Raw genomic sequence first — 54,965 nt, 5'->3', positions numbered from 1 at the left:
GGTAATCATTTCACCTTTTTTCGTTTTCTATACAATAAACCACACATTTGTCAAGATACCTTAAGTTGATGACATTGCAAACATGAAGGGCGTTTTTTTTGAAGGAGCGACTTGTAATTAAAAATGAAAACAAACAAGGAAACCGGATGTACCCAGCAGAATTGCGGGGGATCACTTATGAAGGGTGATCCTTTTTTCTTGATAATTCAAATTAAAAGTTATAAGATGTGAATACGAAGAAGCGGTAGTAACCCTACGGGGACTATTGCGGAAAACCTGCCATTCTGTAGTGGTAGGTTTTTTTAATATTTGAAAGCACCCGCTGTGAGTGTTAATCTTCAACGTATAATAATTCCGGTAAATCTGTGTCCTCTATTTCCGCTTTCTCATATTGGAGTCCATGATCACCACTTATCGGCATAGTGTGCAGTAAAGTCCCAGTCCATACAGCTTCCGGAATACCTTGTGGGAAAGCAGAACAAATAGGTTTCATATTTCCCATTGCTTTGAAATGTTTACAATCCATGCAAATTGCACATGTTACACAAGAGGCATGATAATCACTATGCCTAACACCTTTTTTATCTATCCAGATCATTCCGTACCCTCCTCGAACCAATAAAGCAATCGTATTTCTTTCCATAATCAAAAGATTAAAAAATCATATCTGTGGCTGTTTATTTGTTTTCCTTCTCGTTAATTATTTCTGAAGGAGCATTGTGTTTTTCGTAATCTTCTATTAACGTGATTCTTCTTTTGTCAATTCACGTATATCTTCTGTATATAGATTCATTTTCTGCCTTCACTTTTATTCACCAACCCTCTCTTATCAAAGAAATCATATAGCACTTTATCTTTTTCGTAAAGCAATTCAGGATTGGTAATACAGTATTCATATGATACACTTACATATTCTTTTAGATCACTTTTACTGATAACGCCAGTTTTCTTAAACTCTTCAAGAGTGACGTATCTTATCACTTATAATTTTGACATGCGATAAAGTGTTCTGCTATCCACAGCAAACGTGTTCTTTACAAAATAAAAATACGCTGGAATAAATAAAAGCTATCCTGCAGTTGTAAAGCGATGGCTTATTTTCTATTCCGTTATTTTTATCGGTGAATAGGAATGAAATTTAATGCGTGTGTCCTCCATTTAAGGAACATAAAGGATCTTTTATAGCAATCAAAGATGAAGCGATCAAAGATGAATTGGAAAAAATGAAAAATATTCCTATCGGCTCATGGAAAAAAACAATATGATTATGCCTGGTTTACAGGTCATGGTAATTCTTTTCATACTCCCACAGTAGATGAAATAGAATTACACAAGATAGCTGTTTTGATAGAGAAAAAAAAGACCGTTTTATCTTACATAAAGTATTGTATATCGTAAAGAGGACTTTGTTGAATTTAATTATATAGTAAGAGGAGATGATGAAGAAAACCGTATATGATTTATTGTTCTGATAAAAAGACTGTAGAAGAGTATTATTATTGTTCACCTTTTATACCAGATACAACTACGCAGCCATATGTGATAAAAGAAATAGTTAAGGATCGGTACTTTATAAGATTTGGAATTTCATTATGATGATATATGAAAAAAATATTTTTTAAAATTAACTGTTTGCCAGTGGCTCAAAAGGATTTATTTCTTTTTGGGCTTTTTTATATGTAGGACGTAGCAAATATAAGAACTTACAAATTTGTGCGTTTTTTCGTGTCAAATTATTGCTTTGATATACACACTATGTTTCATATACTGTGCTATTTACAACATAATTTAACACAGTAGTGTTATTTGGCTGCTTTTGTGTTGTCAATTCCATAAATTACCAGTTGATTCGTAGTAAAAAGGTTCGATAAAATAGAAAAAATAGGAATTTAAACGTGTGACACACTAGGCTTAAAATGAGCAGTTTGACATCGTAAGCGTTTTCAATATCATGGATAGTGTAAGGCAGCTGATCTCAGTTTGCCGCAGAATGCAGGAGAAAGGAGACGAAAGTCAGGTGATAAATTTGAGAAAAACAGCAGTTATCAATATTACCAGCTTTGGCAGAGAATTTCCACAGCATCTGCAGGAATTGGAAGAGAACGTCGGGCCGGTTGATAAAATGCTGTTGCCGGCAGATATGGATGGCAGGACACTCGCTCAGAAGCTGAAGGGATATACCTATATATTATTAGGCAATTATCCAAGCTTTGATGAAACATTCTTTTCCAGCAATCGTGATGTGAAGCTGATTGCCCGTCATGGCATCGGTTTCAATAACGTTGATCTGGAAAGCTCGAAAAAGCATGGTGTGTATGTAACCCATATCCAGAACTATGTGGAACTGGATGCTGTCGCAGAACAGGCAGCTGCACTGCTTATGGCTGTATCGAAAAACGTTGTCACAGCCAATCGCAAGGTGCATCAGGGCGACTGGAACAGGGATCGTCAGGAAATCATGGGATTTCAGCTGCGTGGAAAGACATGCGGTGTCATCGGCTGCGGTCATATCGGCACACGCTTTGCACAGATTATGAAATATGGCTTCCAAAACCGCATACTGGCATATGACCCGTATGCAGACAAAGAAAAGGTCATGGCCGAGGGGATTCAGCTCTGTGATCTGGATACCTTGCTGAAGGAATCGGACTTCATCAGTCTGCATGCCAATCTGGATGAGGAAAGTAAGCATCTTATCAATGCACAGACACTGGCAAAGATGAAGCACAACGCCATACTGATCAACACAGGGCGGGGTGGACTCGTTGATGAAACAGCTTTGCTGGAAGCACTCAGGAACGGACATCTGTTTGGCTATGGTGCGGATGTTGCTGCGCATGAGCCGATGCAGGCCGATGATCCTCTGCTGACGTGTGAACGTGTAACCATCACGCCGCACTCTGCTATTTATAACTATACATGCATGAAGAACATGAACCGCAAGGTTATGGAAGATATCTACTGCATGGAACGGGGGGAACGGCCGGTGGAGATTATCAATGGATTATAGAAAGGAAATGTGTATGAGTAGACAGGAAACGATTCAAAAAATTGAAGAAGAGAAAATTGTAGTTATCACAAGAGGGATTTACGGGGATGACTTGATGAAGCTGGCAGATGCACTGTTTCAGGGAGGCATCCGCTGTTTTGAAATCACATACGACCCATCCGATCTTGATACGTGTACAAAGGTGAAAGAGAACATACAGGCACTGCATGCACAGTTTGGGGATGAATTGTATCTGGGCATTGGAACCGTACTGACAAAGGAACAGGTTCACAATGCCAAAGAAGCCGGAGCCAGATTTATCGTTTCTCCCAACTTTGATGAGGAAATCGTCAAGGAAACGCTGGCTCTGGACATGGTTTCCATGCCGGGCTGCATGTCACCAACAGAAATCGTCGCAGCGGATAAGGCCGGTGCCGATTTCATAAAACTGTTTCCGGCAGGAACACTGGGTATCAAATATTGCAAGGATATCTATGCACCGCTGCATCATGTGAAATACATTGCGACAGTCGGCGTTACGGAAGAAACCTTTGTGCAATACCTGAAGCTTGGATTCACCGGTGCCGGTATCAGCTCCCAGCTGGTAGATAAAAAATGCCGCGAGGAAGGCAATTATGCGGAGCTGACCCGCAGAGCAAAGCGGTTTGTGGAGCTTGCGAAGCAATCGTAAAAAAGACGCAAAAGAAAGAAGGATAACATGATGGAAAACCTAAAACTGACAAGAATTGACTTTCGACTCATCCATGGGCAGGTAATGACCCGCTGGGTGGCAAAATATGAAATTGAAAGCATCGTCGTAATTGACGATCGCTCCGCAAAGAGTCCGATTCTGAAAAAAATTCTCCTCGGTGCTGCCCCAAGCGGCGTAAAAGTTCTGGTATGGAATGTCGCAGAGGCTGCCGAAAAATGGAAGGCGCAAGAATTTCCAAAAAACAATCTGCTGATTCTGTTTAAAAATACTTCACAGGCGAAAGCGGCCTGGGAAGCAGGTGTGAATTTCCCTTCCTTACAGGTAGGTGGAATTGAAGGCTCCGGTGATAAGAAGAATATTTACAAAAATGTAGTTATGTCGAAAACGGAGGCGGAGGAGTTAAATGTCTTGTATCAGGGAGGCGTGGATATTTTCATGCAGCCGATTCCCGAAGACAATCCGTATCCGTTCAAGGATGCTCTGGCGAAATTTTAGCTGTGTATCCGATAAAATTCGATCACATGGAGGTGATGAACATATCGTATCTGTATGACAAGAGTAAAGAGATGTAGTAGAGGAATTGACAATGAAAAGGAGGAAATTTCATGGTACAAGCATTGTTAATGGGGCTGCTTGCACTGCTCAACGGTATTCAGGGACCATATCACTGGTACTTCTTCCGTGAGCCGGTAATGGCAGGATTTTGGGTAGGTCTGATTTACGGTGATCCCGTGCAGGGAACCATCATCGGTGCAACAATCAACGTTTCTTACATGGGCTGGATTTCTGCAGGAGGAGCAAATGCTTCTGACTTATACTGGGCAGGTCTGCTTGGTACATTTGTAGCGATTCAGGGCGGTATGTCCATCGACACGTCTGTAGCGTTTGCGGTTCCTATTGGTTTATTAGGCAACTATGTGCATGTCGCATATATGACGATTGCATCCCTGTGGCCCGTTAAAATGGATGCGCTCGCTGCCAAGGGAAACTGGCGCGGCATCCGCAGAATTCAGTTCCTGGGTGGACCGGCTATCGTTCTGGTATTGCGTGCGCTTCCGGTATTCCTGATTGCATTATATGGAAGTGAATATATTCAGACACTGATCAACAGTATTCCGACATGGGCAATGAACGGTCTGGCTGCAGTCGGCAAGATGCTTCCGGCATTAGGTATGTCCATGCTGATGAAGTTCATGTACAAAAAAGCGCTGCTGCCTTTCTTCGTGCTGGGCTTCGGTATCGCGGCTTACTCCGGTATGACCGATCTGCTGCTGTATGCACTGGTTGGTGTATGTCTGGCAGTTATCCTGATTAAGATTGGATTCAACAACGATACAGAACAGGAAGGGGCTGAATAATCATGGCAGAAAAACATTCACTAACAAAACGCGATGTCCAGAAAACAGCCTTCTTCTGGCACATGACAAGTCATATGACCTATAACTATCAGCGATTACAGGCAGGCTGTCTGGCATGGATCATGGGTCCTATTTTTGAAAAGCTGTATCCGAATGATCATGACAAGATGGTGGAGGGTCTGGAACGCCACATGCTGTATTTCAACACAGAGCCACGTTGGGGAGCTGTATTGCCCGGTATGGTAGTCGCTCTAGAAGAAGGTCTTGCGAATGATGATTCCGGAGAAATGGACGCAAGCATCATCGCGGAAATCAAAACCGCTTTAATGGGACCTTTGGCAGGTATCGGTGATACGGTATGGGCAGGTCTGATCAAACCGATTATTCTGAGTGTAACCCTGGGATGGGCGATGCAGGGATATGTATGGGGTGCCTGGGCCTATGGTATCGGTGTTACCCTGCTGGACTTTGCCATTACCTACTTCATGTTCATGCGCGGCTATCAGCTGGGTATGGATTCCATTGACCGTTTCCTGGAAAGCGGCTTCGTTAAGAAAATCACCACCTTCCTTGGTATCGTCGGGCTCTTCTGTCTGGGTGCCATGATTGTAAAATATGTCAGCATCGGTGCTGTTTTGGAAATCGAAATGAAAACCGGTGTCCTGAATCTTGGTGAAATTATGAATAAGATCTTCCCTTGCTTCCTGCCGCTTGTGACAACCCTGTTTGCATACTGGCTGCAGGTAAAGGGAAAGAAAATTACAACAGTTCTGATCGTGCTGTTTATCATCGGCTTCATCGGTGGTGCTGTCGGACTGCTTGGATAAAAATTCTATGAAAGGAATTTAACACTTTCATATATAGCAATCATCGGCAGGAAACTTGCCATATGCTCTTCGTGTTTTCCTGCACGGGAAGAAAAAGCTTCCTGCCGGTCTGTTTTATTATGCGTCAGTAAAGCGCAAACGACGAGAAAGGGTAATACAGTATGATCAAGATTTTAATTGTGACACATGGTCCTCTGGCACAGGCACTGAAGGAAAGCTCTGCCATGTTCTTTGGAAGTATGTCAAATGATGTGGAAACCATTGGTCTGTATCCGACGGATAATCCGGAGGATTTGAAGGAAGCCATTTGTGAAAAGGTGGAAGCGATTGATACAGGCGACGGTGTACTTGTACTGGTGGATATTTTCGCAGGTTCCCCGTTTAATATGACGGCACTTGCAATCGACGAGCTGAAGGAAGCACACAAGCTGCAGTGCTATACCGGTGTTAATATGCCGTTTTTAATGGAGGCACTGTCCAGCTGTAATTCCATGGAGCTGGATCAGTTAACGACGCATCTGGCGGATATCGGCAGGGATACGATTGTAAATCTGCGTAAAGCGCTGGAAATTTAAAACTATTGAGGTGATAGAATGGTAACAGGATGGATGCTGTTTACAGGAACAGATACAAAAGGAAGAAGACTGCTGTATATTAAAAAGAAGAATGCATATTATCTTCTCCCGCAACATAGGGAGTTTGCGATTACTCTGTGGAAACACGCTGAAATCAACGCCATTTCCATCAGTATTATTTTAGGGTATTTTCTGTTTCATAAGATCGCGGGCACCATTGCACTGGCCCTTGTGCTGTATGCAGTGGAGCTGCTCATAATGAATAAAAAATTACTTCCGTCACTGCATCGTGCAGGAGGAAAGCATATCACATGGCGTAAAGAACACCGGGATAAGGAAAGCGGCGGCATACTCCCTGCACTGCTGTTTCTATTCATCGGTATCGGATTATTTCTCTGTCTTGTTTTTCAACAGACAGCGAATACGATAGAAACGATAACAGCCGCTGCCGGAGGCTGCGTTGCTTTACTTATGGGTGTACGAGCGCTGTATCAGGCAAAGACGACAGGAAAGTGAGGTCAAAAAAATGTTGGCAGAAACAATATGCAGAATTAAAAATACAGGCTTAATGGGAATTGTGCGGGTGGAAACCATTGCACGCGGAATTGAAATCGCACAGGGATGCATCGATGGCGGTGTGGATGTCCTGGAAATCAGCTATACGAATAATAATGCAGGAGAAGTCATTCGCGCTTTAAAAGAAAAATTTGGTGATCAGCTCCTGGTAGGAGCCGGCACGGTGCTGGATCCGACGACTGCCCGTCTGGCTATTATGGATGGTGCGGAATTCATCATCGCTCCGACCTTCAACAAAGAGGTACAGGAGATGGCGAATCTGTACCAGATTCCCTATGCACCGGGCTGTACAAGCTATACGGAAATGATCGAGGCATTGAAAGCGGGAGCATCCTTTATCAAGGCATTCCCGATATCCAATTACTATGGACCGGATCTTGCCAAGGTGTTCAAGGTTCCATGTCCGCAGATTCCGATTCTTGCGAGCGGCGGAGCAAACTTCGACAATCTGCATACGTGGTTTGAAAACGGTGTGGACAGTGTTGGTCTGGGCGGACTTCTGACAAAGGGAAGCAGTGCCGATATCGCAGAGAATGCAAGAAAACTGCGTGCTATTGTGGAAGAAAGCAGAAAGGCTGCCTGATATGAGCAAGGGAGTAATTCTGGTTACACCGCGGGGCTATGCAGCCTATGGTGCGCAGGCCGCAAAGCGTCTGGAGGCACTGGGCTATGAAATGAATATCAATACAACAGGAAAACCGCTGTCCAGAGAAGCCTTTGTGGAATATGCGAAAAAGAGCACCGGTATCATCGTCGGTGTGGATGAGCTGGACGGCGAACTGTTAAAGGAATGCAAAAGCTTAAAGGCGGTTGTAAAATTCGGCGTCGGTACGGATAATATTGATGTAAAAACAGCGGAAGCATGTGGAATCAAGGTAGGCCGCTGTGTCGGCTCCAATTCCAATGCGGTGGCAGAGCTGACCATCGGCATGATGTTTGCCGCTGCCAAATATCTGGTATCCAGCAATGTGCAGGTACGCGGGGGTGCATGGAACAAACCGACCGGTCGTGAGCTTACGAAAAAGACCATCGGCATTATCGGCTTTGGAAATATCGGGCGTCATGTCGCACGCATGGCACATGGAATCGGCATGGAAGTGCTTGCCTATGATGTATTCGATATCCCTAAGGCGGTACTGGACACCTACCAGGCAAAGCAGTGCAGCATTGAGGAAATTTTAAAGGGTGCTGATTTTATATCCATTCATACTCCGCTTACAGAGGAAACAAGGAATATGATATCCGATGAACAGTTTGATATGATGAAGGAAACGGCTGTCATTGTCAATGCGGCACGCGGCGGTATTATCAATGAAAAGGCGCTGTATACTGCATTAAAGAAGAAGAAGATCTATGCGGCTGCCAGTGATGTATTCACAAGTGAGCCGCCAGGTCAGGATGACTGGGTTCAGGAGCTGATTCATATGGATAACTTTATACTGACACCGCATATCGGTTCACGTACGGTGGAGGCAGAGTCCAATACAGTGGAAATGGCAACGGATAATCTGATCAGACTGCTGGAGGAAGCATGCGGTTGATCAAGCTTCCTTAGCAGGGATGTTAATATAACGTGTAGATCACACAGTGAAGGAGGAATGCATTTGAAAGCAATGATTCTGGGAGCCGGGCGTATTGGAAGAGGCTTTGTCAGCGAGCTGCTGCATGCCAATCAGGTTGAAATCACCTATTTTGACGCAAGCCCGGTCATGGTAGATAAATTAAATGAAAAAAAAGAATATACCATTCATGTTCTGGGGGCGGAAGAGCTCAATACTCATATGGAAGGTGTCCGGGCACATCTCTTTTATGATATTGACGCCTTATGCACCTGCTGGAAGGAAGCGGATTTTCTGTTTACAGCATGCGGTGGAAAAAATATGGGAAATGTCGGAGAAACACTTGCCAAAGCGTTCAAAAGGCTGGTGGAGGAAAATGCGGTGCATGTTTCCAATATTGTAACCTGTGAAAACTGGATTGATCCGGCAAAGGATGTAAAGGAAGCGATTGTTTCTAATCTGAACGAAGAGGAACGCAAGCTGTTTGAAGAGAATGTCGGTGTCAGCGAATCTGTCATCATGTGTACCGGAACCGGGGCACCGGATCCGGATAAGGTCACGAATGAAATGGATACCTGGGTACAGAATATGCGGTATCTGCCGATAGACAGGGATCGTATCAAAGGGGAAATTCCGCAATGGGAGTATGTGGAGTTTGTAACTGACTTCGGTGATCTGCTAAAACAGAAAATCTATACGAACAATACGAGTGTTGCGACGGTTTCCTATCTTGGGAAGCTGAAGGGGCTGACCTATGTGGCAGATTCCGCCAATGATCCGGAAATCGAACCTATTCTGGATCAGGTTTATGAAGAAATCAATTATGCGCTGATTCATGGAATGGGAATCAATGAGGAAAGTCAGCTCAAATTCTCAAAAACAGCAAAAGCGAAATATACAGACCGCGCTATTGTCGATCTGGTTACACGCATTGCCAGAGATCCCATCCGTAAGCTGGGGCCGCAGGATCGCTTCATCGGGCCGATGCGTATCGCACTGTCTGCCGGTATCAAGCCAAAGGCGATTGCACTCGGTGCTGCCGCTGCATTGTATTTTGACAATCCTGAGGACCACGATGCACTGCGTCTGAAAGAAATACGTGAAACAAAGGGAATTGATTACATTCTGGAAACGATTTCTGAAATTGATCCGCAGGGAGAAATCGCAGTGCTGATCAAAGAGGCAATTGCTGAGCTGAAGGCGAAGGGCTGGATCAAAGAGGGAGCATCCGCATGAAAAAGGCAGTTGTTATCGGAGCCGGACAAACCGGCCGCGGCTATGTAACCCGCTTTCTGTTTCAAAGAGATTATGCGATCACCTTTATCGATAAAAATGAAGAACTGATCCGTATGCTGGATGAGGATCATGCATTCTGTATCCATTTTTATAAGAAGGACCGTACACCGATTTATGTGAACGGATTTCAGGCATTTCACACCTATTCCAAAGAAGCGGACCGGGCAATACAGGAAGCCGATTTCATTGTGACCTCCACCGGTGAACAAAATCTGGGGGATGTTGCTCAGCAGGTCAAGGCAGGTATGCGCAACAAGCAGAAAAAGACTGTCTTTCTAACAGCGGAAAACGGTATCAATCCGGCAAAGGTACTTCGAACACATTTACAGGAAGCCGGTGTGGAAGGGGACTACACGGTGACACAGACAGCCGTCTTCTGTTCCACAGTCAGTGTTCATGACACACGGCTGGATATTCTGTCTATGAATGAAGCGTACTTCCCGTTTGATGCGGATGAGCTGGAAGAACTGGACTTTGAAGGAGCTGTGCCAATTCACAACTTTGAAAAATTCTTTAAACGCAAAATTTATACCTATAACTGTCTGGCAGGACTGATTTCCTATTGCGGTTATATCAAGGGATATGAGGTTTACGGAGATGCAGCCTGTGACCCGGATATCGATGCTGTGATGATGCGTCTGATGGAAGAACTGAATCCGGCATTACAGGATTATTTCCAGATTACAAAAGAGGATCAGGAGGCATTCACCAACCGTGCTCTTGCGAAGTTCCGGGATAAGAGTATTCTGGATTACAATATCAAAAACGGACGTGCACCTGCAAGAAAGCTGGGACCTACCGAACGCATTATGTCACCGATGCAGATTTTACTGGATCATGATAAGGATCCGCGCATTATGGAATTCGTTGCGGCAGCGGCACTTGTTTACTGGGATGAGCTGCAGGGAAAGACAGAGCCGAAAATGGATAAGGATCTGATTACCACCTTCTGTGAAATCAATTCCCTGGAAGGAAATGAATCGGTTGTTGAACATGTAAAGCAGTATTTATATGAAATCAAAAAGAACCGGGATAACATCTGCATCATGCAGATTCTGTTTGGATAATATGCGTACGGTTTCAAAGGATAAAAAAATTCTGGTAAGTGCATCACTGTCCTGTGCAGACCTGTTGCATGTATCGGACGCCATTGCGCAGATCAATGCTTCCGATATTGATTTTGTGCATTATGATGTTGTAGACGGTATGTTTAATAACTGCTTTGTGTTTGGTGATTTGATATTGGAAAAAATACGTCCCATCTGTGATAAGCCAATAGAGGTGCATCTTGCGGTACAGAACGTGCGTCCCTATATTGAACCGTTTGCCCGGGCTGGGGCAGATTACATTGCTGTGCATTATGAAATTGACGATGATCTGGAGGATATCTTTGCACATATTCGTTCTGCCGGCTGCCGTCCAATACTGGCAATGCGGTGTGATACAGAGGTGCCTTCTGATTTTGTGAAGCTGGCATCACAGGTTGACTGGATTTTAAAGCTGATGGTACAGCCCGGATATGCCGGACAGCATATGCAAAGGGAAGCCGTTGAACATATCCGTGTCATGAAGGAACAGATTACCGCAAACTGTTTATCCTGTCGTATTCAGGCAGACGGCAATATCCACACGGGTACCATACCGCAGGTTTGTGCAGCCGGGGCCGGCATACTGACGGGAGGAACCAGCGGATTATTCAGGCGGGATGCAGATCTGCAGGAGAATCTGCGGAGAATGAAGGAGGCGGCATCATGATATTATGTCCCAGTATGATGTGTGCGAGCTATGCGAATCTGGAAGAGGAAGTCCGTGCCTTAGAGGAAGCGGGGACAGACATTTTCCATTGTGATATCATGGATGGAAGCTTTGTGCCGAATATTTCCATGGGACTGACGGATGTAAAAGCAGTCCGTGCTCTGACGAAAAAAATGGTGGATGTCCACCTGATGATCGATCATCCTGCCGATAAAATTGACTGGTTTTTAGATGCCGGTGCAGATTTGATCTATATTCATCCGGAATCTGAGTCACAGGCGATGAAGACACTGATGTATATTCGTTCCAGAGGAAAGCTGTCCGGTCTTGCCGTCAATCCGGACACCAGCCTGAGTGCAGTGAAAGAATTGCTTCCGCATTGTGATTATCTGTTGATTATGAGTGTGTTTCCGGGCTTTGCAGGACAGACATTTATCAACAGTGTGGATACGAAAATCCGTGAGCTGATTGCATGTAAGAAGACGTACGGTTATCGTATCATTCTGGATGGAGCATGTTCTCCTGCTGTAATTCAGGAATATCATACACTGGGTGTCGACGGCTTTGTCCTCGGGACAAGTGCATTGTTTCACGGAGAAGGCAGCTATGTGGAAAACATGAATCTGCTGCGTTCTCTATAATATAAGGAATACCATAACGGGATGTATGCAAATGATATGTGATTTCATGAGGGAACTGTACACTTATTTGTATGGCTACAGAAAAGAAACAGATCAATGTGTGCATCCTTTTGTTGTGAGAATGTTGGAGGTAATATGAAAAATGCTGTTCGTATACATGAACGGGACAATGTTGCTGTCGTAATCGAACCGATCAGTAAAGGTGAGCTGTGTATCTATACCGATATGCAGGGGATGGAACAGGAATTTGCTGTAAGGGAATGTATTCCTGTTTATCATAAGCTTGCACTTTGCAAAATACAGAAGGGAGAACCGGTTGTAAAGTACGGGGAATGGATCGGGATAGCGGCGTGTGATATTGAACAGGGAATGCATGTTCATGTACATAATGTATGGAATACCAAAAGATAAAAGGGAGTCAGCTATGATGATATATAAAACAAAGAAGGAGGTGCTGATATGAGGTTTCGGGGATATCGCAGAAATGACGGTCGGATCGGTATTCGGAATCATGTGCTTATTCTTCCTGCCAGTATATGTGCAAGTGACGTGGCACATCAGGTCATGATGCAGGTACAGGGAACCGTGAGCTTTCACAACCAGCTGGGCTGTTCACAAACACCGATAGATCAGGAATGTACGCTGCGGACAATGGCAGGGATGGCTGCCAATCCCAACGTATATGGAACCATCATCATATCGCTTGGCTGTGAAAACTGTCAGATGAAGCTTGTCACAAAGGAAATACAGAGCCGCTGCGATAAGCCGTTAAAAGCCTTCATCATGCAGGAATGCGGCGGTACCCTGCACACCGTGGAACAGGCGGTTCGCTGTGCAAGAGAAATGGTTGCGCAGGCAAGCTGTATGCAGCGCGAGGAGGCAGACGTTTCAGAGCTTATGGTTGCGATGGAATGCGGCGGCTCGGATCCTACAAGCGGGCTGGCCGCAAATCCGCTGGTGGGAGAAGTGGCGGACAGCATCATCGCATCAGGAGGAACGGCGGTTTTGTCGGAAACAACAGAATTTATCGGTGCGGAAAAGCTGTTGGCAAAGCGCGCTGTCAATGCACAGGTATCTGCACAAATACTGGAGATTGTACGTCATTATGAGGATGCTATGAAATGTGTTAACGATGATGTGCGAAAGCGAAATCCATCTCCCGGCAATAAGGCGGGAGGAATCACGACCCTGGAGGAAAAATCACTGGGCTGCATATACAAGTCAGGACATGCACCGATACAGGCAGTCTACGATTATGCACAGGACATTCATCATAAGGGGCTGGTCATTATGGATACACCGGGTAATGATCCCATCAGTATGAGCGGTATGGCTGCGGGAGGGTGTCAGCTCGTTTTGTTTACCACAGGCAGGGGTACGCCTACCGGAAATCCCATTGTGCCGGTAATCAAGCTGTCCGCAAACCGGGATACTGCAGTCGTGATGAGGGACAATCTTGACTTTGATGCAAGCGGATACCTGTATGGCAGTACAACCATGCGGCAGCTGCGCGATGCATTGCTGGAGGAAATATGTGCAGTCGCAGGCGGTAAGCTGACACGCAGTGAAATACTGGGCTACTGTGAAACCGCGATTGCCCGCGTTGGCAGATATGTAAAAAACGAGGGAGAAATGAAGGGCTGTGTGGAGTCGTACTATTACTGATGCAGCTGCTCACAAAGGGGAGAAACTATATGCTTTCACTCAGGTTCTGTACCGGTTCTCCGGATTCATGAAAATTTTTTCAAAACCATATTGACTTCAAAAGTGAATGTCTTTATAATGTATTAAAATATCAATTTTTAATCGGGAAAGTTTATAAAAAATTGAATATGGAAAAGGAGATGTGAAAATGGCATATTATTTTAATGAACCTTCACGTACATTCAGTGAGTATCTTATTGTTCCGGGATATTCCTCAGCAGAATGTACCCCAGCAAACGTTTCTTTAAAAACACCACTGGTAAAATTTCGAAAAGGCAAGGAAGAACCGGAGCTTTCCTTGAATATACCGATGGTTTCCGCAATCATGCAGTCTGTTTCAGGCGAAAAGATGGCATGTGCACTGGCTAGAGAGGGAGGCATTTCCTTCATCTACGGTTCTCAGACAATTGAGAATGAGGCTGCCATGGTTCGCCGTGTAAAGGCGACAAAGGCAGGCTTTGTATACAGTGATTCCAATATTCGTCCGGATGCCACACTGCAGGATGTACTGGATCTGAAGGAAGAAACAGGACATGCAACCATGGCGGTTACGGAAGACGGCACGCCGGAGGGAAAACTGCTTGGTATTATTACAAGCAGAGATTACCGTACATCCCGTATGGATCCATCCACTAGGGTGGCGGACTTCATGACGCCGTTTGAAAAGCTGATTTACGGCAACGAGGGATGCACGCTGAGTGAGGCAAACGATATGATTTGGGAGCACAAGCTGAACCAGCTGCCGATCATTGATGAAAACCAGCATTTAAAAGCGTTCGTATTCCGCAAGGATTATGATTCACACAAGGAGCATCCGAATGAGCTGCTGGACGACCAGAAGCGCTATATCGTTGGTGCCGGTATCAATACCCGTGATTATGAAGAACGTATTCCTGCTTTGATCGAAGCCGGTGCGGATATTTTATGCATTGATTCCAGCGAAGGATTCAGCGAATGGCAGGCACGCACATTGAAATGGGTTCGTGAGAAATACGGTGACAGTGTAAAGGTCGGTGCCGGTAATGTCGTGGATGCGGAGGGCTTCCGTTTCCTGGCCGAGGCAGGCGCAGACTTTGTGAAAATCGGAATCGGTGGCGGTTCCATCTGTATCACCCGTGAACAGAAGGGAATCGGGCGCGGACAGGCAACGGCTACGATTGATGTTGCGAAAGCGCGTGACGAATATTATAAGGAAACGGGAATCTATGTTCCAATCTGCAGCGATGGCGGTATCGTTCATGACTACCACATCACGCTGGCGCTTGCTATGGGCGCAGACTTCGTCATGCTGGGAAGATATTTCTCCAGATTTGAAGAATCTCCAACCAAAAAGGTTACAATCAACGGTACATATATGAAGGAATACTGGGGAGAAGGAAGCGCACGTGCCAGAAACTGGCAGCGATATGACATGGGAGGCAGTAAAAAGCTGTCCTTCGTGGAAGGCGTAGATTCCTATGTTCCATATGCAGGAGCCTTAAAGGACAATGTTGATCTGACGCTGAGCAAGGTAAAGCATACCATGTGCAACTGCGGAACGCTGACCATTGAGGAACTGCAGAAAAATGCCAAAATCACACTCGTGTCTTCTACAAGTATCGTAGAAGGCGGGGCACATGATGTTGTTGTGAAGGACAACACACTGGATGCCAAGGTAAAATAAATTTTCCAATATATATTATAATATATATTATAAGGAAAGCGGAATGGATAGACTCTGTTCCGCTTTTCCTGTTCATCAGTAGCTGTATTATCGAAAACGGGTTAATTTGTGAATAAGACAGATAATAGAAATTAACGTAGCAGCTTTGCAAAACCAAGTTAAATAGCGCCTTGTAGAGAGTGCAGGGCATATGATGGAGCTATTCTTATGCTGTACCATATGTGACGTAACAAATGGATAAACGCAATATAAACGTGTTGTGATTGAATAACGCAATAACATGAATTTACCTTTTATATAATAAATAACAGGCAGAGGTCTTCCATCTCTGCGATGATAGTAAGAAAACCGTAATTCCCGGATATATCAGAATAACGGTTTTCTTGTTCATGACTGTTTAGCAGACATCCTGTTTTATGATTTTCGCCGGAACACCGACAGCCGTCGCATGCGCTGGGATATCCGTGATGACAACAGCACCTGCACCAATGACTGCATCCTCGCCAATAGTGACACAGGGAGCTAGTGTGCTTCCGATACCAAGGAACGCTCTACTTTCCACTCTGCAGTGGCCTGCCATGGCGCAATTTGGTGATATATTGACAAAATCCTTTATGACACAGTCATGCTCGACGATAGCTCCTGTATTGATAATGCATCCTGTCGAGATGCATGCAAAGGTATGAATGACTGCATTTGCCAATATGGTACTGCCGTGCTTCACTTGAGCAGTCGGACTGATGATTGCCGAGGGATGAATGATGGTTGCCAGGGGAATACCATATTCCTTTAATATCTGCAAACGGATCTGACGAAGTCGATTGTCCCCTGTAGCCACAATCACCTCATCATAGGCATGGAACATCTCCGCGTGTATGACGTTTTCTTCCATCAGTACACGATGCTGAGCAAACCGACGTATGGGCTGCGTGGCGATGCCCATTACATCAATTTGTCCATACATCTGCATTGCCTGTGCACAATCCAGTGTGACCACCGCCTGATCACTCGCTCCCCAGATCAGTAATCGTTTCATAGCATTACCGCAAGCAGATGGCATCTGTAAAATTCAGTGGAATGCCTTCCAGAATCTCTTCAGCCATATGAATGCGGTGCGCTTCCAGCAGCGTAATCGGAGAGTGTGCATCAAAGCCATACACCACCCTGCAGCCGTAAGAGGAAACAATGTCCCAGAATTCACGGAACGGATACGGATAGCGTTCCGCCTGCAGTCCCGGCTTGCTGGAAAACCGATAGGTTTTTTTTCCATAGTGAAATCCGTTCAGATTGATTTCCAGCGGAATGTCATGCAGGATGCTTGCTCTGGCAATGCGATGTGCTGCTTCCACGCATACCTCGGAAAACAGTCTTCTTCCCAGCATGAAATAATCCGGATGTGCCACATAGGTGATTATATCAAGCTCCAGTGCGTCCTCAATCTGTTTTACATAAGTCAATACATCCTCATTGCTGCAATAGCAGTCATACTCATAGCCGATTTCCCGGCAATGCTGTCCCAGAATCATGTAATCACATTCCTGCTTCATCTGCATCAGGAAATCCACATGATCATTCATATACTCCACCTCATAGCCGACCTTAATATTGATTTTATCCTGAAATCCCCTCTGCAGATTACGTAGTGTATCCAGATATTCGTTTTTCTGTTCATAGAGCATACGGCAAGCGGGCAGGTGCATTTCCGGGTAAGGGATATGTTCACTAAAGCCCAGTGTGGTAAGCCCTGCATTGATTGCACTGTGGATATACTGGATATCCAATCCTTCCGCATGTCCGCAGCGTGCAGTGTGTGTATGAAGATTAAATTTCTGTTTGTTCATAAGAGAACCTCCTTTTCTATTATGTATCGTAAAAGCATGCGCTTACCGATTACATAGGCACCACTTCCTTTCGCGGAATACAAAAAAGCACATTCCAACAGGAACGTGCTTACACGCGGTGCCATCCTGATTCGCACGACAAAAAAAGGTGCGCATCTTGATTGGGAGATAACGTCTCCAAACGAAATCATCTACTAAAGCTTCAATGATCCTACTCAACAAGCGTAATCCATGACTTCCAATGCCCTCATCTTTCACCATCATGAGTTCGCTAACCATCTTTCATCACTTAATCTTGTATCGCTGTAGTTACCTTCATTATAAAAACGGAATTGGAAAATGTCAATATGCTTTAAAGAGTTTCAGCAGGAAATATGATTCAAAGAGTTTCAGCAGGAACAAGCTGAAGCCGGTTACTTTTTCAGCGCTATGGCAAGGGGATACTGGCATAAAGGAAAATCAGGTGAAGATGTAGGGCAGCTACGCTATCTTCTATATCGGGAAGACACTCCCGGAGTTTGGCCGCTGAAGAATTATGATAACTGCTCGTAAGGGCAGGCACGGCATTTGGGTACACAGCGCACTGGTATGCTATGCACTGTATGTATGTTCGACAAGGGCATAAAGAAAATGAAAAGCAGCTGATCTGCATATACCAAGGAAGTTGTCGCAATATGTGGGGTAAACGGGGTTAGGGATTCGCAGTCCTTGTGCTGTATACAGTATGGGAAATAAAAAGGATATTCCTAATAAGAAATATCCGGGTGTCTGGCAATGCTGTCCTCACTTGCAAGCTGCTGTTGCTGCTTCCTTGTCAGCCGCTGCAGAAAATTCGCATAGCTCTTCTCCATAAGCTCCTCCATCAGTTCTTTAGAAGCCAGCTCATAGCGTACACTGATCCAATGTACCTTATTCATATAATAGCCTTCCGTTATAAACGCATATTCATCCCGATACCAGGCTCCCTCCTGTGGCGGAAGCTTCAGCGTCAGAATCTTTTCCTGCTGTTTATTGTACCCCAGCATGGCGAACATTTTACCAAAAAGCAGAAAACGAAATGCATCCCATTCCAGCTTGAAATCCATCTCGACGCCCAGCTTTGCCTGCAATGTGGCTTTGATACGTTCCGCATCCATTAGCCCGCAATACCTTCCTTCTTCCAGCAGCGGCAGGTTTCCAGACGTTTTCCACCATCCCCCTGCTTTTCATCATAGGCAAATGCCTTTGCAAGCTCGCATGGAAACATCCCGCACTCCCCGCAGTGCTGCAGCTGTTTTTCTTCCACACAGCTCTTAACCGGGCAGCTCTCTCCCCAAAACGGCTTTTGTATATACAGGCAGCCTGCACAGCCCATCTGCTCCTTGTATGTACAGCTTCCGCATTTGATTCCGCAACGTGACTCTATCATAAATCCGCACTTCCTTTCCTTATGAAATATATACCTGATTATATAGGAAGCTTTGCCGTCTGTATCGTAAAAAACCGCCATTCATGCAGCGGTTATTTTTACATCGTCTATAGGCAGCAGCTGTGCCGGTTTCTTCCGCTGTTCTTTGCCTGATAAAGTGCCGTATCCGCCATCGTGATCGCAGTTTCCAAATCAAAGCCTTCATCATTGTCAAACAGGGAATATCCGATGGACAATGTAGCAAGAGAAGCTGCAGGGGATGTGGCATGCTCGATATGAGCCAGCCTTAAATCCTCATAGACCCTTTTCAGGTAGCTTTCAATTTCTTCTTTTTCTGTATTGACGCACAGACAGATGAATTCATCGCCGCCGTAGCGTGCCGCAAAGAAACGGGAGTCACCGTTTTCATCCAGACACAAGGCAACCCTGCGCAACAGCTCATCCCCCTTGTAATGTCCATACAGATCATTGTACTCCTTGAAATAGTCAACATCAACCAGGATGATACCGATGGCTTTAACATCCGGATTGTTCTGCATGACATCGCACAGGGTATTGAAATAGCTGCGATTGAACAGGCCGGTAAGTCCATCGATTTTCACGCGCGCCTCCAGCACATTTTTCTCACGGACTATGCGCTCCTGTTCCTCCAGCATATGCTCCATCAAAATCTTTTCCTTCATACTTTCCGCCTTGGTCTTGTTGGTGACATTCACCACCATTTTCTGCAGCAGATAATACTGCTTATAGGAATTGATGAGCGTATCCTCCATATGAAACACCTCTGCGAAGTTGATCCAGCTCAGGTGCAGCTGCAGCTGCTGTTCGATGTCATCCTCCAGACAGATTTCCCCCATATACTGCAGGAACTGTTCACAGCGCTTTTTATCCTTTATGTTCAGCAGGATGTCAAAGATATCATTATAGAAAGCAAAATACATACTGCGGTTGAGATGATGATGCAGCTTGGCGGAAGCAAAGTAATCCGCAATTTTCTGTATCTCATCGCTTCGATGAAAGGCGTCCGCTAGAAACAGCTCACACAGCAGAGCCACATGCAGACGAAGACCCTTTGCCTGCCCCTCATGCAGCAGCGGTCCATAGGCAGCATATATATTCACGGCCTCATTCAGCTGGCCGTTGCGGATATACAGCTCCACAAGGTTGAGAATAACAATCAGCTGTGCATGATCTTCGGGCGGTGTCTGCTGCTTTAGAAACACCTCATAGGCATTGCGGATATAGCGCAGGGCTTCAACCGTATCGTTCTTCTGCATAAACAGAACACAGAGATTGTTGAGAATCACCATCTGTTCATGCAGATTATTCTGTTCCAGAGCAATATGATAGGCTTTCATATAATACTGAACGGCGCTGATTTCATCAAAATGCGAGTTGTAATACAATCCGGCAATCGTGTAGCACATAAGCAGCAGATCGTCATAATGGTTTTCTTCCGAACAGGAAATCGCCTCGTGCAGATGCTGAAGACAAATGTCCTGCTGTCTGGTCAGAATGTAATAATCCGCAAGATAGGCGTGGGCAAATGCAAGGGCATAGCTGTCCTGCTGCTGGTTACCCAGATTCAAAAGCATTACGGAACAGCGGTACTCCTCTTCCATATCGCTGTTTTTGGATCTTTTTATGATATCCATGAGATCCTGCATGGTTTCCTTTATCGTATCCATAGAATGCTCCTTACTGTATGGTAGCTCGTATTCACATTATACTATAAATGTTGTCCTAAAAACACAGAAAACCGCAGCTTCTATATGATTTTCTTGAAAATATCCAGAATTGTGATTTTTTTCGCAAAAAGTGAAATTTCGTTTACGAAAAAGGCTCTTGGTGGTATAATAAAGCCGATACATAAGGAGGAATTTTACTATGGCCAAAAGAACTGTAAAAGATTTAGATGTTGCTGGAAAACGTGTCATCGTACGCTGCGATTTCAACGTTCCTAGAAAAGATGGCAAGATTACAAACGACAACCGTATTATTCAGGCTCTGCCAACCATCAAATATTTAGTGGAAAACAACGCAAAGATTATTTTGATGTCCCACCTTGGAAAGGTGAAGACAGAAGAAGATAAAGCAAAGAACGATCTGCGCTGTGTAGCTGAGCGTTTAAATGAACTGGTTGATACGAAGGTGACTTTCGTTCCGGTTACACGTGGTGAAGAACTGGAAAATGCAGTTGCTGCACTGAATGACGGTGAAATCGTCGTTATGCAGAATACTCGTTATGAAAAAGGCGAAAGCAAAAATGATCCGGAGCTGGCTGCTTACTGGGCAAAGCTGGGTGACCTGTTTGTTGAGGATGCATTCGGGAGCGTTCACCGTGCACATGCTTCCACTGCAGGTATCGCATCCATTCTGCCGAATGCGCTGGGCTTCCTGGTAGAAAAAGAAGTGAAGATGCTGGGAGCTGCTGTGGATACTCCTGAGCGTCCGTTTGTCGCAATCATCGGCGGAGCTAAGGTTTCCGATAAGATTGCTGTTGTGGACAACCTGCTGAAAAAGGCTGACAAGGTCCTGATCGGTGGCGGTATGGCTTATACCTTCCTGAAGGCTATGGGCTGCAATGTTGGTAAGTCTCTTGTTGAAGAAGACAAGGTGGAGCTTGCAAAGGAATACATCGAAAAAGCAGAGGGCAAGCTGATCCTGCCTGTTGACCACGTATGTGCTGACAAATTTGCAGAGGATGCAAACACAGTGATTGCTGACAATGACAGCATTCCTGCAGACTACATGGGTCTGGATATCGGTCCGAAATCTATCGAGCTGTACAAGGAAGCACTTGCCGGTGCAAAAACCGTTGTATGGAACGGGCCTATGGGTGTTTTTGAAATGGCACCGTTTGCGAAGGGTACACTGGAAGTATGTACTGCTATTTCCGAGCTGCCAGGAGCTACGACTGTAATCGGTGGCGGAGACAGTGCTGCTGCTGCAATTCAGCTGGGATTCGCAGAAAAATTCTCTCACATTTCCACAGGTGGCGGAGCTTCTCTGGAATATATGGAAGGGAAAGTCCTGCCTGGAATCGCTGTAATCGCAGATAAATAAGAAAAAAACGAAAATAGGAGAACGAGACATGAGAAAACCAATTATTGTTGGAAACTGGAAAATGAACAAAACCATGAAGGAAACAAAGGAATTCATGGAAGCTGTAGATGCTGCTGCCGCAAGTGAAAATGCCGTATTCGGTATTGGTGCTCCTTACACGGCACTGTCTGCTGCTGTTGCCGGTGCGAAAAACCTGGTAATCGCTGCAGAAAACTGCCACTGGGAAGACAGTGGAGCCTTCACTGGTGAAATTTCTGTACCTATGCTGCAGGAGGTTGGTGTTACACACTGTATCATCGGACATTCTGAGCGTCGTGAAATGTTCAATGACACAGACGAAACTGTAAACAAAAAGGCAAAACGCCTGATCGATGCCGGTATTACACCAATTCTGTGTATCGGTGAAACAGAGGCTCAGTATGATGCCGGAGATTCTGAAAAAGTAATCCGTGATCAGCTGACTGGTTCTCTTGCGGATATGTGTCCAAAATGTGTTGGAAACATGGTAATCGCTTACGAGCCAATCTGGGCAATCGGAACAGGAAAGAGCGCTTCTGTGGAAATCGCAGAAAACTGCTGCCGTATCGTTCGTGACCAGGTACGTGTTATGTATGGTGACGAGGCTGCTGAAAATGTTCGTGTACAGTATGGTGGATCTGTTAAGCCTAACAACATCGTTGAATACATGGCGCAGCCGGATATCGATGGTGCACTGATCGGTGGCGCAAGTCTGAAGGCAGACAGCTTCATTGAAATCATCGAGAAAACAAAATAAGCTGCAGATAAACAGTATGTAAGGGATCAAATATATGGAATGAAAAATACGTCCGATTTCCTAAAGGACGTATTTTTTTTTCTGCATTGCTTTTAAATCTGATCTGATTCGTATCAGATAGGGGAGTTATGCTTGAACATAAGGGATAAGGTGGATGCCTCCACAATGTAACCAGACAGGCTGGTAAAGCATCATACAGATCATGTTGAAGGAATGAAGTAGGTAAGGCATACTGAAAAATCAGATCAACGGTATATCTTAAATTTTTGTTATATTTAACTGCATGTCTTGCGTATGCATCTGTTTTGTTTTACAATAAGGCAACAAGGTGGTGAGCGTATGAAGAAGAAAAAGAACATGGGAATCCGCATTCTCTGTGCATTGATTTTTCTGGGGGTCTGCGGTTCCGTTATGTTTGCAATCTACTCGTTATCGGCAGAGGACGGACAGATGTCCAATGCACGAAGTGAGATTGTAACGGAAAAAATCAAGGAACAGGTGAATACCAGACTGGAAACCACCGAAGAGGGAATAGCATTAAGTGAACGCATCAAGTACTTCGTTATTCTGCACTCTCCCTATGGCAGTGACTGGAATGCCAATATCAGAAAGCTTGCCCACTTTTCCATTTACTTTACACTGGCTGCCGGTATTTATATCACACTGGCGATTTTGGGAGTTAATAAATTCTGGCGTTTTCTGCTTACTGTTGGTATCTGCTTCTGCTTTGCTTTCGGGGATGAATATCATCAGAAATTTACCGGCCGCACATCATCGATGAGTGATGTGTATCTGGATACATTCGGAGCACTGGTATCCACCTGTATCTGGACGGTGATTTCCATCATATACAGTGGAATACATCTATTAGTGAACAAGGCCTATGGGGACGCTTAGTTCTTACAGTATTGAAAGATGACTGCGGTCATCTTTTCTTTTTCCTTGCGGCTATTGTATAATGAGTTAGAGGCTTATAGCATCCCAAGGATGAAAAATGAAATGCCTCCATTTCATTTTAGGTGTTATAAAGCTGTTGTTCCTATATGAAACAGAAAAGAGAGGAAATGCGTATGTATACGATTTTAATAATTGAAGATGATGAGGCAATCTGCAGAGAGCTGCAGATGCTGCTGCAGAAACAGGGGTATGAGGCGATTTGCTGGAATATGCAGGAGGATATCAGGGAGCTTGTGAAAACGCATGATCCACACATTATCCTGCTGGATATTAATCTGCCGCAGATGGACGGCTTTACAGTTTGTTCCCAGCTTCGCAGCTTTTCCAAGGTTCCTATTATTTTTGTGACGAGCCGGAATACCGATATGGATGAGCTGTGCAGTATGCAGATGGGCGGTGATGATTTTATTACCAAGCCATACAATACAAGTATTCTGCTTGCCCGTATTGCGGCACTACTGAAGCGCTCCTATGAATGGAAGGATCAGAATCTGACACATCATGGTGTTCTGCTGGATGTCGCAATGAGCCGTGTTGAATATCAAAATAATACAAGAGAACTGACAAAGAATGAGGTGAAGATCCTGCATTACATGTTCCAGCATAAAGGGGAAATCATTCCGCGGGAGGATCTGATTGACTATCTGTGGGATAATAAGCTGTTTATCGATGATAATGCCCTCAGTGTCAATGTCACCAGAATCCGCAATAAGCTGCGTGAGCTGGGGGTGGAGGATTTTATTGTGACACGTCACCGGCAGGGATATCAGATATGAAGCTGCATGAATATCTGGAGGATCATGGAATTCTCATGGCCGGTATGCTGCTGGTTTTTCTGCTGCAGTGTGTACTGCTCGTTTTCTTAGGAATGCCGGCAGGACTTGCGATTTTGCTGTGCGGAATGTGGCTCCTGTTTTTCTTATTGTATTTCATTCAGGATTATCACAGAAAAAGCAGGCGCAGAAAAGAGCTGTGTGCAATTATCGATTCCATGGAAAAACGCTATCTCATGCATGAGATGCTACCCAAAGGGGCAAACCATGAAGAGGCATTTTACCGGCGGCTGTTGTATCTGGGTAATAAATCCATGCTGGAGGAAATCGGTACTGTTCAGCGCTCCCGCCGGGAATATCAGGATTATGTCGAGCAGTGGGTACATGAAATCAAAACACCGATTGCAGCAATGAAGCTGTCCATCGAGAATCAGCAGGGGGAACGAAAACGACAGCTGTTTCAGCAGCTGGAGCGCGTGGAGCATTATGTGGAGCAGGTGCTGTTTTATGCGAGAAGTGAATCTGTGGAAAAGGATTTTCGTATCCAGCAGGTATCACTATCCTCCTGCATTCAGGAGGCACTGCTGCAATGTAAATATCTGTGTACACAGGCTTCTATGTCGATTCGTTTTCCCGAGCAGGATGCTCTTGTCTATACAGATGAAAAATGGCTGATTTTTCTATTGAATCAGCTGATTGAAAACGCAGTGAAATATAGGCGTAAAAAGGGTGCGGTTTTAAGTCTGGCAATACAAAAGGATGCGCGCCATGTTGTGCTGACGGTAAAAGATAATGGCATTGGAATTCCGGAACATGATTTGCCAAGAATATTCGATAAGGGCTTTACCGGAGATAACGGAAGAATGATTCATTCGCATTCCACAGGCATAGGTCTGTATTTATGCAAAAAGCTCTGTACATCACTGCAGATCGATCTGCATGCGGATTCAGATCAGGAGGGAACCGTGATGAGTCTGGAGTTCTCCCATGTATAAAGTTACAGAACTGTCATATTCCTGTAAGGAAACCTCCTACACTTACCTGGGCATATTTTGTATACTTCAGGGAGAGAGGACGTGAAGTATATGAGTGTTGTTACAGTTTCCCACGTGGAAAAATTTTATGGAAATCAGGGAAATATCACACAGGCATTGAATGATATATCCTTTGCAGTTGAAAAGCAGGAGTTTACAGCGGTTATGGGAGCTAGCGGCAGTGGAAAAACCACCCTGCTGAATGTCATTTCAACCATCGATGCTGTAAGCGCAGGAAATATAGAAATCAACGGAAACGGTATTTGTGAGCTGCGGGAAAATGAGCTGGCTGAATTCCGTAAAAAGGAGCTGGGATTTATTTTTCAGGATTTTAATCTTCTGGATACTCTGACCCTGCAGGAAAATATCGCATTACCCTTGACTCTTTTGAAGAAAAGGGCGGAGCAGATTGATACACAGGTAAATGCATTGGCAGAAATTCTTCAGATTCAGGATATACTGGAAAAATATCCGTATCAGGTAAGCGGTGGTCAGCGTCAGCGGTGTGCCTGTGCAAGAGCGATGATTCATGACCCGAGTCTGATTCTGGCGGATGAGCCGACGGGTGCACTGGATTCACATTCCTCCTATCTGCTTATGGAACAGTTTCAGAGAATGAATACAGAGCTTCAGGCAACAATTCTGATGGTTACACATGATGCGTTTTCAGCATCCTATGCAAAGCGTGTTTTGTTTTTGAAGGATGGAACTATCTTCAATGAAATCTATCGCGGCTCCCTGACAAGAAAAGCATTCTTTCAGAAAATACTGGATGTGATGCAGCTGCTGGGTGGTGATGTGCATGCTGTACGTTAAACTTGCACTTCGCAATCTGAAACGAAGTCTGAAGGAATACAGTATTTATGTTTTTACAGTGACGATTACGATGACACTGCTGTATGCGTTTTTCGCGATTGCCTTTTCCGGTGAAATGCAGGATTTGGTTACAACCTATGACAATATCAAAAGCATCATGATTATGGTCAGTATTCTGGTAACCCTGATTATCGCCTGGCTGATTTATTATATATCGAATTTTATTCTACAGAAACGAAGCCGTGAATTTGGTATGTATCTGCTTTTGGGGATGAAGCGAACACAGGTTAGCCGTATGTTCCTGTTTGAACAGCTGGCTCTTGGGGCTGTCGGTTTTTTTATCGGCTGTGTTCTCGGTATTTTCGTCTATGAGATATTGCACGCAATACTGTTGAATATCTTTGGTTTTGCATATGCATTTCAGCTTTCCTTCTCCTGGAGCGCATGCGGTGCTGCATTTCTCTGCTTCCTGAGTATTTATCTGCTGGAGATGATCAGGGAAGGGATTGCTTTGAAAAAGCAGAGCATTCATACCATGCTGTATAATGCGAGCAGGAATGAAAAAACAGCAAAGGGTTCTCGTTTATCCGGATTCTACTTCCTTGCAGCTGTCCTTCTGGCAGTAGCAGGATTATATATCCGGATTCTACTTCCTTGCAGCTGTCCTTCTGGCAGTAGCAGGATTATATGTGACACAGCAGTATCTGAGAAGTATGGTAAACGGCCAAAGCTCAGATTCCATGCTGTTCATGCTGGGGGTATTTGCTATTATCGTATCCGTCTATCTGTTCTTTTATGGCATATCGGCAGTACTTGGGATTTTTCTGAATCGTCACAGGAAAATCAAATATAAGGGAAACTGCATGTATCTGTACGGGCAGATAGCGGGTCGCTTGCGTTTGAACCGAACGGTGCTTGCGACTCTGTCACTGCTGACACTGCTGACGCTGCTGTTTCTCTGTATTGCATTGAAATTCAATGAGGTGAAGGAGCTGAGTAATGCACGCTTTGTACCATTTGATATCATGGCAAGCAGCAGTGAAAAGCTCAATATGAAATCAATTGAAAGCTATTTGCAGGAACATAAGATTTCGTATCAGTCAGCGGATATTCATTACTATCAGAAGGAAGAGCGTGATGATTTCTATTCTGTAGTAAAGGGGAAAAGCTATTATACCGAGGATGAAAAGCATTCTGTTTATATGAAGCAAAGCGATTTCAATAAGCTTCGTTCCTTAAAGGGAAAACCGTCTGTAACGCTGAAGGCTGATGAATATATGATCGTATGCGCAACAGATATCAAAGATAGCCTGCAGGAATATGGCGCACAGCATACTCTGCATCTGCAGGGGAAGCGTCTGCAGCTACGTGGTGTAGATGATACGGAATATGGACAGACACGGAACAGCGGCTATTATCTTATCGTTGCGGATGAGCATGTCAAGCATGCCAAGCCGTATTTTCGAGAATGGGTGGCGAATACGAATCCTGAGACCGAGGTGTCCTGGTATCAGGATACGGTCAACCAGTTTTTTGACGATAACAAAGAGCAGGTAGGGGACAGCTATTACAGCTATGCCTCCTATCGTGTGAAGGCGAAATGGTTTGAGGAAAATGCAGTGGGCTTTGTCAGTATCTGCTTCTCCCTGTTCTATCTGTCTTTTATCTTCATCTGCATCAGTGCAACCATACTCGCCGTGCAGCAGCTTTCCGATGCTCACCGGCAGCGGTATTCCTACGCAATGCTGCATAAAATGGGGGTGAATCAAAGACAGCTTCATGCATTACTGGCTAAGCAGATTGCGGTTTATTTCATTATTCCGCTGGTACTTCCTATCGTGTATCTGCTTCCGATTATCCGTATGCTGGATGAGCTTTTCGAGATGACCTATGCCAGTGCGAATATGTTTATTTATCTGGGGGGAAGTATGCTGTTCTTCCTCGCTGTTTACGGCTGTTATTATGTGATGGCGTATCTTGGCTGCAAGAGGAATATCGATCAGATGTAATCAGAAACAGGGATTCTATACAGGAATCCCTGTTCAGTTAAAAATATCTGGCAAGACGGTTTGCGCCAAGGATAAGGGTTACCTGCTGTTCCTGCAGGGGTGACATTTATGAAACTTGTAATTCCTTCAAAATATGATATACTAACACTATTCTATTGGAGGAATGTTTATGGATATTCGTGGTTTTTTTGCTAATCTGATCTATATACTGCCTGCGGTTGCGATTGCACTTTCCGTGCATGAATTCGCACATGCATTTGTTTCCTATAAGCTGGGTGATATCTCTCAAAAGCAACGTGGCAGACTTACCCTAAATCCCCTAAAGCATTTGGATCCGTTTGGAACTCTGTCCCTGATTTTCTTTGGCTTTGGATGGGCAAAGCCGGTACAGGTGGATCCATATTTTTACCGCAATAAGAAAGACGGTATGATCTGGACCGCAATGGCGGGACCGCTGATGAATTTCATCGTCGGCTTTCTGATGGTCATATTGTATATGCTGTTCATACGCTTTGGATTGCTGTACAAAAATGAATTCACTTATTATCTGTTTCAGGTAATCGGCACAACGGCATCCATCAATATTGGTCTTGGAATTTTCAATCTGATTCCGATTCCACCACTGGATGGCTCCAAGATTCTAATGGGGATCTTAAAGGAGGAAACCTATTTCAAGCTGATGCAATATGAAATGTATCTATCCTTCATCATGATATTCCTGTTAATGTCAGGTGTTTTGGATGGCCCGCTGATTCATGCCAGAGAGGCTATTCTGGATGTGTTCGTCAAAGCGGCAAGCATGATCACCGGCCTTGGCTAAATGAAGCTGTTGTTTAATAAAGCATCACCACAGCATGCAGCGCCCTTAACAGCCCTGCAGCATGTCTGTACGGATTTCTTACTTGCAAAGGGGATTCGCCAATGGACCTATATGTCGAAAGGTGATATTATAAAGGAGCTTCCGTTTACCTATGTGCTTTTGTCAAACCATACCGTGGTTGCTTCCTTTTGCATAAAGCTGTATGAAGAGGATGCAGCGTATGCAACCCGTATTGCTGTGCATCCCGATTATCAGGGAGCAGGCATAGGAAAGGCAATCTGTACCTGGCTGAAAGGCTATGAACAGCCTGTTTATCTGGATTGCTGGAACGGTAACGAGAAATTAAAGCGCTTCTATAAGGAAAATGGCGGACACATAATTGGCGTGTTTCCGGAAGCAGATTATGAAATTTGCGTTTTTTGTTTCTAAAAAAGGGATCGTAGCGGAAATCACGTTATGATCCCTTTTCGCTGAAAGGAGAACGAAGGACTTCTAAGTCTGACAGGTTTCCTATACCGGCAAATATCTGCATATCAATCCTTTGGGGATAATGAAAAAAAGCTTCATCCAATTTTGCACATAAAAAGGGCATTTTCCATGCCCTCTTTTCTATATTTAACCGCAGATGTGCAAACGTGTGTGTAGTATCAGGAAATTGAATGTAAGCGCACATCTTACGTTAAATACCTTATTCTACAGTGACAGACTTTGCCAGATTACGCGGCTGATCAATTTCACACCCGCGCAGCCTGGCGATTTCATATGCCATCAGCTGTAAAGGGATTACCGTCAGGATTCCCTGAATCAGCTTATCCACCTTTGGTATCACCAGCACATCATCATAATAATCCGAAGCGATATCAAGGTCATCGCTGATTAACAGCACAACATAAGCACCGCGTGCCTTAACCTCCTTGATATTGCTGATTGTTTTCTCATATAAATCCTCATCGGTCGCAAGTGCAATCACCGGTGTTCCCTTTTCAATCAGGGAAATGGTTCCATGCTTCAATTCTCCGGCAGCGTAGGCCTCGGAATGGATATAGGAAATTTCCTTCAGCTTCAGACTGCCCTCCATGGATAGTGAATAATCCAGACCGCGACCGATAAAGAAGACATCGTTGTGCTCATATATTTTTTTAGCAAATGCCTTGTACTGGTCGGAATCGATCAGCTGTTGCATATGCTGCGGCAAATCCTTTAGTTCCTTCGTAATGCGTGCCGCTTCCTCTGCATCAATATTTCCATGAACATAGGCCAGATTGCAGGCAATCAGTGATAATACGGCAACCTGTGTACAATATGCCTTTGTAGTCGCTACACAGATTTCCGGACCTGCCTTTGTATAGATAACAAAGCTCGCCTCTCTGGCGATTGTAGAGCCGACAACATTGACGATTGCCAGAGTATCCACACCGTGCTCTTTCGCAAGTTGCAATGCCGCAATCGTATCGGCGGTTTCTCCGGATTGGGATACCAGAATAACAAGAGTCTTATCCGTGAATATCGGATTTGCATAGCGATACTCACTGGCGCACACACAGTCCACATGAATCCGTGCTCTGGTTTCAATCAGAGATTTTGCAATCATCCCCGCATACATGGCACTTCCGCAGGCAACTATGTGAATATCGTTGTACTTTGCCAGATTCGGCATGGTATTCAACAGGTCCTTCATATCCACCTGCATTAAAGAATCAATCGTTTTCTTAACGACCTCCGGCTCCTCATGAATTTCCTTCAGCATGAAATGCTCAAAGCCATCCTTTTGAATATCCTTTATATCCAAATCGGTCACAAGGATATCGCGTTTCACAAAATCACCGTCCAGTGTCTTGATAATAATACCTTCACTGCTGCAGCGGGCAATTTCTTCATGCTCCAGAAGCAGGTATTTATTCGTATACTTCAGAAATGCGGAAATATCACTTGCAAGGAATGCCTTGTCACTTGCAACACCAAGTACAAGCGGAGAATTCTTTCGCATGGCATAGATGACATCCGCCTCATCCGCAAATATAATGGCAAATGCAAAGGAGCCGCGGAAATGATGATAAGCACATGCAAGAGCCTGCTGCTTGTCCTTTTTCAAAAAATAACAGTAGTCGATATACGCGCAGGCGATTTCACTGTCAGTGTCACTCTTGAATGTATAGCCTGCATTTTCCAGTTCTTTTTTCAGCTCATTATAGTTTTCGATAATACCGTTGTGAACCAGCGTGGTATTGCCGCTTTGATGCGGATGGGAATTGATTTCGCTCGGTTCACCATGTGTTGCCCAGCGCGTGTGTGCGATTCCCACCTGACCGCCGGCTAAGCCTACAGCCTCCATTTTTTTCTTTAGAAAGCTGACCTTGCCCTTTGCCTTAACGACCTGAACCTCGCCGTCATGTACAACGGCGACTCCGGCAGAGTCATAGCCTCGATACTCCAGAGCCTCCAGACCCTCAATTAAAACACTATTTGAGATATTGCATAATCCCGCATAGCCTATGATTCCACACATAAATTGTCCTCCATTTTCGTTATTGTTTATTTTATGATGAAACTGCATACTAAAAAAATGTGTTTGTATACGCATGTACTGCAATACGTATACGCAAATTCGTAAAAAGCATGATAAAAAAATGAAAATTCTGTTGTATGAGTTGTATGATATATAAATGTGTGATGAAATCAGTTTTGTAGCAGTATGATCTTGCTTTTGTCTGAAATCTTTCGATCCACACATAACCGTAACAGTACCCGCCGAATCTTTCGATAACTGTTATCCTCGTCAACCACGTAGGTCCTGGCGCTCATTACTATATTCCTCATGTCCCTCCCTGAAACATAATAACTGTTACTAGTATACTATACTTTTATGAGAATGCAACTTAAATTTTTTATAAATTTAGCTTCTCAAGGAAGGATTTTAAAAAAGAAGGTGTCGAATATAACAGGGATTCTTACTCACTTTGGGTGCAAGTATAAATAAGGAAAAATGAGGAAGTAATTATCCTGTGAATTTAGAAACTTCATGTTTTCTTTCTTTTAAACTGTTTTATCAATTCTCCTTTCCAAGTAAAAACCTTAGCATAGATTTCACGGCTTATTATCAGAAACGGGTGTAACTTTTCCGGTTCCATGTACGCATTCACCAAGCTTTCATGCTCCTTGTTATTTAATGACAGTACAGCTTCTGCAGAATACATCGCCTATCATTTGTTCAAGATGTATAAATTAAATACAATATCCTTGTTTACAATTTCTGCATTAAAATAAAACCTTCATTTTATTTCAGAAAATTTCCATAAAATGTTAAGAAAACGCTTGCATTTATTTTCGTGTCCTAGTATTATATGGTATAGACCAAGTGGTATATACCATTTGCGATGAATGTGGCAATGACCATCACAGCACTACTGCAGATTAGGAAGAGAGAGGAAAGAGACAAATGAAAAAAACGTTATTTATGGGTGCTTTAGCACTTACAATCGCTACATCCATGGTTGCGGGAACCATGGCCGTTTACACACATGCAGATACACTTGCCGGAACAACGAATGATACGGTAAGCGCGAAAAAGTTTTATATAAACTCTATTGCAACGGATAAAATTAACATAAAGCTGGCTCCGGGAAACGAAGAATTCTGGGATTTCCAGGTAACGAATCATAAGGATCATATCGTTACCGAGGTTCCGATGGATTTGAAGCTGAAGGTGGATTTGAAAAATGCAGCGGCACTGCCCGATCTTGTATGCACGTTATATCGCGTGGATGGTGAAAAGAATGTCGCACTGGCAAGCGGAACAAGAGCAGATGGCAGTACAACGATTGAATTAGAGAAGCTCGGTGAATTTGCTCCGAATGTTGAAAAAGACAGCACCTATAAGCTTGGTTTCTATTGGAAGGATACGGCTGGAAGCAATGATGCGCTGGATACGGCAATCGGTAGTGATGGCGCTATTAAAGATGACGGACAGGCGAATCCTGGAGACACGCTATCCGGTATTTCTGTAACAGTGACCGGTACGCAGACCACGGATGCAGCAATCTTGCAGAGTATGAACCAGCCGGAATATAAGCCCGCCAATAAATAAGTAAGGAACATTCAGAAATATGAAGCAGGATGTGTATACCAGCGAAGCACAGCTGCAGGCAATGCTGGACGAACTGGAGCATGCACATGATCTCGACAGCAAGGCACATACGCGCATTGCCAGAAGAAAGCTGTTCAAGCTGATTGGTAATCTGGCAGGCGTGCTTATCATTGCCTTTCTGTTTATCACATGGCTGCAGGTGGAGGATGCAAGAAGCAGGGGAGAGGTACCGACCGTATGCGGTTATCAGATATATGAAGTGAAAACCGGCAGTATGGTACCGACTATCCCTGTAAAATCACTCATCCTCTCCCGCATTCCAAAGGACGCGGCAAAGCTTGCGGTCGGAGATATTGTCACCTTTCAGGATAACGGAGTAACTATAACACACCGTATTGTTGAGGTGGTACAGGAAAAGGGAGCGATTGGATATCGTACCAAGGGCGATAATCCCGCTAATTCTGTAGACCCCAATATCCTCACGCCGGATCGCATACAGGCCGTTTATGTGATGAAGCTACCCTTCCGGTTCACATCGGAAAGTGATTAGGTGATTGCTATGGAACAAGCGAAGAAACGCGCTCAGTGCGTACTGATGGAGCATGTCGGCTCCATGGAATATTATCAGAGTCCGCAGCAGGATCCAAAACAGGTGTTTTCGGATATTAACTTTGAGGCGCTGGAGGGCGAGGTGTGGGCCATCCTTGGCACCAGTGCGTTTGAAGTGCGACTGCTGCTGGAAATTATAGCAAATGCAAGACCCTACAAGGACGGACGCTGTGTACTTGCGCAAAAGGGCATGATGCGCAAAAAAAGAACCATCCTTCCACATGTATATTATATAGGAAGTACAAATATGCTGTTTACCAATATGAATGTACTGGAGTATCTGATGTATATCACAGCGCGTGAGCAGGGGGATGCGGCAGTCAGGCAGAAACGTATACTGGAGAAAATCATGGAACTGAACATGGGCTATGTCGCGTTATCCGTAATAGGAAATCTCACACCGTCTGAGCGATCTGTGGTCACGCTTCTTGTATCACTGTTCACGGAAAGTAAACTGATTATCTGGAATCTGGCACGGTTGGAATACGATGAACGCAGTCTTCAGGCAATTGCCGCAATCTGTGAAGAAATTCGGAAACAGAAGCGAACACTGCTGTTTTCCACATTCGACTATCAGCTGATCGAACGTTGCGCAACGCATATCGCTCCTTTATATGATGGCAGGCTGCTCTATACGGGAACGGTAGAAGCCTTTGTGCAGACCTGGGATCACCTGAGTACGATTATACAGGATGCACATATTACAGCTATACGAAATGCGATAGAAACGGCGCACAGCGACTATACGGTTCTGGAACGGGATCAAACGTTATATGTTTGGGATCAGGAACAGAAAACGGATACCTATCACAGCATCTGGAAACTGCTTACCGAGCATCAGCTGCATCCGGATAGTATCCGCCGCCATCCACTGTGTGTGGAAAATGCCTGGAAGGAAATAAGAAACCATCATGATTTACAACCATAATATAATTACAAAGGAACAGAAGCAGGCGTTTGTGGAAAGAAAAGAGAGCCGCAACAAGATTTTCTTTTACGGGATCATCGTAGCTCTTTTAACCTTTTCCCTGCATTTCATGCTGCAGACCCTGACGCGCAGCGTATTATCCACCGCGCTGCCGCAGCTGATGATGCCAAGCTACTTTTCCACACTCTCCCTGTATATTGTTATGGCCTTTATCTTATACACGGCCTACATGATCCGTTATTATGATTTTCTGACCTATGCGGAAATCTCACAAAATAAATGGTATACTCTGGCAAAAAACGGTTATGCGCCTCATCGCATGATTCTCGTCAAGCTGCTGATGCGGTTGTCCGAGGTGATTGCCTACTATACCATCGGTTTTTTGGCAACGCTGTTTCTGACCATGTTTCTGAAATATCCGTTTGTCGTATCATATATGCTTCCCTTATATATATGCGGACTGATTGATCTGATCTTTTTGTCCCTGATCACCATGAGCGCCTCTTTGTTCATCAGCCGTCAGAGGAATGCACGGTATGTGATTATCATTGGTGCGATATGCATCTGGATGCTGCGACTGCAATGCGGTTATTATCATCTGATCAGTGATCGTATATGGATGAGCACACCCGGGAATTTATTTGATCTGTCGCAATGCTCCTACCTGTTGTACTTTATCATTATGATTATCCTCTGTGTTCTAGTGGTTGTCTTTCGGGCGAAGCGAATTGCTCAGTATACTAATTTTCCGTTTTATGAACGGGATATGGATATGGGTGAGGATGTGAATATCGTTGTTCTTCAGGAGGACGGATATCGTGAGGTCGAGGAGCAGTATGTACGCAGACAGCGCAGAAAGGGAATGGATACACTGGTGAATCTGGCCATGGTTTTACTAATCACGGCCGGTGTTCTGATCAATGTGTTCGTGCTGTTTGTATCCTTATCCTCACCGGAGCGGGAAACCAACTACTTCGGTGTGATACCGTTTGTCTTCCATACGGAATCCATGGAGCCGCAGATTATGTATAATGATCTGGCGTTCTTTGATGCAATCGACAAACAGGAGCCACTGCATGCCGGGCAGAGTGTTCTGTACCATGAGGATGACGGTCCGCAGGTCGCAAGCATCAAGGCGGTAAAGGGAGAAAAGCTTTCCGTTGATATTTTGAAGTATACGGACGATGTGAAAAAAGGAGCCTATGAAAAAGTTATAGCACGCGATGCGGTCTATGGACGCTACAGCGGAAGAAGCCGATGGCTGGGGGCGATCATCCTGTTTGCCAATACTGTTTTAGGTAGACTGATTCTATTGTTGATTCCGGCGTTTATGCTGTATTACTACAAACCGATTCTCGCCTATCTGAAAAAGAAAGGGTTTATTACAGAGTAAGGAGGAATGCAGGAATGAGAAATTATGCAATACTTGCTGCTGTTCTGCTGTGCGCGATTGTGCTATCTTCCGTTTCGGATAGCGCCGCAGTCTATACGCATTCTCAATCCTACAGCGGTGAGCTTACCTTTCACCGAGAAATTACGATCGATGATTTCTTTCACTATGAAATGGTGGATACTGTGGCAGACAGCACCGCCGTTTATGACAAGGAACAGAAAAGCATTATCCTGCAAAATGAATCGGGAGCTTTTATACAGCATACCAAGCTACCCGCAAAGGGGGATTACATGGCCTCAGTGGAACTGACATCAATTATGCCGGATACCCTGCAATCCATCGCCTTTCAATTTGGCGGCTCTGCGAATGTGACCAGTGAAGGAGAGGAAGGCAGAACGAACTATACTGCAATGGGGAATATTTTGAAGTTTGAGGACAATGGGGATCTTGTAATTATCAATCAGGGATTTCAGAAAAATCTCAATCAACATGATCAGTATGTGGAGTATTCCAATCATCAGGTATATCATCGGATTCCAAAAGCCGAACTGCCTGCTTTGAATGGCCGTCCGGTTACGCTTCGGGTGTTTGTGAAATATAACAGAGATAATGAAAACTGCTCCATTTATATTGTGATTAACGATACTCTGCTAAATAAGGATGCTTTGATTCCGGCAGGCAGAGCAATGAATACCCAGTTTGCGGATCAGGTGGGCGCTAATCAGATCATCACAGGTGTATCCTCCTATGGCGCAGGTAAGCAGGTCACCTTTACAAAGCTGAAAATCGAACCTTGGGATGGAGAACGAAGCTCTGTTTATTAAAGCAGGGCTTTTACCCGTTGAATAAGAAAAATCCTGACTATTACAAACTGCATTGCAAGAAAAACAGATGGAGTACTGTAATAAATTACATAATGTCATGAAAATGTGTGAAAAATTTGCAGAAAACACTTGAAAAAGAATCCGTGAGCGAATATAATAGAACTATCAATTTTAACGGTAATTGATATAAGGAAAATGAAAAGAGGAGAGAGGAACATGGGAAATTTTAAGAAATTTATGGCCATGGCAGCAGTCAGCTGTATGGCTTTGACAACGATGACAGCCTGTGGAAACAGCGGTGATGCAGGCTCCGGTGATGGAGATACAAACGAAATCAAAATCGGTTTAAACTATGAGCTGTCCGGGGAGACAGCAAACTATGGTACGCCGGAATATAACGGCTCCATGCTGGCCATCAAACAGGCAAATGCAAACAAGGACAACAAGTTTAGCTATAAGGCAATAAAAGGGGATAATAAATCACAGGCGGATGAATCCACAAACGTAGCTACCAAGCTGATTACATCCGATGGTGTAAAGGGGATTGTAGGACCGGCAACCTCCGGCGCTTCTGCGGCAACCTATCAGATTGCTACCGATAATAAAGTGCTGGTTGTTTCACCATCCGCAACTGCAACCAATGTGACGCTGCAGGACGGTAAGACGAAGGAAAGCGTGTATCCGTATGTATTCCGTGTCTGCTTCGAAGACCCTTATCAGGGAGCTGCCATGGCAGTCTATGCTAAGGATACCTTAAAGAAAACCAAGGCTGCTGTCATTTCCGACTCCAGCTCTGATTATGCAAAAGGTTTATCAAAAGCATTCCAGGATAAATTCAAGGAAAAAGGCGGAAACATCGTAACCGAGCTGAACTATCAGGCAAAGGATACCGATTTCAACGTACAGCTGACAAAAATCAAGGGAATGGACTTTGATGTGATCTATATCCCAGGCTATTATAATGAGGTAGGTCTGATTATCAAGCAGGCTCGTGAAATGGGAATTGATGTACCAATCGTCGGCGGTGACGGATTCGATTCTACCGACCTTGTGAAGCTGGCAGGAAACAAGAACCTGAACGATGTATTCTTTACAACAGCCTATACAACCGTGGATGCAAGTGATGCACTGACACAGTTTATTGCGGACTACAAGAAAGAATATAATGAAGATCCAAGCATGTTCTCCGCTCTGGCATATGATGCGACGAACGTCTTGATTCAATCCTTTGAAAAAGCAGGAAGTGCAGATACGGAAGCAGCACAGAAGGCTATGACTGAGCTTGATTTCAAGGGAGTAACCGGAGATTTCACATTTGATGAAACACATACACCGAAGAAGGCTGCACTTGTTGTTGAGCTGGTAGACGGCGAACAGAAAAATGCAGTTGAAGTTGATCCAAACAAATAGTAGAATACGATGAAGTATAGAATAGGGGAAAGATATTCTTTCTCCTATTTTCCAGTATAGAGGGGTGAAGTTATGACAGAATTTTTTCAACAGCTGGTAAACGGTCTTTCCATTGGCAGTATCTATGCTCTGATTGCATTGGGATATACGATGGTGTATGGCATTATCAAGCTGATCAATTTTGCGCATGGTGATATTTACATGCTTGGTGCCTATGTGGGATTCATCTCCATAGCACAGTTACATTTGGGCTTTTTTCCGGCACTGCTGCTGGCCATGGTGGTATGCGGTGTGCTGGGTGTTATTATTGAACGCATAGCGTATAAACCACTGCGTAATGCTACACGAATTGCGGCATTGATTACGGCAATCGGTGTCAGCTATTTTCTGGAATATTCCACACAGAAGATCATGGGGCCGGGGGTTAAAACCTATCCGTCTGTATTGAGCAATCAAACCTTCCATGTGTTCGGCATCCAGATTCAGATGCAGCAGATTTACATTCTGGCGATCACCATCATTCTGATGCTCGCATTGCAGTTTATCGTACGCAAGACGAAAATCGGACGCTCCATGCGTGCTGTTTCCGTGGATGCGGATGCGGCAAAGCTGATGGGGATCAATGTGGACGCAACGATTTCCTATACCTTTGCCATCGGTTCCGCACTGGCCGGAGCCGGCGGTGTTCTGGTTGGTATGTATTACAATACGATCAACCCGCTGATGGGAATGGTTCCCGGTATCAAGGCGTTTGTCGCTGCGGTATTCGGCGGAATCGGTATCATTCCGGGTGCGATGTTCGGCGGCTTCTTCATCGGCATTGTAGAGGCGCTTGTCACAGCATACGGAAGCTCCTTATATAAGGATGCCGTTGTATATGCCATTTTGATTCTGATTCTCATCATCAAGCCGGCAGGACTGCTGGGCAAAAATGTGAAAGAGAAGGTGTAGGCGTATGAAACATATCTTTAGTAAGCTGAACCTTTGCTGGATTTTATTCACAACGGCATTGTTAACGATCATCACGCTGCTCATGCAGGGCGGTGTGATCAACTTCTATTATCAGAGTACCTTATATACCATTGGAATCAATATGATTCTGGCAATCTCCCTGAATCTGATCATCGGTGTGACCGGTCAGTTCTCTCTGGGACATGCCGGCTTTATGTGTATCGGTGCCTATGCGGCTGCCATCATTACCAAGGCAACACCGAATCTGGGCGGCTTTGCGCTTGCCGTTGTGATCGGCGGTGTGATCTCCGCGCTTGTCGCTCTGGTTGTTGCGATACCAACCCTGCGCTTGAAGGGGGACTATCTGGCGATTGCGACGCTTGGTTTTTCTGAAATCGTTCGTATCATCGTATTGAATATGACGATTACCAACGGAGCTGCCGGACTGTTCGGTATTCCGAAGCTGACGACCTGGCCGCTGCTGCTGTTCTGCCTGATCGTATCCCTGTTAATTGTACTGAACTTTTCACGCAGTGCACCCGGGCGTGCCTGTATTTCCATCCGTGAGGATGAAATAGCATCCGAGGCAATGGGAATCAATACGACAAAATATAAGACAATCGCCTTTGTGATCGGTGCTGTTCTGGCATCTCTGGCAGGTGCCTTGTATGCCTGCAACTTCTATGTTGTAAAGCCGGACCTGTTCACCTTCAATAAATCCGTGGACATTCTGATTCTGGTTGTATTCGGCGGTATGGGAAGCTTTACCGGTTCCATCGTTGCGGCAGTTGTCATCGGCTTTATCAATATGTATCTTCAGAATTTTGCGGATGTCCGTATGATTATTTACGGTGCTGCCCTGGTACTGATTATGGTCTTTCGTCCGGAAGGTCTGTTTGGAACCAAGGAATTTACCTTCTCTGCTCTGTTGAAGCGGTTCTCGAAAAAGAAGGAGGTGCGCTGAGTATGACGTTATTAAAAGTCAGCGGACTGACAAAGAACTTCGGCGGTCTTTGTGCGGTATCCAATATCCATATGGAAATCAATGAACAGGAGCTGATCGGACTGATCGGACCAAACGGTGCCGGAAAGACAACGCTGTTCAATCTGCTTACCGGTGTTTATGAGCCGAGTGAGGGGAACATCGAACTGAATGTCGATGGTGCGATGAAGGAAATCGGCGGTATGAAGCCGTATGCGGTAACGCGTATGGGGCTGGCGAGAACCTTTCAGAATATCCGCCTGTTTAAAAATCTGACAGCGCTGGATAATGTGAAAATCGCAATGCATAAGAATATTAAATACGGAACCCTGCAGGCAATCCTGCGTACACCAAACTATTATCGTGAGGAGGAACGTGTGGAGCAGCAGGCAGAGGAGCTGTTAAAGGTGGTTCATCTGTACGACAAGCGAAATGAGCTTGCCAGCAATCTTCCCTATGGGGAACAGCGCCGTCTGGAAATCGCCAGAGCGCTTGCCACACAGCCGAAGGTGCTGTTTCTGGATGAGCCGGCAGCCGGTATGAACCCGCAGGAAACGGCGGATCTGACCAGACTGATTCACCGTATAAAGGATGACTTTCATCTGACCGTGATTCTGATTGAACATGATATGTCGCTGGTTATGACGATCTGTGAGCGGATTTATGTGCTGGATTATGGAAAATGCATCGCCAACGGTGTTCCGGAAGTGATCAAGAATGACAAGCGCGTCATCAAGGCGTACTTGGGGGAGGATATTTAAGATGCTGAAGGTAGAAAAATTAAATGTCCACTATGGCGTGATTCATGCACTGAAGGATGTATCCATGGAGGTTAAGGAGGGGGAAATCGTTTCACTGATCGGTGCCAACGGCGCCGGAAAGACGACCCTGCTTCAGACGATCAGCGGATTGCTGAAGAAAACGAGCGGAGAGGTTATGTTCCTTGGCAAATCCATGAATAAGGTCAGTGCTAAGAATATTGTAAAGGAAGGCATCACACAGGTACCGGAGGGACGTCATATCTTTCCCGGTATGAGTGTGTATGAAAACCTCCTGATGGGTGCCTATCTGCGCAAGGACAAGGAAGGCATCAAAAAAGACCTGCTGGATATCTACCAGCGGTTTCCGATTCTGGAGAAGCGCAGCTCACAGGATGCTTCCACCTTATCCGGAGGAGAACAGCAGATGCTGGCGATGGGACGAGCGCTGATGGCCAGACCGAAGATCCTATTGCTGGATGAGCCGAGCATGGGGCTTGCACCGATTCTGGTGAAGGAAATCTTTAACATTATCAAGGATATCAATGAAAAAGGGACAACCGTTCTGCTTGTCGAACAGAATGCAAAGATGGCATTATCCATTGCGGATCGTGCCTATGTCATGGAAACCGGCAATATCGTCATGACGGGAACCGGTGCAGAGCTGGTCAACAGTCCTGAAATTCAGAAAGCATACCTGGGAGGATAACACTATGTACGTAAAAAACAGAATGACAAAGCATCCGATTTGTATTGATGTGAACAGCAAAATCAGTGATGTAGTCGATATCATGAGTGAAAAGGAGCTGCACCGTATTCCGGTCATCAGCGGCAAAAAGCTGGTTGGTCTGGTTACGGAGGGCATGATCTCCAAAAAGGGTGCCAGCAAGGCAACCAGTCTGAGTATTTATGAGCTGAATTACCTGCTTTCAAAGACAAGCGTGGACGCGATTATGATTCGCGATGTTATCACGATTCACGAGGACCGTTTTCTGGAGGATGCGGCACTGCTGATGTATAAGCATGATATCGGCTGTCTGCCGGTTGTCAATGATGCCAATGAGGTTGTCGGTATTCTGACCAGCAACGATGTTCTTTCTGCATTCCTGGATATTCTGGGCTATCGTACAAGCGGAAGCCGTGTCTGCATTGAAGTCAAGGACGAGCTGGGAACGATCGGTAAAATCTCGGAAATCTTTGTCCGCAATAACTGCAATATCACCCATCTGGGGGTATACTCCCAGCACAACGGCTTTGCGGATATGATCATCCGTATTGATACCTTCCAGACAGACGCGTTGGCAAGTGATCTGGAAGCAAATGGATACAAGGTGTTGAGTATTACCAAAAATCCGAATTAACACAGCGGGATATAGTCATCGGGAGTATCCTTCTATTATAGAATGAGAAAAGGGGTTGTTTGAATGCCAAAGTATATCATCAAACGTGTGCTGATCGGATTTGTGACACTGTTTGTATTAGCCAGCGTTACGTTTTTTCTGATGAAGGCAACGCCGGGATCACCATTTTCCCTGGCGAAGTATAAGACACCGGAGGCACTGGCTGCCGCAGAGGCAAAGTATAATCTGGATAAGCCGCTGATGGAGCAGTATGTGATCTACCTGAAGGGGGTCGCACAGGGGAATCTCGGAGAAAGTATGATCAATACCGGACGCAGCGTTTCCTATTACATTAAAACCGGCTTTCCGGTAACCGCACGTCTGGGGCTGATCGCCTTTGTCCTGGCACTGGTGGGAGGAATCGCACTGGGAACCGGGGCAGCATTGTCACGGCATAAGTGGGTGAACAACCTGTGTATGTTTGTGGCGACCATCGGTGTCAGCGTACCGTCATTTCTGATTGCGATGATCATGTTGATCGTATTCGGTGTGCAGTTGCATATTCTGCCGTTTATCGGCTTGAACAGTCCGCTCAACTATATCATGCCGGCGCTTTCACTTGCGTTTTATCCCATCGCTATGATTGCCAGATTGACCCGTTCCAGTATGCTGGAGGTTATGAATCAGGATTATATCATCCTGGCACGCTCCAAGGGGACGCCGTATAAGAAGGTTGTCATCAAGCATGCTTTGAAGAATGCCATGCTGCCGGTGGTGACCTATGCAGGTCCGATGTTCGCCTTCATGCTGACGGGAAGCTTCGTCATCGAAAGTGTTTTCTCGATACCGGGTATCGGCAGTGCATTTGTATCCTGTATTACAACACGAGATTATCCGATTATCATGGGGCTGACGATATTCCTTGGTTTTCTTGTCATCACCTTTAATCTGATTACAGATATCCTGTCCGCCATTATTGATCCGCGGATCAAGCTGGATTAGGAGGTGAAGGCTATGAGTGATAAATTATTGCAGGAAGAATTGAGCGACGATCTGTTTGAACGTCTGGATGATTCTGAAAAAAATGCGGAAAAAATAGCATATGAAAGCCGGACCTATCTGGCGGATGCATGGCATCGGTTCCGACAGAACAAGCTGGCATTTGTAGGCTTCTGCTTTCTGATGTTCATGCTGCTGTGTGCGATTATCATACCAATGATATCCCCCTATACCTATGACGGACAGAATCTGGAGCTGCGCAATATAGGTCCGTCCCTTCAGCATTTGATGGGTACCGATAAATTCGGTCGTGACATTCTGGTTCGTATCATGTGGGGCGGACGTGTTTCCTTAAGCGTCGGCTTTGCGGCAGCGCTGATTTCTCTTGGTGTCGGTGTTCTCTACGGAGGAATTGCCGGCTACTTCGGCGGTAAAATTGATATGGCAATGATGCGGTTTGTGGATATGATGTATTCCATCCCGGATATGCTGTATGTCATTATGATCGTTGTGGTCATGGGACCGTCGATGAGCTCCATTCTGATCGGTATCTGTATTTCGTCCTGGATGGGGATGGCCCGGCAGGTACGAGCACAGGTCATGACGCTGAAGGAACAGGAGTTTTCCCTTGCAGCCAAGGTGCTGGGAGCGGGAACCGGACGTATCATTTTCAAGCATCTGATTATCAACAGCATGGGGCCGATCATCGTATCCGTTACGATGCTGGTGCCGAGCGCGATTTTCTATGAGGCCTTTCTGGGCTTTCTGGGAATCGGTCTGAGCGCACCGCAGGCAAGCTGGGGAACACTGGCAAATGAGGCAAGAAGTACCCTGACCTCGTATCCGCTGCAGACACTGTGGCCGATTCTGGCAATCTGTCTGACGATGCTTGCATTAAACTTTATCGGTGACGGTCTGGGGGATGCCCTGGATCCGAAAAAAAAGAAGAAGTAGGGAGGGAATCATATGAGTATGCTGGAAATACAACACCTCTCTACCGATTTTGAAACAGAAAACGGTATGGTACACGCCGTGCGTGATGTGTCTTTGTCTGTGGATAAGGGAGAGGTTTTGGGAATCGTAGGAGAATCCGGTTCCGGAAAGAGTCAGACGATGTTTTCCGTTATGGGGCTGCTGTCAGGCAACGGAATCGTGAAGGATGGCAGTATCACCATTGACGGCAAGGAAATATCGCCAAAGGCTTTTTCCGACCGTAAGGAATATGAACAGGTAATGGATCACATCCGCGGAAATGATCTGGCAATGATCTTTCAGGACCCAATGACCTTTCTGAATCCGGTTCTGCGTATTGAAACGCAGTTAATGGAGCCGATTCTGAATCACATGGATATATCAAAGGAAGAAGCGAAAAAGCGCGCAATCGAATTGATGCGTAAGGTTGGTATTCCTTCTCCGGAGGCCAGAATACGACAGTATCCGCATCAGTTTTCCGGTGGTATGCGGCAGCGTATCATCATCGCAATCGCGCTGGCCTGCGATCCGAAAATCATTATCGCGGACGAGCCGACAACGGCGCTGGATGTGACCATACAGGCACAGGTTCTGGAATTGATTTCCCATCTGAAGGAGGAAATTGATTCCGGTATTATCATGATTACGCATGATCTTGGTGTTGTGGCGAGTATCTGTGATCGTATCGCGATTATGTATGGTGGAAAAATCGTTGAAACCGGGACGGTATTTGAAATCTTTGAGCATCCGCAGCATCCGTATACGATCGGTCTGCTGTCCTGTATTTCCAATCCGAATGAGCTGGAAAAAAAGGAATTGCATCCGATTCCCGGAAGTCCTCCCGATTTATTGAATATTCAGGAGAATTGTCCGTTTGCGGATCGCTGTGCAGCTGCAATGAAAATATGCAAGCTGCATATGCCGCAGGAAACACAGATATCTGCTACGCATCGCTGTTCCTGCTGGCTGCAGCATCCCAAGGCACACAAAGGTGGTGAAGTCCAATGAGTGATGCAGTATTGAAGGTGGAAAACCTGAAGGTGCATTTCCCGGTCAAGGGCGGTCTGTTCACAAAAAAGCAAGTGGTAAAGGCCGTGGACGGTGTCAGCTTTGAAATCTATCCGAGAGAAACCTTCGGACTTGTTGGAGAAAGCGGCTGTGGAAAAAGTACCACCGGTCGTGCAATCGTCAAGCTTTATGAGCCCACAAGCGGAACGGTGTATTACCATGGAGAGGATGTTACGAAAATCAAAGGCAGCCATCTTGCGGAATTCCGCAGGAATGTACAGATGATTTTTCAGGATCCCTATGCAAGTCTGAATCCCCGTATGACGGTTGGGGAAATCATCCGTGAGCCAATGGATATTCATCATATTTTCAACACGAAGGAAGAACGGGAACAGCGGGTTCGCGAGCTGCTGGATATCGTCGGGCTGAAGCCGGATCACATTCGCCGTTACCCGTATGAATTTTCCGGCGGACAGCGTCAGCGTATTGGAATTGCCAGAACACTTGCCCTGAATCCGCAGTTCATCGTCTGTGATGAGCCCATCAGTGCACTAGATGTTTCCATACAGGCACAGGTTATCAATCTGCTGGAGCATATCCAGAAGGAAATGGGCATTTCCTATCTGTTTATTGCGCATGATTTAAGCATGGTAAAGCATATATCCGACCGGATCGGTGTCATGTATCTGGGAAATCTGGTGGAAATCGGAGATAGTGACGATGTGTATCATCGCCCGCTTCACCCGTATACACAGGCTTTATTATCAGCGGTACCGATTCCCGATCCCCGTGTTGCCAGAGAAAAAAAGCGCATTGTACTGGAGGGCGAGCTGCCGAGTCCGCTGGATACCCCGAGCGGCTGCGTATTCCGTACCCGCTGTCCCAATGCCACAGAGCGCTGTGCCAGGGAAAAGCCGGGAATGGTAAACGTAGGGAAACGAACGGTTGCCTGCTTCCTGTATGAAAAATAATGTGATCATTTAAAAGGAAAACGAAGCACTGTCCATCCGGCTGTGTTTTCGTTTTTTTGAAAGAAAGGAAAAGGTATGGTATGCGGCACTCATTCCTGCTGCATAAGATACCGGGAGGAAACATCATGAACAAGGGTTTGCTGTTTGTATTAACCGGCGCCAGCAGTGTGGGAAAAAAGGATATCCGTGACCGGCTGCTTGGTGATGAACAACTGCATCTGAATTATTCCATTTCCATGACAACCCGTCCAAAACGCGGGGAGGAAGTGGATGGCAGGGATTATTATTTTGTCAATCATGAAGCCTTTGCGCAGGCTTTGCGAAATCGTGAGCTGCTGGAGTATACAGAGTTTGACGGCTATTACTATGGAACACCAAAGCATCAGGTGGATTTCCTGCTAAATAGTGGGAAAAATGTCATGGTAGAGGTGGAAGCACAGGGTGTTGGGCAGATCAAGCTGCAATATCCGGATGCTCTGTGCGTATTCGTGGAACCGGAAAGCATGGAGGAACTGGAGAAACAGATCATGTTACGGTATCGGGACGATGCTGCCAGCGCACAGCGCAGAATTTCCAAGGCGCTGGTTGAACTGGAATTATCATCACTGTTTCGTCATACGGTTAAAAATACGGATGTCGATGCGGCATATGAGGAAATCCGCAGATTACTGGATGAGCATATGCGTGAAAGAGGAAACAAGGCATGAAGAAACGCATAGAGAAAAACGACCTCTATCAGCTGCACCTGCTGAGCGGTTTGAAAGCATCTCCTTCCGGGAACCGTCTGGTTTATGTGCATACGCAGATGGCGAAAGCAAGTGATACGTATGAAAAAAGTCTGTGGCTGCTGGAGGGAGGTAAGAATTTCTGTATCTATCAGAAGCAGCAGTTTTCCACCTTCCTGTGGGAAGATGAGCATACACTGCTGATCCAAAAGCCTGTCGGGGAACAGAAAACGGAATTTGTTCGTCTGCATCTGGATACCTTATGTACCACACCGGCCTTTACGATATCTGCGAATGTTGTACAGCTGCAAAGGATAAGTGAACAGCGTTATGCTTATCTGGCAGAAGAATCCGTACAAAAAAATAATGACGATGACACCATCGTACTGACACAGATTCCATTCTGGGATAACGGTGCCGGATATATTAGCGGGAAGCGAAACCACCTGTATGTCTTTGAAGAGAAAAGTCAGATATCCACAGCGTTGTTTAAAGGAAACTGGCATGTGGAAAACCTGACGGTTTCAAATTCGCAAATTGTGTGCAGTGCACAGGAGTATTCCACAAAGAAACCGCTGACGCAGGGAGTTTTCACCTTTTCCACAGAAGCTATGGAAAGAAGGGAAATTCTTCCCTGTAATGAAATGCGCATAGAGTGTGTTGTCTGTGAGGAGGATACGGTTGTTTTCACAGGAACGGATATGCAGAGGTATGGCAATGAAGAGGCGGCGGATTTCTATGTCTGGACGAAAGAACAGGGGCTTAAAAAGCTGCTGGATTGCGAGCATTACGCATATTGCAATATTGTGACCGACTGCCATGTCGGAGCCTCCACGTCCATGCTGATGAAGGATCAGATTGTATACCATTTGAAAAACGAAGAGGGACGCTGTCTGCTGTATGCGCTGTCCATGGATGGTGAGGACATCTGTCTGACACCAAAAGCCAATGTGATACGTGATATCGCCTTGGCGAAACAGGGCTGTTATACATTGGAAATGGAAGAAAATGCATTGGAGGAAATCTATTTCCGTAAATCTGATGAATGTCAGAAACTGACAATATGGAATGCGGAGTACTTACAGACACATACATGTGCACAGCCAAAGGAAGTCCTGTATACCAATCGTGACAAAGGCACACAGAAGGGATGGATTCTGTATCCCGCCGATTATGAGGAAGGGAAGCGCTATCCGGGTCTGTTGAGTATCCACGGAGGACCGCGCTGTGCATTTGGAAATGTGTTCAATCATGAAATGCAGATGTTCGCATCCATGGGCTATATGGTGTTTTATACAAACCCAAGAGGCAGCGATTCCTTTGGTGAAGAATATGCGGATTTGCGGGGGAAATACGGTACGATTGATTATGAGGATCTGATGGCGTTTACAGATGAAGTAATTCAGGAAACCCCTGCACTGGAGAGTGAACGCTTAGGCGTGCTTGGCGGAAGCTATGGCGGTTTTATGACAAACTGGATCATCACGCAGACAGAGCGCTTCAAGGCTGCGGCTTCCCAGCGAAGTGTTGCGAACTGGATTTCGGATTTTGGTACCAGCTGCATCGGCTATAGCTTTGATCCCAATGAGATGCAGACAACACCGTGGAAGGATGTCATGACGATGTGGAAGGCTTCTCCGCTGGCATATGCAAACAGGGTAAAGACGCCAACCCTGTTTATCCATTCTCTGGAGGATTATAATTGTCCGCTGAGTGAAGGACTGCAGATGTTTACGGCTTTACAGTATCATGATGTGGAAAGCCGCATGTGTCTGTTTCCACAGGAGAATCATGAGCTGAGCAGGAGTGGAAAACCAAAGCATAGATTACGCAGACTGCAGGAAATGGCAGACTGGTTCGACGCACATTTGAAGTAGCATAGCAAAAGGCGGTTCAGCAATAGAATCGCTTTTTCATTTTCACAATTTAAACTCATGACTGCGGGAAATGTTTATAAAACAGACTGGTAATATACGAAGTGAACTACCGCCAGCTATAAAGCAAGCGACTTCTAATGAATGCTTGCACATTCATCAAAACGTTTTGTTCGTGTTCAGATACACGTAACTGGTACGTTCACGGTACCTCTACTCCATCGCTCTCGCTCTGGCATACATGGATATACTTTTCGTATGATATTACTTGCTCCGTTGATATCAGCATTCATTAGAATACCGTTTTTGCTTCTGTACAATCCTCGTTTAATTTTTTCCTGTGAAGGTATGCGCTACATCATTTCCATAGACTGGTATTTGATCCTCGTCAATGGAACTAGCCTTCGATGTATAACTTTCTTCACAGATCACGACTCTGATCCCTGCAGCTTCTCCTTTGTATTTGATCATTTCGATCAGCGTATGAAACGGTATCTGAACAAATGTCTGATTGTTCTTCTTCCCCATATGGATACGCTTCTTCCAACCCGCATGATTCCCTACGACGATAACTTCAATTCCTTCCTCCACACATAGATCTATTATTTTTCTTGATGCTTTGTGTAGGATATCCTTTACACGTCGATTTCGCTTTTCGCTGATACGTTTCATTCGTTTTGTTTGATGGATCCCTTTACTATCCTTCTTTCCAGTTCTTAGCAGTGAGCGATAATGTGCGATCTGTTTGTTGTAGAATTGATTGACTGCTTTTATTTCATTTCCTTTTATCAGCACAGGACGGTGTCCACTCGTAAACGCAATCGCCATCAGATTATCAACACCAATATCAATGCCAGCTACTCTGGTTGCCTCTTGGATTGGTATCGTCGGCTCCTTTTATGCAGGTCTTATAATCAGGCGAATTTAACATTTACAAACGACCGGTATGCTTAATTTTCTGTAAACACTTTTACTTTTATATAAGTTTTATGTTGAAAGTATTTACATTTATTGAAAAATAATCGAAAAGAAGGTATGATAATAAATGTAAAAAGGAGAGAAACTGTATGAAAAAGCTAAAAAAACTGATGTTATCGCTCTTCATGGGAATCAGTGTTCTCAGCCTGAGTGCCTGCGGGGGCGGGGAAGAAAGCAGCAGTGAGCTCAAGGTTGCACTTGGCGGACAGATTACCAGTCTGGATCCGGCGCTTGCGGATGACACGTATTCCATGATCGTAATTCAGAACATGTATCGTACCTTGTTCAAGCTGGACGAGGAAGGGAAGCTGGTAAAGGATCTTTGTGAGGACTATAAAGTCAGCGAGGATGGGAAAACCTACACATTTACCATTAAGGACGCAAAATGGAGTGATGGGGAAGCAGTAAAGGCAGACGACTTTGTTTACGGTATCAAGCGAGGACTTTCTTACGGTCCTGAGAATTCTTATAATGCACAGGATGGAAGAAAATACATTGTCGGAGCGCAAAAGGCTTATGAAAAGAATATGAAAATTAAGGATATGAAGGATGTTGGCGTAAAAAAGGTGGATGACAAAACCTTTACCATTGACTTGATTCAGCCTGTTCAATATTTTGACAAGCTGATGACACAGGGGATTTATACACCGCTTCGTTCTGATATTGCAAAGGAAAAGAATTCCGAATGGTCTCTATCGGCAGATGTACCGGTGAACGGACCATTCAAGGCAGAAAGTGTGAATCCTGCAGATGCGGTTGATCTGGTAAAGAATACAGAATATTACGAGGCAGACAAAACAACGCTGGAAAAACTGCACTTCAAGATTATGGAAGACAGCGTTTCTCAGTATCAGGGCTATGATGCAGGAGAGATTGATTTTGCTACCTATGTTGCAAATGAAGGATATACCAATTATAAAGGCAAGGATGATCTGTATCGGGTGGATCCATATGTATCCAATTACTTTATTGACATCAACTCCTTATCTACAGAAAATAAAGCACTGCAGGACGTCAATGTTCGTAAAGCAATGGCAATGGCAGTTGATCGTGACGGTATCGTAAAGGTACTGGATACAGGAGATTATGTAACGCCGCTGTTTGGTCTGGTTCCACATGGAATTCAGGGAGAAAAGGAAGATTTCCGTAAAGAAGCGGATGATGCAGGTAATTTAATTAAATATGATCTGAAGGGTGCACAGGCACTTATGAAGAAAGCTGGATACTCCGACAGCAAAAAGCTGACAATCAAATACAAGACGACCGGTCAGCAGGTAAATATGGATATCGCTCAAATACTGCAGGAACAGTTCAAGAAAATTTATATTGATTTGAAAATTGAACAGGTGGAACAGGGTGTCTTCTATCAGCAGGTAGATGGCGGTCAGTTTGAAACAAGCCGTTATGGTCTGAGTGCCACGACACTGGATCCTGCCGCAGCATATCTTGGTATGTGGCAGAAGGAATCTCAAGCGGTCCTGATTTTCGATGATGCAGAATACGAGGATCTAATGGCGAAGGCTGCACTGGAAACGGATGCTGCGAAGCGTATGCAGCTGCTGCATGATGCAGAAAATCGAATGATCGTTGAACAGGCTTACTTCATTCCACTGGTAACAAATACACAGGTGATGCTGAAAAAGCCGAGTGTGAAGGGGCTGGAACGTACACCGGCAGCAATGTTCTACTTTGAACATGTAACAATCGAATAGCACAAGAAAGAAACAGAGAGCCCATCTCTGTTTCTTATTCCATGTGAAAGTCTTAATACAACTGCATAAAAAGCAACTGTAAACGGATATGCAAATACTGATGTTAGTATTTTTAAGGTAATATCAATGAGAATAGTGGAGGCTACGATATGAAAGAGGAAAGAAAAAAGCAGCTGGAAGAGCTGTATGCGGCAAAGGTGCAGGCCAAAGCTGAGGAAATCAGCAAATGGATATACGAACATCCCGAAGATGGTGATCAGGAATTTTTGTCAAGTGCCTATATTTGTGAACAGCTGAAGGAGGCAGGCTTTTCTGTACAGCTCCCGTACGGTTCTTTGAAGACAGCATTTCGATGCGAGCTGAAGGGCAGTAAGCCGGGAGCAACCTATGCATTTTTGGCAGAATATGATGCCTTGCCGGGGTATGGTGAGCAGCACGATGAGCTTGCACATGCCTGTGGACACAACTGGATCGGAGCGGTGTGTGCGGGTGTGGGGCTCATGTTTGCACAGATGCAGGAGGAACTGGAGGGTACCATTGTTATTATGGGAACCCCGGCAGAGGAAACAACCGGTGGAAAATGTGTTCTTGTTGAGGAAGGCGCATTTGATGATGTGGATTTTGCTTTTCAGCTGCATCTGGGTGCAGAAAATAATGCACATGTCGTTACACTTGCCATGGACTCTCTGGAATTCACTTTCCATGGAAAAGCAGCTCATGCAGCTGCCTATCCGCATCTGGGAGTCAATGCCTTGGATGCGGTCAATCTGATGTTTACGGGAATCAGCTATCTGCGCCAGCAGATGCGCTGTGACACACGGGTGCACGGTATTATCACCAAGGGTGGAGAAGCATGCAATATCATTCCGGATTTGTGTGCGTGCAAATTTTACATCCGCGCAGCCGATAAGGCATATATGGAGGAAATTAGTGCGAAAATCGTCAATATCGCAAAGGGAGCTTCTTTCATGACGGGAACGCAGATGGAATATCGTAATTTTGAAAATACCTATTATGATCTGGTCAACTTGGAAAGCTTTCAGCAGCTGTATGTGGAAAATGCAAAGCTTTGCGGCTCCGGTGACTTTGTGGACAGCGATGCGGATGCCAGCGGCTCCAGTGATGTAGGAAATGTATCGCATGTCTGTCCGATGATGTACAGTGAGCTGGCATTAAAGGGACCAACACCCGCTTATGCGCATGATGTTAAATTTCTCGAATATCTGAAGCTGCCTTGTGCGGATGACAAGCTGAGAAAGGGGATCATCAGTCTGTGTTTAACCGTGTTCGATTTGTATGATGAAAAACAGCGTGAAGACATTTTCAATGAATTTGATACTAGAAAAGACTAAGAAGATGTTGATATATCCTGGGGAGGCAGGAGCATATAGACACAAATAGAATTGCTGAACAATGAATGAAAACTGTCGGAAAAAATACCGGCAGTTTTTCTTTTAAGTATTTTGATAATGATTCAGGTAAAAAAGATATTGCATAATGTAAAAAATTCCTGTTGTAAAAAGGAAAAAGACGAAATTTATATTTTTTAAAATTCACTATAATAAAAGTAGATAAAGGAGAAGGAATATGGAGCTGAGAAAGATATTGCAGGAAGATGATATTCTGATTCCCATGCAGGCAGATTCAAAAGAGGAAGCAATACGGCAGCTTGCTAGGCTGTTGAAAGAGCATGAAATTGTAATTGATTTGGATGCGTTTGTAAAGGATGTCTTTTTACGGGAAGCGGAAGGTATCACAGGAATCGGAGACTATATTGCAATACCGCATGGAAAATCGAAGGGAGTGAAAGAAAACAGAATTGCGGTTGGCATATTGCAGGAGCCTATTTACTGGGAGAGTATTGATGAGCTTCCGGTAAAGGTGGTTATCCTCTTTGCGGTCTGCGCTCGGAAGCACGATGCAGATCAGAGTCATTTATCGATGATGGCGGCAGTTGCTAAATCACTGGCTTATGATGATGTGAAGCAGCGGCTGTATGAGGCGGAAAGCAGACAGGATGTCATGGAGGCTATTTTATCAAGACAGTGAAAGAAAGGTGAGCGTATGAAAATTGTAGGAATCACAGCATGTACAGCAGGAATTGCACACACGTATCTGGTAAGAGAAAAGCTTGTAAACGCAGCAAGGGAGCTGGGACATGAAATAAAGATTGAAACACAGGGCAGCATTGGCGTTGAGGATATTTTGGATGAGCAGGATATTGCACAGGCAGATGTGGTCATTATTTCAGCAGATATTGAAATATCCGGAAGGGAACGCTTTAAAGGAAAAAAAATTCTGGATATGCCAATGAAAATGGTAATGAAGGCGCCAAAAAAATTATTGATGCAGATAGAAGAAAAATTGAAAGAAAGCTGAGGTGGAGATAGTTAAAAAATTGCAACTGAAAAAACATGTTCTTACGGGGATTGCCTATATGATACCAGTAGTTGTAGCAGGCGGTATCTGTCTGGGGATTTCCAGGATTTTTGGAGGGGTGGATATTCAGGAAGGAACGATTGCGGCAGCGTTAGAGCAGATTGGAAATGCGGCGATTGGATTCACGGTTCCCGTCATCGCAGCGGGAATCGCGTATTCGATAGCAAATCGCCCGGGTATTGCTCCAGGACTGGCAGCGGGTACCCTTGCAAATGTTGTTGGTGCAGGATTTCTTGGAGGTCTTGCCGGTGGCTTTATCGCCGGTTATTTTGCATGGCTTGCAAAAACCTATATTAAGCCGCCGAAGCTGATTGAAGGCCTGATGCCGGTGCTTGTTATCCCGGTATTGTCAACCCTTGCTGTTGGCCTGGTATTTATGTATCTGATCGGTACACCTTTGGCAATGATACAGCAGGGTATGACTGACTAGCTGCTTTCTCTGCAGGGGGAATCAGGCTTTTTGATGGGGGCTATTATTGGCGGTATGCGCTTTGATATGGGTGGTCCGTTTGCGCAGGCAGCAGGTGCTTTCTGTGATGCGATGCTTACACAGGGGGTCTATGCACCGAAGGCAGCAAGCATGGTCAGCGGAATGACACCACCTGTTGGTGTTGCCATCGCAGTATTTTTAGCAAGAAAACGGTTTACAAAGGCAGAGCATGAAGCAGCGAAAACAGCACTTCCGCTAGGCTTATGCTTTATTACAGAAGGTGTCTTTCCATTCCTTGCAAGTGATCCGCTGCGTATTGTAGCGGCATGTACTGCGGGGAGTGCAATTTCCGGCGGTTTGGCAGTAATTTTCGGATGTCTGTGTCCGATTCCGGCAGGTGGTGTTTTCGCGATACCGTTTATCA

57 protein-coding genes (1 of these 57 only partly in view) are annotated in these 54,965 nt (G+C 45.0%); 49 read left to right on the top strand and 8 right to left on the bottom strand.

What is annotated here, in order from left to right:
- Nucleotides 1-331: 331 nt before the first annotated feature.
- Nucleotides 332-598 carry a hypothetical protein gene (locus tag ACESPQ_RS17915; RefSeq protein WP_008728911.1) on the bottom strand — a complete coding sequence of 89 codons (267 nt, stop codon included), beginning with the start codon at nt 596-598 and terminating at the stop codon, nt 332-334.
- A gap of 1,419 nt (nt 599-2,017) precedes the next feature.
- Here ACESPQ_RS17915 and ACESPQ_RS17910 point away from each other — a divergent pair.
- The 16 genes from ACESPQ_RS17910 to ACESPQ_RS17835 all read left to right on the top strand — a co-directional run bounded on the left by ACESPQ_RS17910 (nt 2,018) and on the right by ACESPQ_RS17835 (nt 15,655).
- Complete coding sequence (locus ACESPQ_RS17910; RefSeq protein ID WP_233105440.1) at nt 2,018-3,010, top strand: NAD(P)-dependent oxidoreductase; 993 nt, start codon at nt 2,018-2,020, stop codon at nt 3,008-3,010.
- Between the two features lie 13 nt (nt 3,011-3,023).
- Nucleotides 3,024-3,680, top strand: a complete 657-nt coding sequence (locus ACESPQ_RS17905; protein WP_257376665.1) for a bifunctional 4-hydroxy-2-oxoglutarate aldolase/2-dehydro-3-deoxy-phosphogluconate aldolase — start codon at nt 3,024-3,026, stop codon at nt 3,678-3,680.
- A gap of 27 nt (nt 3,681-3,707) precedes the next feature.
- On the top strand, nt 3,708-4,196 hold the full coding sequence (locus ACESPQ_RS17900; RefSeq protein ID WP_373144653.1) for a PTS system mannose/fructose/N-acetylgalactosamine-transporter subunit IIB: 489 nt from the start codon (nt 3,708-3,710) through the stop codon (nt 4,194-4,196).
- Nucleotides 4,197-4,306: 110 nt separating this feature from the next.
- Complete coding sequence (locus ACESPQ_RS17895; RefSeq protein WP_002607287.1) at nt 4,307-5,059, top strand: PTS mannose/fructose/sorbose/N-acetylgalactosamine transporter subunit IIC; 753 nt, start codon at nt 4,307-4,309, stop codon at nt 5,057-5,059.
- Between the two features lie 2 nt (nt 5,060-5,061).
- On the top strand, nt 5,062-5,886 hold the full coding sequence (locus ACESPQ_RS17890; RefSeq protein WP_002607288.1) for a PTS system mannose/fructose/sorbose family transporter subunit IID: 825 nt from the start codon (nt 5,062-5,064) through the stop codon (nt 5,884-5,886).
- A 161-nt stretch (nt 5,887-6,047) separates the two neighbouring features.
- Nucleotides 6,048-6,461 (top strand): PTS sugar transporter subunit IIA, encoded by a 414-nt coding sequence (locus ACESPQ_RS17885; protein ID WP_002607289.1) that lies wholly within the window; start codon nt 6,048-6,050, stop codon nt 6,459-6,461.
- A gap of 18 nt (nt 6,462-6,479) precedes the next feature.
- Nucleotides 6,480-6,977, top strand: coding sequence for a hypothetical protein (locus tag ACESPQ_RS17880; RefSeq protein WP_002607290.1), 498 nt, complete (start codon nt 6,480-6,482; stop codon nt 6,975-6,977).
- A 10-nt stretch (nt 6,978-6,987) separates the two neighbouring features.
- On the top strand, nt 6,988-7,620 hold the full coding sequence (locus ACESPQ_RS17875) for a ketohydroxyglutarate aldolase (protein ID WP_002607291.1): 633 nt from the start codon (nt 6,988-6,990) through the stop codon (nt 7,618-7,620).
- Nucleotide 7,621: 1 nt separating this feature from the next.
- On the top strand, nt 7,622-8,578 hold the full coding sequence (locus tag ACESPQ_RS17870; protein WP_373144650.1) for a phosphoglycerate dehydrogenase: 957 nt from the start codon (nt 7,622-7,624) through the stop codon (nt 8,576-8,578).
- A gap of 72 nt (nt 8,579-8,650) precedes the next feature.
- Nucleotides 8,651-9,832 carry a mannitol dehydrogenase gene (locus ACESPQ_RS17865; protein WP_373144659.1) on the top strand — a complete coding sequence of 394 codons (1,182 nt, stop codon included), beginning with the start codon at nt 8,651-8,653 and terminating at the stop codon, nt 9,830-9,832.
- Nucleotides 9,829-10,959, top strand: a complete 1,131-nt coding sequence (locus ACESPQ_RS17860) for a mannitol dehydrogenase (protein WP_257270787.1) — start codon at nt 9,829-9,831, stop codon at nt 10,957-10,959. Before ACESPQ_RS17865 ends, ACESPQ_RS17860 begins: the two co-directional genes overlap by 4 nt.
- Before the next feature lies 1 nt (nt 10,960).
- Complete coding sequence (locus tag ACESPQ_RS17855; protein ID WP_257270810.1) at nt 10,961-11,647, top strand: ribulose-phosphate 3-epimerase; 687 nt, start codon at nt 10,961-10,963, stop codon at nt 11,645-11,647.
- Nucleotides 11,644-12,288, top strand: coding sequence for a ribulose-phosphate 3-epimerase (locus ACESPQ_RS17850; protein ID WP_257270786.1), 645 nt, complete (start codon nt 11,644-11,646; stop codon nt 12,286-12,288). The genes ACESPQ_RS17855 and ACESPQ_RS17850 overlap by 4 nt, the downstream gene beginning before the upstream one ends.
- 135 nt (nt 12,289-12,423) lie before the next feature.
- Nucleotides 12,424-12,699 carry a UxaA family hydrolase gene (locus ACESPQ_RS17845; RefSeq protein ID WP_118001788.1) on the top strand — a complete coding sequence of 92 codons (276 nt, stop codon included), beginning with the start codon at nt 12,424-12,426 and terminating at the stop codon, nt 12,697-12,699.
- A gap of 48 nt (nt 12,700-12,747) precedes the next feature.
- Nucleotides 12,748-13,953, top strand: coding sequence for a UxaA family hydrolase (locus ACESPQ_RS17840; protein ID WP_109770917.1), 1,206 nt, complete (start codon nt 12,748-12,750; stop codon nt 13,951-13,953).
- Nucleotides 13,954-14,140: 187 nt separating this feature from the next.
- Nucleotides 14,141-15,655 carry an IMP dehydrogenase gene (locus tag ACESPQ_RS17835; protein WP_373144649.1) on the top strand — a complete coding sequence of 505 codons (1,515 nt, stop codon included), beginning with the start codon at nt 14,141-14,143 and terminating at the stop codon, nt 15,653-15,655.
- Nucleotides 15,656-16,052: 397 nt separating this feature from the next.
- Here the strand turns inward: ACESPQ_RS17835 and ACESPQ_RS17830 are convergent, their stop codons facing one another.
- From ACESPQ_RS17830 to ACESPQ_RS17810, 5 genes are all read right to left on the bottom strand, one after another.
- Nucleotides 16,053-16,691, bottom strand: coding sequence for an acetyltransferase (locus tag ACESPQ_RS17830; RefSeq protein WP_118001893.1), 639 nt, complete (start codon nt 16,689-16,691; stop codon nt 16,053-16,055).
- A gap of 4 nt (nt 16,692-16,695) precedes the next feature.
- The gene (locus ACESPQ_RS17825; protein WP_002607301.1) at nt 16,696-17,496 is read right to left on the bottom strand and encodes a PHP domain-containing protein; all 801 of its coding nucleotides are present in this window, start codon (nt 17,494-17,496) and stop codon (nt 16,696-16,698) included.
- A 746-nt stretch (nt 17,497-18,242) separates the two neighbouring features.
- The gene (locus ACESPQ_RS17820; RefSeq protein WP_118001790.1) at nt 18,243-18,632 is read right to left on the bottom strand and encodes an MmcQ/YjbR family DNA-binding protein; all 390 of its coding nucleotides are present in this window, start codon (nt 18,630-18,632) and stop codon (nt 18,243-18,245) included.
- Nucleotides 18,632-18,904 carry a DUF3795 domain-containing protein gene (locus tag ACESPQ_RS17815; protein ID WP_002607303.1) on the bottom strand — a complete coding sequence of 91 codons (273 nt, stop codon included), beginning with the start codon at nt 18,902-18,904 and terminating at the stop codon, nt 18,632-18,634. Before ACESPQ_RS17815 ends, ACESPQ_RS17820 begins: the two co-directional genes overlap by 1 nt.
- A 107-nt stretch (nt 18,905-19,011) precedes the next feature.
- Nucleotides 19,012-20,592, bottom strand: coding sequence for a GGDEF domain-containing protein (locus ACESPQ_RS17810; RefSeq protein ID WP_002607304.1), 1,581 nt, complete (start codon nt 20,590-20,592; stop codon nt 19,012-19,014).
- Nucleotides 20,593-20,791: 199 nt separating this feature from the next.
- Between ACESPQ_RS17810 and pgk the strand changes: the two genes are divergently transcribed.
- From pgk to ACESPQ_RS17760, 10 genes are all read left to right on the top strand, one after another.
- Entirely contained in the window at nt 20,792-21,970 is a 1,179-nt protein-coding gene (gene pgk / locus ACESPQ_RS17805) for a phosphoglycerate kinase (protein WP_008818518.1), read from the top strand.
- Between the two features lie 28 nt (nt 21,971-21,998).
- The gene (tpiA, locus tag ACESPQ_RS17800; RefSeq protein ID WP_002607306.1) at nt 21,999-22,745 is read left to right on the top strand and encodes a triose-phosphate isomerase; all 747 of its coding nucleotides are present in this window, start codon (nt 21,999-22,001) and stop codon (nt 22,743-22,745) included.
- A 339-nt stretch (nt 22,746-23,084) separates the two neighbouring features.
- Nucleotides 23,085-23,642 (top strand): VanZ family protein, encoded by a 558-nt coding sequence (locus tag ACESPQ_RS17795; RefSeq protein WP_002607307.1) that lies wholly within the window; start codon nt 23,085-23,087, stop codon nt 23,640-23,642.
- A gap of 173 nt (nt 23,643-23,815) precedes the next feature.
- Complete coding sequence (locus ACESPQ_RS17790; protein WP_002607308.1) at nt 23,816-24,478, top strand: response regulator transcription factor; 663 nt, start codon at nt 23,816-23,818, stop codon at nt 24,476-24,478.
- A complete protein-coding gene (locus tag ACESPQ_RS17785) occupies nt 24,475-25,470 on the top strand; it encodes a sensor histidine kinase (protein ID WP_373144645.1) in 996 nt (331 codons plus the stop codon). The genes ACESPQ_RS17790 and ACESPQ_RS17785 overlap by 4 nt, the downstream gene beginning before the upstream one ends.
- Nucleotides 25,471-25,560: 90 nt before the next feature.
- Nucleotides 25,561-26,325 (top strand): ABC transporter ATP-binding protein, encoded by a 765-nt coding sequence (locus ACESPQ_RS17780; RefSeq protein ID WP_002607310.1) that lies wholly within the window; start codon nt 25,561-25,563, stop codon nt 26,323-26,325.
- On the top strand, nt 26,312-27,178 hold the full coding sequence (locus ACESPQ_RS17775) for an ABC transporter permease (RefSeq protein WP_373144643.1): 867 nt from the start codon (nt 26,312-26,314) through the stop codon (nt 27,176-27,178). Before ACESPQ_RS17780 ends, ACESPQ_RS17775 begins: the two co-directional genes overlap by 14 nt.
- The gene (locus ACESPQ_RS17770; protein WP_373144658.1) at nt 27,066-28,334 is read left to right on the top strand and encodes an ABC transporter permease; all 1,269 of its coding nucleotides are present in this window, start codon (nt 27,066-27,068) and stop codon (nt 28,332-28,334) included. Before ACESPQ_RS17775 ends, ACESPQ_RS17770 begins: the two co-directional genes overlap by 113 nt.
- 169 nt (nt 28,335-28,503) lie before the next feature.
- A complete protein-coding gene (locus ACESPQ_RS17765; RefSeq protein WP_002607312.1) occupies nt 28,504-29,154 on the top strand; it encodes a site-2 protease family protein in 651 nt (216 codons plus the stop codon).
- A complete protein-coding gene (locus ACESPQ_RS17760; RefSeq protein WP_373144642.1) occupies nt 29,155-29,583 on the top strand; it encodes a GNAT family N-acetyltransferase in 429 nt (142 codons plus the stop codon).
- Nucleotides 29,584-29,842: 259 nt separating this feature from the next.
- Here the strand turns inward: ACESPQ_RS17760 and glmS are convergent, their stop codons facing one another.
- Entirely contained in the window at nt 29,843-31,660 is a 1,818-nt protein-coding gene (glmS, locus tag ACESPQ_RS17755; protein WP_002607314.1) for a glutamine--fructose-6-phosphate transaminase (isomerizing), read from the bottom strand.
- A gap of 930 nt (nt 31,661-32,590) precedes the next feature.
- On the opposite strand from glmS, the gene ACESPQ_RS17750 reads away from it, so the two are divergent.
- The 17 genes from ACESPQ_RS17750 to ACESPQ_RS17670 all read left to right on the top strand — a co-directional run bounded on the left by ACESPQ_RS17750 (nt 32,591) and on the right by ACESPQ_RS17670 (nt 48,985).
- A complete protein-coding gene (locus tag ACESPQ_RS17750; RefSeq protein WP_373144641.1) occupies nt 32,591-33,238 on the top strand; it encodes a hypothetical protein in 648 nt (215 codons plus the stop codon).
- A 19-nt stretch (nt 33,239-33,257) separates the two neighbouring features.
- Nucleotides 33,258-33,788 carry a signal peptidase I gene (locus tag ACESPQ_RS17745; protein ID WP_118001796.1) on the top strand — a complete coding sequence of 177 codons (531 nt, stop codon included), beginning with the start codon at nt 33,258-33,260 and terminating at the stop codon, nt 33,786-33,788.
- 9 nt (nt 33,789-33,797) lie between these two features.
- Nucleotides 33,798-34,775: a hypothetical protein gene (locus ACESPQ_RS17740; protein ID WP_257327991.1), complete on the top strand. Its 978-nt coding sequence runs from the start codon at nt 33,798-33,800 to the stop codon at nt 34,773-34,775.
- Nucleotides 34,759-36,168: a hypothetical protein gene (locus tag ACESPQ_RS17735; protein ID WP_118001798.1), complete on the top strand. Its 1,410-nt coding sequence runs from the start codon at nt 34,759-34,761 to the stop codon at nt 36,166-36,168. The genes ACESPQ_RS17740 and ACESPQ_RS17735 overlap by 17 nt, the downstream gene beginning before the upstream one ends.
- A 14-nt stretch (nt 36,169-36,182) precedes the next feature.
- Complete coding sequence (locus tag ACESPQ_RS17730) at nt 36,183-36,992, top strand: hypothetical protein (RefSeq protein WP_002607320.1); 810 nt, start codon at nt 36,183-36,185, stop codon at nt 36,990-36,992.
- Nucleotides 36,993-37,208: 216 nt separating this feature from the next.
- Nucleotides 37,209-38,402: an ABC transporter substrate-binding protein gene (locus ACESPQ_RS17725; protein WP_002607321.1), complete on the top strand. Its 1,194-nt coding sequence runs from the start codon at nt 37,209-37,211 to the stop codon at nt 38,400-38,402.
- Between the two features lie 72 nt (nt 38,403-38,474).
- Entirely contained in the window at nt 38,475-39,353 is an 879-nt protein-coding gene (locus ACESPQ_RS17720; RefSeq protein WP_002607322.1) for a branched-chain amino acid ABC transporter permease, read from the top strand.
- A gap of 4 nt (nt 39,354-39,357) precedes the next feature.
- On the top strand, nt 39,358-40,317 hold the full coding sequence (locus ACESPQ_RS17715; RefSeq protein ID WP_373144640.1) for a branched-chain amino acid ABC transporter permease: 960 nt from the start codon (nt 39,358-39,360) through the stop codon (nt 40,315-40,317).
- Nucleotides 40,318-40,319: 2 nt separating this feature from the next.
- Nucleotides 40,320-41,096, top strand: coding sequence for an ABC transporter ATP-binding protein (locus ACESPQ_RS17710; protein WP_373144638.1), 777 nt, complete (start codon nt 40,320-40,322; stop codon nt 41,094-41,096).
- Nucleotide 41,097: 1 nt separating this feature from the next.
- The gene (locus tag ACESPQ_RS17705) at nt 41,098-41,802 is read left to right on the top strand and encodes an ABC transporter ATP-binding protein (protein WP_257335146.1); all 705 of its coding nucleotides are present in this window, start codon (nt 41,098-41,100) and stop codon (nt 41,800-41,802) included.
- A 4-nt stretch (nt 41,803-41,806) separates the two neighbouring features.
- On the top strand, nt 41,807-42,454 hold the full coding sequence (locus ACESPQ_RS17700) for a CBS and ACT domain-containing protein (protein ID WP_002607326.1): 648 nt from the start codon (nt 41,807-41,809) through the stop codon (nt 42,452-42,454).
- A 63-nt stretch (nt 42,455-42,517) separates the two neighbouring features.
- The gene (locus tag ACESPQ_RS17695) at nt 42,518-43,435 is read left to right on the top strand and encodes an ABC transporter permease (protein ID WP_002607327.1); all 918 of its coding nucleotides are present in this window, start codon (nt 42,518-42,520) and stop codon (nt 43,433-43,435) included.
- 12 nt (nt 43,436-43,447) lie between these two features.
- Nucleotides 43,448-44,386, top strand: a complete 939-nt coding sequence (locus ACESPQ_RS17690) for an ABC transporter permease (protein ID WP_008818537.1) — start codon at nt 43,448-43,450, stop codon at nt 44,384-44,386.
- A 12-nt stretch (nt 44,387-44,398) separates the two neighbouring features.
- Nucleotides 44,399-45,412, top strand: a complete 1,014-nt coding sequence (locus ACESPQ_RS17685; RefSeq protein WP_002607329.1) for an ABC transporter ATP-binding protein — start codon at nt 44,399-44,401, stop codon at nt 45,410-45,412.
- Nucleotides 45,409-46,383, top strand: a complete 975-nt coding sequence (locus tag ACESPQ_RS17680; protein ID WP_373144636.1) for an ABC transporter ATP-binding protein — start codon at nt 45,409-45,411, stop codon at nt 46,381-46,383. The genes ACESPQ_RS17685 and ACESPQ_RS17680 overlap by 4 nt, the downstream gene beginning before the upstream one ends.
- A 125-nt stretch (nt 46,384-46,508) precedes the next feature.
- Complete coding sequence (gene gmk / locus ACESPQ_RS17675; protein WP_002607331.1) at nt 46,509-47,090, top strand: guanylate kinase; 582 nt, start codon at nt 46,509-46,511, stop codon at nt 47,088-47,090.
- Nucleotides 47,087-48,985 carry an alpha/beta hydrolase family protein gene (locus tag ACESPQ_RS17670; RefSeq protein ID WP_373144634.1) on the top strand — a complete coding sequence of 633 codons (1,899 nt, stop codon included), beginning with the start codon at nt 47,087-47,089 and terminating at the stop codon, nt 48,983-48,985. Before gmk ends, ACESPQ_RS17670 begins: the two co-directional genes overlap by 4 nt.
- A gap of 324 nt (nt 48,986-49,309) precedes the next feature.
- On the opposite strand, the gene ACESPQ_RS17665 is transcribed toward ACESPQ_RS17670, so the two are convergent.
- Nucleotides 49,310-49,861 (bottom strand): RNA-guided endonuclease TnpB family protein, encoded by a 552-nt coding sequence (locus tag ACESPQ_RS17665; RefSeq protein WP_373144656.1) that lies wholly within the window; start codon nt 49,859-49,861, stop codon nt 49,310-49,312.
- 188 nt (nt 49,862-50,049) lie between these two features.
- On the opposite strand from ACESPQ_RS17665, the gene ACESPQ_RS17660 reads away from it, so the two are divergent.
- From ACESPQ_RS17660 to ACESPQ_RS17635, 6 genes are all read left to right on the top strand, one after another.
- Nucleotides 50,050-51,672 carry a peptide ABC transporter substrate-binding protein gene (locus ACESPQ_RS17660; protein ID WP_257335813.1) on the top strand — a complete coding sequence of 541 codons (1,623 nt, stop codon included), beginning with the start codon at nt 50,050-50,052 and terminating at the stop codon, nt 51,670-51,672.
- Nucleotides 51,673-51,821: 149 nt separating this feature from the next.
- Nucleotides 51,822-53,024: an amidohydrolase gene (locus tag ACESPQ_RS17655; protein WP_109770928.1), complete on the top strand. Its 1,203-nt coding sequence runs from the start codon at nt 51,822-51,824 to the stop codon at nt 53,022-53,024.
- A 235-nt stretch (nt 53,025-53,259) separates the two neighbouring features.
- Complete coding sequence (locus ACESPQ_RS17650) at nt 53,260-53,721, top strand: PTS sugar transporter subunit IIA (protein WP_002607342.1); 462 nt, start codon at nt 53,260-53,262, stop codon at nt 53,719-53,721.
- Between the two features lie 15 nt (nt 53,722-53,736).
- Entirely contained in the window at nt 53,737-54,051 is a 315-nt protein-coding gene (locus ACESPQ_RS17645; RefSeq protein ID WP_002607343.1) for a PTS fructose transporter subunit IIB, read from the top strand.
- A 19-nt stretch (nt 54,052-54,070) separates the two neighbouring features.
- Nucleotides 54,071-54,541 (top strand): hypothetical protein, encoded by a 471-nt coding sequence (locus ACESPQ_RS17640; protein WP_373144632.1) that lies wholly within the window; start codon nt 54,071-54,073, stop codon nt 54,539-54,541.
- A 33-nt stretch (nt 54,542-54,574) separates the two neighbouring features.
- Nucleotides 54,575-54,965, top strand: the 5' portion of a protein-coding gene (locus ACESPQ_RS17635; protein ID WP_373144630.1) for a hypothetical protein. 146 nt of this gene lie beyond the right edge of the window; only the first 391 of its 537 coding nucleotides appear in the window; its start codon is at nt 54,575-54,577; its stop codon lies off the right edge, out of view.

It is taken from the genome of Clostridium sp. HGF2 (assembly GCF_964240115.1).
Classification (GTDB): Bacteria; Bacillota_I; Bacilli_A; order Erysipelotrichales; family Erysipelotrichaceae; genus Clostridium_AQ; species Clostridium_AQ innocuum.
The sequence above is the reverse complement of the archived record's forward strand: the minus strand, read 5'-3'. Positions and strand labels throughout refer to the sequence as shown.

What these genes read in the sequence shown, in the direction of transcription:
- ACESPQ_RS17915 (WP_008728911.1), bottom strand. Translation starts at nt 598, where the DNA reads ATGATCTGGATAGATAAAAAAGGTGTTAGGCATAGTGATTATCATGCC.
- ACESPQ_RS17905 (WP_257376665.1), top strand. Translation starts at nt 3,024, where the DNA reads ATGAGTAGACAGGAAACGATTCAAAAAATTGAAGAAGAGAAAATTGTA.
- ACESPQ_RS17900 (WP_373144653.1), top strand. Translation starts at nt 3,708, where the DNA reads ATGATGGAAAACCTAAAACTGACAAGAATTGACTTTCGACTCATCCAT.
- ACESPQ_RS17895 (WP_002607287.1), top strand. Translation starts at nt 4,307, where the DNA reads ATGGTACAAGCATTGTTAATGGGGCTGCTTGCACTGCTCAACGGTATT.
- ACESPQ_RS17890 (WP_002607288.1), top strand. Translation starts at nt 5,062, where the DNA reads ATGGCAGAAAAACATTCACTAACAAAACGCGATGTCCAGAAAACAGCC.
- ACESPQ_RS17885 (WP_002607289.1), top strand. Translation starts at nt 6,048, where the DNA reads ATGATCAAGATTTTAATTGTGACACATGGTCCTCTGGCACAGGCACTG.
- ACESPQ_RS17880 (WP_002607290.1), top strand. Translation starts at nt 6,480, where the DNA reads ATGGTAACAGGATGGATGCTGTTTACAGGAACAGATACAAAAGGAAGA.
- ACESPQ_RS17875 (WP_002607291.1), top strand. Translation starts at nt 6,988, where the DNA reads ATGTTGGCAGAAACAATATGCAGAATTAAAAATACAGGCTTAATGGGA.
- ACESPQ_RS17870 (WP_373144650.1), top strand. Translation starts at nt 7,622, where the DNA reads ATGAGCAAGGGAGTAATTCTGGTTACACCGCGGGGCTATGCAGCCTAT.
- ACESPQ_RS17865 (WP_373144659.1), top strand. Translation starts at nt 8,651, where the DNA reads ATGATTCTGGGAGCCGGGCGTATTGGAAGAGGCTTTGTCAGCGAGCTG.
- ACESPQ_RS17860 (WP_257270787.1), top strand. Translation starts at nt 9,829, where the DNA reads ATGAAAAAGGCAGTTGTTATCGGAGCCGGACAAACCGGCCGCGGCTAT.
- ACESPQ_RS17855 (WP_257270810.1), top strand. Translation starts at nt 10,961, where the DNA reads ATGCGTACGGTTTCAAAGGATAAAAAAATTCTGGTAAGTGCATCACTG.
- ACESPQ_RS17850 (WP_257270786.1), top strand. Translation starts at nt 11,644, where the DNA reads ATGATATTATGTCCCAGTATGATGTGTGCGAGCTATGCGAATCTGGAA.
- ACESPQ_RS17845 (WP_118001788.1), top strand. Translation starts at nt 12,424, where the DNA reads ATGAAAAATGCTGTTCGTATACATGAACGGGACAATGTTGCTGTCGTA.
- ACESPQ_RS17840 (WP_109770917.1), top strand. Translation starts at nt 12,748, where the DNA reads ATGAGGTTTCGGGGATATCGCAGAAATGACGGTCGGATCGGTATTCGG.
- ACESPQ_RS17835 (WP_373144649.1), top strand. Translation starts at nt 14,141, where the DNA reads ATGGCATATTATTTTAATGAACCTTCACGTACATTCAGTGAGTATCTT.
- ACESPQ_RS17830 (WP_118001893.1), bottom strand. Translation starts at nt 16,691, where the DNA reads ATGAAACGATTACTGATCTGGGGAGCGAGTGATCAGGCGGTGGTCACA.
- ACESPQ_RS17825 (WP_002607301.1), bottom strand. Translation starts at nt 17,496, where the DNA reads ATGAACAAACAGAAATTTAATCTTCATACACACACTGCACGCTGCGGA.
- ACESPQ_RS17820 (WP_118001790.1), bottom strand. Translation starts at nt 18,632, where the DNA reads ATGGATGCGGAACGTATCAAAGCCACATTGCAGGCAAAGCTGGGCGTC.
- ACESPQ_RS17815 (WP_002607303.1), bottom strand. Translation starts at nt 18,904, where the DNA reads ATGATAGAGTCACGTTGCGGAATCAAATGCGGAAGCTGTACATACAAG.
- ACESPQ_RS17810 (WP_002607304.1), bottom strand. Translation starts at nt 20,592, where the DNA reads ATGGATACGATAAAGGAAACCATGCAGGATCTCATGGATATCATAAAA.
- pgk (WP_008818518.1), top strand. Translation starts at nt 20,792, where the DNA reads ATGGCCAAAAGAACTGTAAAAGATTTAGATGTTGCTGGAAAACGTGTC.
- tpiA (WP_002607306.1), top strand. Translation starts at nt 21,999, where the DNA reads ATGAGAAAACCAATTATTGTTGGAAACTGGAAAATGAACAAAACCATG.
- ACESPQ_RS17795 (WP_002607307.1), top strand. Translation starts at nt 23,085, where the DNA reads ATGAAGAAGAAAAAGAACATGGGAATCCGCATTCTCTGTGCATTGATT.
- ACESPQ_RS17790 (WP_002607308.1), top strand. Translation starts at nt 23,816, where the DNA reads ATGTATACGATTTTAATAATTGAAGATGATGAGGCAATCTGCAGAGAG.
- ACESPQ_RS17785 (WP_373144645.1), top strand. Translation starts at nt 24,475, where the DNA reads ATGAAGCTGCATGAATATCTGGAGGATCATGGAATTCTCATGGCCGGT.
- ACESPQ_RS17780 (WP_002607310.1), top strand. Translation starts at nt 25,561, where the DNA reads ATGAGTGTTGTTACAGTTTCCCACGTGGAAAAATTTTATGGAAATCAG.
- ACESPQ_RS17775 (WP_373144643.1), top strand. Translation starts at nt 26,312, where the DNA reads ATGCTGTACGTTAAACTTGCACTTCGCAATCTGAAACGAAGTCTGAAG.
- ACESPQ_RS17770 (WP_373144658.1), top strand. Translation starts at nt 27,066, where the DNA reads ATGCTGTTCATGCTGGGGGTATTTGCTATTATCGTATCCGTCTATCTG.
- ACESPQ_RS17765 (WP_002607312.1), top strand. Translation starts at nt 28,504, where the DNA reads ATGGATATTCGTGGTTTTTTTGCTAATCTGATCTATATACTGCCTGCG.
- ACESPQ_RS17760 (WP_373144642.1), top strand. Translation starts at nt 29,155, where the DNA reads ATGAAGCTGTTGTTTAATAAAGCATCACCACAGCATGCAGCGCCCTTA.
- glmS (WP_002607314.1), bottom strand. Translation starts at nt 31,660, where the DNA reads ATGTGTGGAATCATAGGCTATGCGGGATTATGCAATATCTCAAATAGT.
- ACESPQ_RS17750 (WP_373144641.1), top strand. Translation starts at nt 32,591, where the DNA reads ATGAAAAAAACGTTATTTATGGGTGCTTTAGCACTTACAATCGCTACA.
- ACESPQ_RS17745 (WP_118001796.1), top strand. Translation starts at nt 33,258, where the DNA reads ATGAAGCAGGATGTGTATACCAGCGAAGCACAGCTGCAGGCAATGCTG.
- ACESPQ_RS17740 (WP_257327991.1), top strand. Translation starts at nt 33,798, where the DNA reads ATGGAACAAGCGAAGAAACGCGCTCAGTGCGTACTGATGGAGCATGTC.
- ACESPQ_RS17735 (WP_118001798.1), top strand. Translation starts at nt 34,759, where the DNA reads ATGATTTACAACCATAATATAATTACAAAGGAACAGAAGCAGGCGTTT.
- ACESPQ_RS17730 (WP_002607320.1), top strand. Translation starts at nt 36,183, where the DNA reads ATGAGAAATTATGCAATACTTGCTGCTGTTCTGCTGTGCGCGATTGTG.
- ACESPQ_RS17725 (WP_002607321.1), top strand. Translation starts at nt 37,209, where the DNA reads ATGGGAAATTTTAAGAAATTTATGGCCATGGCAGCAGTCAGCTGTATG.
- ACESPQ_RS17720 (WP_002607322.1), top strand. Translation starts at nt 38,475, where the DNA reads ATGACAGAATTTTTTCAACAGCTGGTAAACGGTCTTTCCATTGGCAGT.
- ACESPQ_RS17715 (WP_373144640.1), top strand. Translation starts at nt 39,358, where the DNA reads ATGAAACATATCTTTAGTAAGCTGAACCTTTGCTGGATTTTATTCACA.
- ACESPQ_RS17710 (WP_373144638.1), top strand. Translation starts at nt 40,320, where the DNA reads ATGACGTTATTAAAAGTCAGCGGACTGACAAAGAACTTCGGCGGTCTT.
- ACESPQ_RS17705 (WP_257335146.1), top strand. Translation starts at nt 41,098, where the DNA reads ATGCTGAAGGTAGAAAAATTAAATGTCCACTATGGCGTGATTCATGCA.
- ACESPQ_RS17700 (WP_002607326.1), top strand. Translation starts at nt 41,807, where the DNA reads ATGTACGTAAAAAACAGAATGACAAAGCATCCGATTTGTATTGATGTG.
- ACESPQ_RS17695 (WP_002607327.1), top strand. Translation starts at nt 42,518, where the DNA reads ATGCCAAAGTATATCATCAAACGTGTGCTGATCGGATTTGTGACACTG.
- ACESPQ_RS17690 (WP_008818537.1), top strand. Translation starts at nt 43,448, where the DNA reads ATGAGTGATAAATTATTGCAGGAAGAATTGAGCGACGATCTGTTTGAA.
- ACESPQ_RS17685 (WP_002607329.1), top strand. Translation starts at nt 44,399, where the DNA reads ATGAGTATGCTGGAAATACAACACCTCTCTACCGATTTTGAAACAGAA.
- ACESPQ_RS17680 (WP_373144636.1), top strand. Translation starts at nt 45,409, where the DNA reads ATGAGTGATGCAGTATTGAAGGTGGAAAACCTGAAGGTGCATTTCCCG.
- gmk (WP_002607331.1), top strand. Translation starts at nt 46,509, where the DNA reads ATGAACAAGGGTTTGCTGTTTGTATTAACCGGCGCCAGCAGTGTGGGA.
- ACESPQ_RS17670 (WP_373144634.1), top strand. Translation starts at nt 47,087, where the DNA reads ATGAAGAAACGCATAGAGAAAAACGACCTCTATCAGCTGCACCTGCTG.
- ACESPQ_RS17660 (WP_257335813.1), top strand. Translation starts at nt 50,050, where the DNA reads ATGAAAAAGCTAAAAAAACTGATGTTATCGCTCTTCATGGGAATCAGT.
- ACESPQ_RS17655 (WP_109770928.1), top strand. Translation starts at nt 51,822, where the DNA reads ATGAAAGAGGAAAGAAAAAAGCAGCTGGAAGAGCTGTATGCGGCAAAG.
- ACESPQ_RS17650 (WP_002607342.1), top strand. Translation starts at nt 53,260, where the DNA reads ATGGAGCTGAGAAAGATATTGCAGGAAGATGATATTCTGATTCCCATG.
- ACESPQ_RS17645 (WP_002607343.1), top strand. Translation starts at nt 53,737, where the DNA reads ATGAAAATTGTAGGAATCACAGCATGTACAGCAGGAATTGCACACACG.